Below are 48,740 nucleotides of genomic sequence, written 5' to 3'. Positions count from 1 at the left end.
GGGATAGTCTTCACCGGCTACTTGCGCGAGTGGCGGAACGGCAGACGCGCTGGCTTCAGGTGCCAGTGTCCGAAAGGGCGTGGGGGTTCAAATCCCCCCTCGCGCACACAGAGCGGTTCAGGCGAAAAGGCCAGGATCGTTTAGTAATTGAAGAGGCCCCTGACCTGGGAAGATGGTCAGGGGCCTTCTTCGTTCGATACGGACTGTTGGGAGACGGAGTTGAACCTGCACGTCGTTTCTGCTCGGTTTGCCGCGAGTTGGACGGACGGTTGTGGCAGCAACTAGCGGTCGGTTCAAGAACGACCTCGTGCGGCTCGGCGAACGAGCACGAGTCGCACGCGTTGCTGCTGGGCTGACTCAACAGCAGGTTGCTGACGCACTTGAGATGCACCGGGTGACGTTCAACCGGTTCGAAGCGGGAGAGAATGACCTACCCTCAAGCAAGCTGCTTGCTCTCGCCGAGGTTTTGCGGGTCAACCCCAGTGCTCTCTTTGATGAGCCAACCGCGGATCTTAGGGGGTCTGACTCTTGAGTAGCCGCGTTGGGAGCTCGCGTTCAGTGTTGGGGCGTCCCCGCAGGGTTGCTGGTAAGCGAGTCGCTTCAGCCCACCTGCCGGTCCCGGTCGGTCAGGTCTCGACAACTGCGGCGAGGTTTCGTCCAGAACTAGTAGTGGTGATCGCGTCTGCGATCGGCACGAGTGTCGATCCTGTTGTGGTGTCGCTCGAGTCGGCGTTCGCCGCTGTGGGTTATACGTCTCGCCGCGTTCGAATCAGCGATCTGCTGGCGAACAGCGAGTACCAGTTCTCGGGGAGTAAGGGACCGGAGGGTGAGGGGTCCCGTGCTTGCTGGTTGATGGACTTGGGTGACGGCTTGCGTCGGCAGACGAAGTCGAAAGCGGCAGCGGCTGTCCTTGCGATGACTCGGATCAGGGCTGAACGCGAGTCGGAGATGGGTAGTCCCAAGCCAGGTCAGAGACTCCAGGAGCGCTCGGGGGTGGTCACGATTATCCGGTCGGTGAAGCGACCGGAGGAGCTTGAGGAGTTGCGGCTGACTTACGGGTCGCGACTCCTGGTACTGGGGGTTTCTGCCTCGGAAACGCAGCGGCTGAAGTCGCTGACTGCACGTCTGCGGAAGGATCACCCGGGGCGCGACGTCGATTGGTATGTGGGTGAGGCCACCCGACTGATGCGTAGGGACCAGAAGGACGACGAGGACGACATGGGTCAGTCGTTCCAGAAGGCGTTCACTCGTTGTGACGCCTACGTGTGGTTGCGGCCGGGTCATGACTCGAACTCGGCGGTGGCGAGAATTGTGAGGGTCTGGTTCGGTGAACCGTTCACTACACCGTCCTTAGACGAGCAAGCGATGTATCACGCTTTCTCGGCGCAGTTCAGGTCAGCTGCTGCTGGCCGTCAGGTCGGTGCAGCGGTCGTGGATGCCTCGGGCGAGGTTCTCGTTACTGGCACGAACGACGTTCCGAAGCCAGGTGGTGGCCAGTATTGGCCTGGTGACGAGCACGATCTGCGTGACTACGCGCTCGAGTTCGAGATGAACGACCGGCTGAAGTACGAGCTGGTAGCGGACGTCATGAAGGATCTAGAGCCGTGGTTTAAGAAGAAGCGTCGGGCCCGCGGACTGGAGGGGCTGATCAAGGACGCCCTGGCTGGCCCGCTGAAGCGGAACCGGTTGCGTGACCTGATTGAGTTCGGCCGCATCATGCATGCGGAGATGGCTGCGATCTGTACGGCAGCTCGTCGAGGCACGCCGATCGGTGGTAGTGACCTTTTCACTACGACCTATCCGTGCCATGAGTGTGCTCGGCTCATCATCGGTGCGGGGATCAGGAGGGTCGTGTTCATCGATCCGTACCCAAAGTCGCAGGTCTCGACGCTGTTCGAGGGTCAAGTCTCGGCCGAGATCTCCGAGCCTGGTCCGAACAACGTGCCGTTCGTGCCCTTCGAGGGTGTGGCACCTGTCCTGTTCCCGCATGTGTTCGCGATGCACTCTCGTGAGCGGTCAGACGATGGGACGTTCGAGGCTTGGGTGCCCGAAACGCTTGCCGAGCGGCAGGAAGTTCCAGAGCTAGCGCTCGAGGAGATGGCGCTCAAGGGCTTCCAGAAGACCTACCGGAGGATGCTGACCACTTCGACGTCCTTGAAGGTTTGACGTTGAAGGTGAAGACAGGACCCACTCAGGTCACCCAGACTGTCAGTGGGTGATGTTTGACTGCAGAACGATCAAGAACAAGGCAACTTACGCCGATGTAACTAGCGGCATCGTTTGCCATCCACCACCGAAGGAGAGCCGTCGTGGCTGAGGACTACACCCCCTGGATTCTTGAGACGCTAGATCGCGCAGCAGCTGATTGGGACAGTCGTCCTGAGTGGACCAAGCCAGTAGTGAATGGTCCGTACTTTGCTGCTCGCGCTGACCAAACCCCTTCTGAAGACTGACCAGTTGTTCGTGATGGCATGACCACACCGGGTACTCACGAACACCACGGGTCGGGCCTCGAGCTGAGCGACCAGGAGTCGCTCCTCCTCCTTCTTGTCCACGAAGGCGCCCGAACGGGTGTTGAGGAGTTCCCGTTGGATCGAGTCCGAGTGCAGAAGGCCGGGTTTCTACTCAGCATGCGAGGCCCGGCCAGATGGCGGCAAACCTTCAACTACCGGCCTTACGACTGGGGCCCCTACAGCGACGACTTGGCGTTCCAGGTGCGGCATCTCGAAGCCGAGAAGTTGATCCGGGTATCTCCAACCGGGGGTAGGTACGCGGCCCACGTGGCCACGAAAGTCGGTGAGTTGATTGCTGACATGCTGTGGATGGAGTTGAGCCCGGTGGACCGCGCGTTCGTTCAGCAGGTCCGCAGTTACGTCACGACCCGAAGCTTCCGGCAGCTTTTGACTGAGGTGTACGCCGCGTACCCGGACTACGCCACACACTCAAAGTTCGTGAGGCAGTCTTGACGCTTGCGCTCGGGTTAGCGTGCGCCGACGGGGCACTGCTGGCAACCGACAGCATGGGTATGAGCGGAAAGATCGCTAGCAACGTCACTAAGATTCGGTCCTTCTCCTCGATCCCAGCGGCGTGGACGTTCTCCGGGTCTACCTATGTCGCAACCGAACTTGACCAGCACATCCGTGGGCTCGCCACCGCCTGGGCTGGCCCAGGAGATGAACCTTGGATCGACCTGGACTCGAATCAGGTCAAGAAGATCATTGAGGACCAACTGTGCCCGGTCGTCCGTGACACCTATGGTCGGTTGACGCCACCGCCAGGTGGCACGGTCATCGACCACAGCGTCGACTTACTTCTTGCTACATGGACTAGACCGTCTGGCGGGTTTCTTGTCAGGGTCTACCCAGACACCGCCACCATGGTCCCGGACGCCCCCATGGTCGCCATGGGGTACGGACACGAGTACGCAACCGTGGCGCAAGGTCTGCTGTCACACCACCTCGCTGCTGACCCGAGCCTTCACGAGGCGAAGGTCCTAGCGCACCGGACGGTCACCGCTGTCTGTGAGGTTTCCTCGGGTGGTGTCGGCCCTCCCGTCCAACTCGCCACCGTCACTCAAACCGGCGTCTCCATCCTTGATGTCGACGATGTCGACGCCATCTCACTTGCGGTGGACCGTTGGAAGAACCTTGAGCAGGAATCGCTCATCGCACTGCGTGACGGCGAACCCGCCCGTGAAGCGCGACACGACCTCCCAGGCACAACTGTTTGAACACAGTCGATCCTTCGACACGTTGGCCTGTCCTACGCCGAGCACTTTGGCTTCGCCGCTGTGCTTCGACCGCAGTGTCGCGCGTCGTGACGTCACCATGCGCGACGGTCTAGCCGGGCAGAGGCACGCACACGATCCGTTGCCCGCACGCTGCCTAGACGAACTGGGGTGCTACTCGGTTGATCGCGTTGGCTCGGGTCCTCGGGGTGGGTCTGGGCGAGTTGTTTGACTGGGATCCTGACGGTGGCGGTTACGTCGGCCTGGTCCCCTTCGGTACCGCCCGGGGCAACGGCACGGTTGGGATGTCCCAGTGGCTGGATCGACCAGCCTTCCTAGATGACAATCAATCGTGGCCTACCCGACCCGACCTGCGCTGGAGACGCTTCCCGAGTTCGCGAATTCCGCGACATCACGGGGCCAGACGCCCGCGCAGCGGCAAAGGCTACGAACGTTTGTCGCGGCCGAGTACGCAGCCGGACGATCGCTGCGTGAGCTTGCTGAGCTCACCGGACGCACCCAAACTGCCGTCCGACGAGCGCTCGACGAAGCTGGCATAAGGCGACGACAGAGGGGAGCGCCGCCGCTTACACCGGCAGAAACGAGGCGCTCATGAGTCTGCGCGCCGGTCGGTCCCGCTCAGCGGGGGACTCCGTCTATCCCTGCCAACGGAAGGTGCCCCGCGACTGACACACACAGTCGTGCCCGAGGGCGAGTGTGCGCCACCTAGCGAACCTGGGGGCTGACCCAGGCAGCAGCCAAACCTCGAAGCCAGCGTCCTAGAGCCGTCATGTTGTGAGGTTGCGGTGATATGAACGTCGCATGGCGGAACGAACGGTCAACGAAGGCAACCTCGGCGCCTGGTTGATCAAGTGCGACCCAAAATCCAAGTACGACCTTCCTCGAGCGATCAAGGAGCTCGACCTCGAGGAGGTAACCAACTGGAGCGTCGCTGACAACTACCGCAGCCGGATGATGAAGCCCGAAGACAAGGTGATCCTGTGGGTCTCCGGCGACAGCAAGTTGATGACTCGCGGAATCTGGGGCGTGGGTTGGGTGACTGACTTCGTCAGGGACACGGTCCACGAAGACCTAGAGCCTGACGAGGACACCTACTGGCACAACGAAGAAGACCGCCTGGCCGTCACGAACGACGTCGCTCTGGACATCCCCCTGTTCGAAGGTGCCCTGTCCGACGCCGAGCTCCGAGCAGCCGACATCGACGACCTCGAAGTGCAGGTGCAGGCGCAAGGCTCGAACCCGTCATGGGTGTCAAAGGAGCAACTAGCGCGGATCGAAGAACTGCTCGACGAGTGGCCCGAGTGGCTCGAGCAGGACGAAGTGATCACCATTTCCGACGATGGCGCAGCACACGGCGACCCCGAGCAGAACGCCATCGTCGAGGCGGCAGCCGTCCAAGCCGTCATTGACTATTACGGGGCGGATTGGAAGTGCGACGACGTTGGGTCGCAGAAGGTGGGATGGGACCTCACCTTCACCCACACCATCAGCGGGACCGTCGCAAAGGTAGAGGTCAAAGGCCTCAGTGGCGACCGCCCGATTGTGCTACTGACCGCGAATGAGCTGCGGGCTGCTCGCGAGGAGCCCGAGTGGTACCTCGCTGTCGTAACCCGAGCGCTAAGCACTGCGGAGGTCGTCGAGTACACGGCAGCCGAAGCCATCGCAGCCGCAGAGCCCTACGTCTATAGAGCCGCAATGCCGGTGCCGTAGCGACGGTGAGCGCCTTCTCTATACGCAGTGCAGGTGGCACGGTGTCTGAGCCCGCGACGCCGCGCCGCGGGCTGCCCTACAAGTGAGCCGTCCGACGGCGCGCCCAAGTCCAAGACATTGAAGTGCCCGCAAGCGAACGAAGATCGCCCCTTGTGGGCCGCTCCTGTCGTTCGGCCGGTCAGGAGGTGACACGGACGGGCGCCGCTCCCTCGCGGTCATCGCCAAACACCGACGCGACCGCTTCACGAACGTCCTCGACGAGACCCCACAGCTGAGGCAAAGAGATCTCTTCGGCGTCCACTGTCTCGGTGGCGCCGCCTTGCGGCATCATCTCCGCGACGTAGTAGGCCGACAGGCCAAGCTCTTTGCGCAGGTGGGTCAACACCGCCTGCTCAACGATCCGAGCCTCGGCGCCGGTGGTGAACTGCCAGACCTTGATGACCTGCCAACCATGGGCGACGTGACGGCGAATCCGCTGCGAATGCACTCCCGTAATGCCCACCTTGTGGGCCGTACCGTCGGTGATCAGGTACAGCACCGCCGCGTCGGCGTATCCGAAGCCGGTAGTGCGACAAGCACGGCACAACACCGATGTCATGTGCAGTTCCGCAGCACGAACCGGCGAGATCTGTGTGCACTCCAGATGCCGCACCGGCCATGGGGTCACAGCGTTTACGTACGGTCCTGCTGGCTCGTATCCAAGCACCCGCAACTGTGCGGTGTACCGCGCGACGACCCTGGCGCGCTCGACCTCGGTGCGTCGGCGATTGCCGCACGACGTGCACGCCCCTTGCAGGCCCGCCTTCAACACGGCCAGCCGGGGCCATCGCACCTCTTCACATTCCAGGTGGATGCTGCGCCATCCCTGGCTGCTCCCCGGATAGGGCTCCTGCGGCTCGTACCCGAAACCGCGCAGCTGCTCCACCGCGACCTCCGCAGGGATTGTCTGCGCGGCCGCGGTTCGCTCAAGCCCGCACAGGCGACAACCTCCGCCCGCTTCGATACTCGCCAAGGCCGGTTCCACCAACCGGCCACAGGCCACATGGATGGACGGCCAAGGATGAAGCGCGCCGAGGTACTCGGTTGTGGGACGGAACCCCGCCGCGAGCATCACCGCGACCGCGTCATCGCTGTCGCGGCGACGGTTCGCCGCGCCCTGGGCTCGTCCGCAAGTAGCGCAGCACATCTGGCCAGCCCGAATTCGCGACAATGTCGGTTGAGAGGGCTCACCGCACGCGAGGTGGACGCTGGGCCACGCCACGTCCGCCAATCCCGGATAGGGACCCTGCGGCTCATGCCCGGCGGCAAGAATCTCCGCGACAGCGACCACGTGCGGAACCCTGCGCTGCTCCCCGACAGCGGTCCGTGTGCACCGGTTGCAGCCACTGTGGCCCGCTCGCACATTCGAGAGCGTCGGCGAAACGACCTCCCCGCAACGGTGTCGGCTGAGCCAGGGCCTATTGGTACCCGGATAGGCGAGCAACGGCTCCAAGTCAGCAGCCCTCATGTCAGCGACAGCCACCTCCGCATCGCCCCACGGGCCCCGAGACCGGTTCGCACAGGTCACGCAGCCGATCGCCCCAGCCCGCACGAACGTCAACGTCGTCTCCCCGACGTGATCACAGGCGACCCGCCGCACGAGCCACCGCTCATCGACACCGGGGTAGGGCTCTACGGGTTCCAGGCCCGCTGCTTCCATCTCCGCCACCGCCGCAGGCGCAGCAGTCGTCACACGAGCTGCCGCAGCAGCCTTCGCGGCGCACGGCCCACAACCCGACTGGCCGCTGCGCAACGCAGTCAGGATAGGTCGACGCTCCTCCCCGCACGCCACGTGTTTGGCCCTCCACGCGAGTCCCGCTCCCGGGTACTTCTCAAGCGGGACGAAGCCCGCTGCTTCCAGCTCGGCTTCGGCGACCTCGTCGGGGATCCGGTGCTTCAGGGCGCGCGCTGCGATGCCGCACGAGACGCAACCGCCGTTCCCGGCTCGCAGGTTAGACAACGTCGGCGATGCTGGCCGCCCGCACTTGTCGTGAACACACGGCCAAGGCGTGCTCGCTCCGGGGTATGGCACCTCGGTGGAGAAGCCGAACCCGTGCAGCAACTTGAGCGCAACCTCGTCGCTCAGCCGCCTACCCACGGGCCAAGCCTAGGCCGCGAATCGCGACCGGGGGACAGAGGCAAGACACGCCCACATCTGCCTGATCGAGATAGTTGCTGGCTCGACACTAGGTAGATGCTCGACATGCTTCCGGACCTTCATGACCACTACCTGAGGGCGCTCGAGCTGGTAACCGACGCGGCTGGCCCCGAACTCGAACATCGGTCGAGAGAACATCTTGATAACCCCCTAACCCCGCATGACGCGGTCTGGTTCAGTGTTCCGTCGTTCCTCGATGCCGGTTCGGTGGGCTGTGTGTCTCGGGAGGGTCTTTCAGACGCCATCTCCGACCGTCCGCACATGCGGTCCAGGGACCTCCAATTGTTCCTGGCAGGAATGTCGGCACATCAGCCCCAGGCCATGGCGGACCTCCTCATGGACGAATGCGTCGATGGCTCGCATTCGGATGGGGGCACCTTCAGCGGCAGCGACCTCGTCGCGGTCTGGTACAACGCGGTGACAACGTGGCGCGAAGCCACGAAGACCTCGCTTCCGTCGGAACTACGCGGAGCGGCGGGGGTCAGAGTCGCGGCGGCGTGCGCCGATCAGCGGACAGATCCGCGTCTAACGCACCAGCGCGTCGAGCGTGAGCTCCGACTGGCGTGGATCGGCCTCGACGATGACAGCCCTGAGATTGACCTTCCCGCGAAGTTGGCGATCGTTGACCGGATCTCCGACCGCAGTTACATCACCACCAAACTTCGCGCCAGCGAGGTCCGCCACTGGGAGCGACAGGTCGACCTTTACCTCGAAGAGGACAAGCTGGGTGACCTGGCGGCGATGACAGGTTGGCTCCTCGCCTGGAACTCGCACTCGGCCAACACGCTCGTAGCAGTGGCCGCCTCAGACGGGCCCGGCCCAGTCGCCGATGCGGTCCGAACCATCGCTGAACACGGGGCCGGACGAATCGCCCGACTCGCCAGCGGGATCGTCGCCGACCTGGACGACGGACCGGAAAGTCGACTCCAGTCCGCTTCATCGTGGCTTCACAACCGTCGTCACTTCGGACGGCCGCAGTCAATGCGGGCGCCGTCCGGTACATGGCTCGACTCCGCAGAACTCGAGAACCTCATCCACCACCGCATCAACGCGGCAGCTGAGAGCTGGAGCTGGGATGGACATACGCAGGAGGAGCACATGACCGGTGCCCTGCTCGAACAGCTCGCGATGCAGTTGAACGACCTCAACGGAACCATGGCAGCTTCCACGGTGCGCTTGGACGCCCAATTGACGCGCCGGAAGGACGAACGAGTCAACGGCGCCGACCTCGGTCTCGTGGTTGAGGTTGACGTCCCGAACGCGTTGAAGCTGGAGAAGGCACATCTGATTCAGATCAAACGGACTTCCGGGGCCGCTCCACCGAGGTGGTCGATCGGAATCCAGCAGCTCATCGACCTCATCGACCATGACGAGACAGCCACCTACTGGCTGCTCAGCGAGCTCGCCGGTAGCCGTGTGGTGTGCGTGCCTGCATCGTTCCTTCTGGGCGTCCTGCGTTCCACGGACCCAGACAAGAAGAAGGGGACTTTCACGGTTCGCCTTGAGCAGGTTGCATCCGCGTCCGTTCCGCTCGAGGACCTTCTGTGCGACCTTCTCGTCGGTCTCTGGCTTGGCAGCCGAAGCGATCGCTTGATCGCTGAAGCTCGCGGCAATGACGCGTACCGCCCCGCCAACCTCTTGCGTCTACAGGTTCGACTGAGCGGCTAGCCGCCCCCTTGGTGGAAGCGGCCCGGTCGAACAGAGAAGGCCCTGGCGGGCGACTACAGCGCTCCAGTTCTGCCCTGAAGGAAGCGGCGGCATGGCCGACGACCACGGGTGGGCGCGGCTGAGCAGGCGCTACCGTCCGTCCCATGACGGAAAGCGCGGCCAGCTGACCGCATCGACAAGGTCGGCCGATGCAATTGGCGGCAATTAGACCATTCGAGTCTGCTGACTCGGCGGTGTGCGGGAAGCGGACTTTGACCAGGAGGTGGCGACGATGACCGAGCCGGGTCGCAGGCCGATCACAGTCGAAGACTGGGCTCAACAGTGGTATCCGAGCCGACAAGGACTTCGACCAGCCACGAGCGTGCGCAACCTGTCGCTCTACGTCAACCACATCAAACCCGCGTTCGGGCACCTGCGCCTGGACGACATCACTACGCCACTAGTGCAGTCGTTCATCAACTACCTGATCCGGAAACCGACTTCGAAGCCAGCCAAGGATGGGAGCGACCGCACGTTGGCGCCCACGACCGTGCGGGAGGTCTACCAGGAGCTGGACAAGTGCCTGACCGCTGCCAAACAGGCCGGTCACCTGCGCTCCAACCCCTGCCGAGGCATCGAACTACCCAGCGTCAAGCGCCAGGACATGCTTCTACTGACGCCTGAAGAGGTGCAGGCGCTGGCGGAGGCAATCGGCGATCGATACACCGCGCTGATTCAGCTACTTGCCTACGGCGGTCTTCGCATCGGAGAGGCTGCTGCGCTCCTGCCGTCCGACGTCCGCGTTCGAAGCGTCACAGTCACCAAATCAACCGGCGAGGTGCAGGGGAAACTGCTCACTTCCGCGCCCACGACCGAGGCGAGTCGGCGCACGGTGCCGCTGCCGAGTTTCGTGGCCGAGCAGCTCGCAAAACACGTGGGCATGTACCCCGGTGAGTACCTGTTCACTGGCAGAGACGGAGGACAGGTTCGCTCCAACGTGTTCCGGGCACGCCAGTTCGCGAAAGCGCGTCTCGCGATCGGACGGCCCGAACTACGCATCCACGACCTACGCCACACCGCGATTTCGTTCTGGATAGCCCAGGGGCTCGATCTGCAGCGCATCCAGAGGTGGGCAGGTCATACGACCCCCGTCTTCACTCTCGGCCGGTACGGGCACCTTTTCACTGAAGAGAACGGGGCCGTCCTTCCACGTCATCAGCCCGAGGATTACCGGCCGCCGAAGTGATGAAGCGGCGCCCCGACCAAAACGCAGGAGGCACCTTCCGTCGGAAGGTGCCTCTGACTGCATGCGGGGTGGGCGATACTGGGTTCGAACCAGTGGCCTCTTCGGTGTGAACGAAGCGCGCTACCACTGCGCCAATCGCCCCTGTGCGAAAGTCGACGATAACCCATCGACGCGTGATGTCCCACTTCGGCACCACGACGGCTGCTCAAGACGACTCACTACAGCGAAGGCAACGGCGGGTTCCATCCATCATTGGTCGGTCGTGGTGATCACCGCTGCGTCGCGCCAGACCTCTTTAGCCTTCTTCTCGCTCAGTCCCAGTTCGGAGGCGAAGGCCGTCCGGGTCCGACCGGCCCGACGTGCTGCTGCTGCTGCGGTCACGAGGCTGTGGCGTTCGGGGTCGGTGGCCGGTTCGGCGTAGAACCTGGCGTCACGGAGCAACTCCTTCACCAAATTGATGCCGACACCGAACTCGGCGGCGATCTGGCTTCGTGTCTGACCGGCGTTGGCCAGCTCGAGGGCTCGCTGAGCGCGGGCGGTGCGCTCGTTGCGGGCGTTGACGTTGGAGCCGTTGTCGGCTGCGGCGGCACGGCTGTTGGCCGATCCGGTGGTCGTTTCCGTCGTCGTCCGGGTCGGCGTTGCGGTGATGAGGGCGGGCGCCCAGGTCCAGGCGGTGCGTCCGTCGGCTGATGCGGCGGCGGCGTTCAACCATGGCGCGAACAGCCGTGGCAGGTGCGGTAGGTCGGTGTCGGTCAGCTCGATGAGCCGCAGGTTGTGACGCTGAGCGAGCTGTCGCTTCTCGACCATCTTGGCGGCGTAGACGGGGTCGTTTGGCATGCCCCACAGCTCGACGAGGGTGCCGTCGGTGAGGATCCAGTCGGCCCGTCGTCGGCCTCTAGGGTTCAGGACCTCATCGGTGGGATAGAGGGGTTCGCGGTCGTGTTTGATGCCGTGTTGGTGCAGGAAGTCGCAGACGGCTCGTTCGCGTAGCGACAAGCACAGGTGGCCGTCGCGGGCACGCACGAGTGTGCCTCTGCTGGTTCGTAGGCCTTCGGGTGCGATACCGGACTCCTCGAGTACGAGGGTCCAGGGAAACTTGCCTCGCGCGACCGCGAACCGCAGCAGGAGCAGTCGGTCGATCCGGGTGGCTGGTACCGGGTTGTCTGGGTCGATGTGAAGTGCTGCAAGTTGCTCTTCGAGCATGGGGATGTTGTCGAACTCGGCTGCGGCGAGTTCGCGGACGGCTTGCGCGGTTCGTCGGCGATGGGCGAGGGCGGGTTTGCCTTCGGAGGCCGCGACCAGGCAGTCGTGGCAGTAGGCGACCCTTTCGGTCGTGATCGGGGTGGTGAACTCGGGGGCTGTTTGACCGCACAGGCGGCAGAGGGTCGTCCGGGAGGTGAGCTTGGCGTCCGGGAAGAGCGTGGTGCGTTCGCGGACGTGACGTTCAAGGAACCAGAACTGTTCGTCTGGTTCGGTGTCGCGCGGTAGAGCGGCTGGGTGCTTGTGCCATGTGACGGGGCCGAGGATGTCGTCGGTTACGAGGTTCCGGACGCTGGCGCGCAGATGGACGGCCGGGTCCCGGGCAGCACGCGGTGCGGCGTGAGGGTCGCGCAGCATGTGGCGTGGGACTTCACGTGTGAGGTGCCACGGCTTCTCGGGGATGCTGACGGCGCTGACTGGGAGCCCGACGCGGGCCGCGTAGGTGGTGACCGCTGCAGCGAGTCGATCGTCCTCGATCCAGAGACGTTTCGTGCCGGTGTTGTACACAGCGATCGGCATCGCTGATGTCCCGTTGGTCTCGCGGGTCTCGATGCTTACGCCTCCCGGCTCGAAGCGAGCATGAAGGTTCGGGACGAGGTCAGACACCCCGTCGGCTGCGCCTGGGGCCGCCGGATCCGGTGACACATTGGTGGGATGCAGGGACTGGGGGAGTGACCGGTCGATGCGTCCGAGCAAGACCATCACCTGCGACCGGTTGCGTTCGTCAGTGAGGACAAGGTGCCCGTCGACGATTGCGCCGACGCGGTGAGAGGTCTCGGCATCGGTGACCCGGACGGTTCGGTGGCCGTACTCATCAACAACCGTGGCCAGGGAGATGCGGTCGATCTTCGCGGTGTCTCCAGCGAAGCTGCGGATCCGTAGGAGCGCTTGGACGGTTTCGGGGGATCGAGCGGTGTGAGTGCGTGCTCGTTGCCAGGCGTCGACCCCGTGCTCGGCAAGGAACCCGTCGATGGCGGTTGCCATGATCCGTTCCAGGGGGAGGTCGAGCATCATGTCGCCTTCGCCGAGGACGATGCCGGTGCACCGGACTTCGCCGCCTCGGGATTCGGCCAGCTTCGCCAAGGCTGGCAGCGACTCGACACCCACCCGCCGTAGGAACGAATCTGAGAGGTACCCCAGGTGCCGTCGCTTGATGTCGCGCAGCCTGTCCCGCTGGGTGGGCGCGGTGTCTGACGCCCGCTTCTGCGGCGTGCGTGCGGTGGCGCGGGCGCCCACGGCAGGTGCTGCAACCGAAACAGCGCGACGGTTGTATGTGTTGTCAACCCGGTGCAGGAGAGCCACGGGTGTTGTGGTCCGTCGTCTGCTTCGGGTGCTGACGATGTTGCGGGTGAACGCTTCGAGCTGTTGGTGTGAGTCGTCCCAGGTGGTGAAACCGACTGCGTCAGCTTCGCCGTTTCCGGCTGGGGGGAGCACGATGTCGTTGCCCTTCCACCGCACCCGGTAAGGCCGGGAACGAGCGCTGCCGTCGTCGCTGAGGGTGTCTTTCCTGGGGGTCGAGCCGCTCTTGTGTGCGCTCCTCATGTGGGCGTCGTAGGCGGCGATGTGCTCGGCGGTCCAACCGGGCGGCGGGCTGTCTTTGCGGCGACCCGCAGGCTGGTCAGGGGGGTGGCCGCCGCGCTTGCTCATGGTCCTATCACCCTAGGTGTTTCCACCGACGCAATCTGTGGAGACCTACGTCGACCACCCGGTTGGCCCAGCACTGGGATTGTCAGCGGACCAAGTCAGAATGATCGGCGTCAGATCGTCCGCTTCGTGGGCGGTCAGGTTGTACCCGACGGATGATGGCCTCAGTTGATTGTCGAGGCACAAGAGGGGGAGGGACGATGGCAGGCGAAGTCGAGCTCGTCAGCGACGGCGAAGGGGTCGTCGTTACAGGTGACCGCTCTTCCGTCGAACGGTTCCTGGAACATGCCGGACTGCTCGATGTCGCCCGAAGCCTCGACCTGAGCAGGCTGCGAAACCTCGCCCGCACCGGCTCGAACGCCGCCACGGCCGTCTCAGGCATCGTTGAGCAGTCCGGGATGTATTTGAAGCTGACTCCGGAGGCGGCCAAGCGGCTCAAGGACGCCGGTGGTCTGATGAAGACCAAGACCGAAGGCATCAGCCACGCCATGCTGGGCGAGCCAGGCAAGAAGTCACTCAAGTGGCTCCAAGTCGAAGACGGACCCAAGTCGCTATTCACCAACCCGGCCGTCCTGTCCGGTGTCGGTGGCCTACTGAGTCAAGTCGCCCAACAGTCCGAAGCCCAAGAACTTCGAGCCCTGCTTGTCAGCATCGATCACAAGCTCGACGACGTCCGGCGCACACAGCGCGACAACGTCCTCGCCAGGATGAGAAGCGCAGCAGCCGCCATCGAAGAGGCGATGATCATCCGCGCCCGTGGCGGCGACCCCAAGACGTTGTGGGACAAGGTCAGCGGATCGTCCGAAACTATCCTGAACGTCCAAGAAGACGCCCTACTCGCGCTACGCGCACTCGCAGAGAAGGTCGAAAGCAAGAGCAAGACCGGCGAACTGAAACGAGCGATGCACGAAATCGAAGGAGAGGTCGCGGTCCAAGTCGCGATCCTCGCGCGATGCTTCGAACTCCAAGACGAGTTCCAAGTCGTCGAACTCGACCATGTCCTGGCCACAGCCCCCGAGACCCTGGACGGGCACCGCCTGGGTATCGCCGACGCACGATCCAAGCGGCGAGCCGCCGTCGTTGCGGAGACGACTTCGCTCATGTCCCGCATGGACACTGCCGCCGGGATCGCAAACGACAACATGCTCCTGCACTCACGCGCCGCACGGGCAGTAATTAAGTCGCTCAACGCCACCGCCGTGATCATCGACGAATTCCACGCACCCCTGTCGATCGAATCCGACCGGAACTCAGTGGAACCGATTGCGTGGCGTCAGGCCCTTCGTGATCCGCAGCATCTCCGCACCGCTGGCAAAGAAGCAGGGCAGAAAGTAGCCGTCGGAGCAGGGATCGCCGCCACGGGATACGCGGTCCTGACCAAGAGCGGCTCCAAACCGACCGCATAAACAAGTGACACGCCAGGACCGGAGCAACATAGTCATCGGGGCCCGGCGCAATGACCGCAACCTGGTACCCGATCGCGGGTTAGACCGCGAGTGCCCTCCGGTCAGTCCGTTAAGCCCAGTCTCTTCTTGCGGCCGAGACGCGTTGCGGTAAGCACCGTTCGGGACTTCAGTGGCGTAGACGTCACGGAAGCTTGACTGTCTTGGGTCGCCCATTACTTGGCGCCCGCCTCACGGCGTGAATGGCGGTAGGGCCGCACCACTTGGGGCGGCCCCACCATTCGAACGGAAACCCGGAGACTTTGAACAGAGGTCGATTCAGGCCTTTCAAGTGCAAAGATATTCCCCGTCCGCGTTAATCACAAGCTGCGGCCAAGTAGGTCATCTTGTTGATTCCTGACGTCCCGCCGCTGATCGCGCGCCGCCACATTCGGGCTGACCACCTCGGCGTCGGGGAGACCTAGCCCGCACCGCCCAACCGAACGGCTCACACGCAGCCACGCCTGCGTCGGGGTCAAGTCCGCCCGGCAGATCAGCGTCGTGCAGACGGCTTCCCTTCCAAGGCGTCGGGGGCGTTGGGACACCACGCGCACACGCCGCCCCCTACGCCTCCGGCTGCGCGCAGCCGGGCGCCTTCGGACGGCGCTACTGCGGCCACGGACAGAACATCGTAACTTGCCAAAGTTGCCATAGGGTTGGCACTGGTGGCTCGGCGAGCCACGGTCAACGCAGCCCGTTCCAGTTGGCCAGTCGCATCTAGATCACTCGACCCAACCGGAGGAACCAATGGCAGCCAGGCCCGTACGAAAGACCGGCAAGAACTCAGACGGCGACATCACCTCGCTCTGCGATGACGGCTCATCGTGGAGCCCCGTCTCGAAGGCCCAAGCGATCCGTGACATCGAGACGGGAACGCACACCTATTACGTGCCGTGGACGACCGGCCACACCGACATTCACGTGGTCGTCGACTCGACAGTCGACGGCGGAAAGTATCTGCGCACTGACCGCGACAACACTGCCAAGAACAACCTGGACGACCTCCCGGACTGCTGAGGAACCAAGTCCTTTCCAGCCCCGAGACCAGGGCGGGTGCAGCAAATCGACCAGCGGACGACTAACCCCTAACCGACGCGCTCCGTGACCGACTGGGTGCGGAACGACTGATGGGATCACCATGACCAGCTCCATGGCCCGATCAACTAAACGGCTACTCACCGCAGCCGCCGTGATCCAACTCCTGCTGGTGACCTTCTTGGCTGTCTTGCTCGTTCGGGGGACCATCTTCGGTGACGAGCCGCGGCGTTACGCCCGGCTCCTCTTCGTCGCCCTCATCATCGGTGCGGTCGCATGTGTGCTGGTCCGGTTGCGCGTCTCGGTTCAGGACACACCTGGACTGAACACTCAGACGACTGTCCTGACAGCGCTCACCCTGGGGGCCGCGATCTGGGGAGCAGCGGGACTCGCCTTCCCGTCCTCACCCGGTGAAGCCTCCGCCCCCAGATGCGAAGGCGCGCCCAGCAGCAACGGAGCGCAGAACGTACAGACTCGCCCTGGCGGTGTGAACGTGCGAGCCGAACCCTCAATCACGGGGTCGCAGGTGGGACGGCTCAGCGGAGACTGCGTCATCACCGTCGACGGATTCTGCGTCGGCAGCACCCCGCTGCACGACGCGGTCTCGCTCGAGCACGTCGACGTCCGTTGGTTCCGGCTCTACCGCATCCGCGGCTGGGACGAACCGTTCGCCCGTGTGCTGTCAGGAGGCGCCGCAGAGGAAAGATTCGTCGCAGCCTCCACGATCACTTCATTCGTGACGAACATGCTGGTTCCAGAACTCGACGCAGCCGAGTGCGTTCAGTCAGAACCCGTGCCCGCCCCAGGCAAACCAACACTTCGCCGCGACCCCAACCTCCCCGACCGTGTCGTCTTCGACGTGACCGCCCCCAATACGTACGAGTTCGGGGTGTCCCTCCTCGTTCTGGGTGAGACCACGCTGAGCAGCCCCTATCGCAAGATCACCACATGGGAGAGACCGAACGACGTCACGCTCGCCGCGACATGGGTGCCAGCCGCGACCGCCACCTACTTAAAGGAAGACAGTGATGTCGTGGTGTTCGGCGGCCGTTGCTTCGCAATCGGTGCACCGATGAAGGCCACCCCAGCCGATGCCGCCGTGATCACCTACAAGTTGAAGACTGACGGCACGCTCCATCGCCGCAAGAAGACCCCCGCGTTGAGCCAGGACCAGCTCGACACACTTGCCGCGACGGCTTGTCGAGAAGACAGGCCATAGATGACTGAGTCACAGGTCATCGGGTGGATTGATATCTCGGATGTTGTCGACTGAGAAGTAGCCGACGTACCCGCCGCTGGGGCCGGTGCGGTAGCGGGCCATGCCTGCCCAGCCGACCCCGGCATAGCGAATCCACTCCAGGAGCTCAGCTTCATACCAACCGTCGGGCGTTGTGCCGCTGTCCACATAGACCTGGCAGGGCAAAGGTGGCCTAGGTGCGACGTGAACGGTACTTCGCTCGTTGGGCGACCGCATCGGGCTCGACATGTGACCATGGCGCCCTAAATCGAACAGCAGTTCGACCAGCCGGTGCGAACCATGTTCGCGCGTTCAGTTGCGAACAGACCAGAGGAGGTGCGGTCGCTGGAGGTTAGTCCGAAGCTCTCGGCTACGTCGTCCTCAAGCGACCGAACGCCGCCTCGAGCGATCGGTCACCAAGCAACATGGCATCGAACCCGGGGGCCGCAGCGGCAACGGCTGGCCACAGCACGGCCGCTTCCGGCGGCCGATCTCGCCCGCTGCCTTGTGTCACTTTCCAAAGACGCGTGGCAGGAGGCGACGCCACCATGTGGGCCGACCGGCCCAGGGCGAGCGGTCCACGTGAGATGCGGCGTTGCTGCCCACCGCCGGTGTGTCTCGGTCGAGGGCTTGATCCAGATCCGCGTCGTCGATCTCGACGCGACCCTCGTCATGACGGGTAAGGGCTCGACGGTCGCGGTCGCGGTTGCGGAGCACCTCGTCCTCGGTGAAAGACCTCGCCCACCGGATGCGGCCGCCATCGATGATGTAGTGCGATCGGCAGGGCAGCGTCCAGTTCCCTACCGAGGGCCACAGCGAGACGTCTTGTCCGTCGTAGGTGATCGACCACTGAGCGGGGGACAGCGGGGTAGTCACCTCGGTGCGGCACCCGCAGGCACACAGGTGCCCGCAGGTGCCGTACTCGATCGAGACGTAGAGCACCCCGGGGTCGAGGTTTGCTGGGAACTCCTCGACGAACTTGGGACTTAGTCTGGTGACGCTCATGCTGCTCCCGCTTCTGGAAGGGCGTCGAGCTGCTCCCGGTGACCGACGCTTCCGATCGTGGGGGTTTCGTTGCTGATTTCGTTGGTGTAGATCGAGTACGTCGAGAAGGTCTCTTCGGCCCCGTCGGCGTACAGACCCAGATGGCGCTTCCAACGCACGACCGCCAAGACTCCGTTGAGTGCATTCAGGTCAGCAACCTGAATATTGCGGTCGTAGTCATCCTGCTGACCCTTGAACTTGGGTACGCGCTCCAAAGCCTTCTCAGGGGTGACACCTGCCGGTGCGTACACGGTCCGTAGGAGTCCCGAGAGCTTGCCGTCAATCTCCTCCACGCCCATGCCGACGTCGATGAAGGCGACCCCCCGTACGGCAAGGTACGTGCCGATCGATGCCTTGACTTCGGCATCGTCGATCGCCAGGAACACGAACGTGGACCCTTCGAGGATCGCCAGATTCTCCTCGTTGAGGTAAGCGTGTTCGGTGCGGATGCCCGTGTGCATCCGACCGTAGGTCTCGGCGAAGTACCCGACCTTGGACGGCCTGGCCTGCAGCTCCTCGAGCGAGGCCGCCCCCGGCGCCCTGAATGCGTTGTGATTGTCGAACGCGTCTCCGTCGACGAGCAGGACCTCGTCGACGGGCGTCTTCGCGACCTGGTCGAGGATGTAGCAACCAGACCCACCAAGACCGACGATCGCGACCCGCTGTCCGCGGAACAGGTCGGTCAGGTGACCGAGCCCAGCACGTGTGGTAGCTGTGTCGCGATACCGGAAGGGCAGATCATCCTCGACCTCCTGCCACGCGGCACCCGGTGTGACCGACACCGAGGGGTCCACAGCCTGGGCCGGGTGAGCCAGGATCCGCACGTAGGCGGTGACCTTGTCGTAGTGGTCGACGTACCCCGCTGCTGGCTTGCTCGAGAGCATGAACTGCGCGGTCAGCTCAGGGGTGACTTGCCGCTGCTCGGGGTTGGCCAGGGTCAGCGGTCGACCGTTCTGGTCATGAGGCGGAGACCCGCTGAGCCAGATTCGGTGGTCGGTGTCGAAGACGACCTGGTCACCGCTGACGGTGATGGGATAGGTGAGGACCCCGTAGGCGACTGTCGCCTCAGTCGTCACGTAGGGAACCTTTCGGACGACGAGATGTCCGCCCTCGATGGAGATCCCGTATCCGTCGTCGATCAGACGACGGAGGTCCGCGTTACGAGCGAGTCGTGCGGTAGACATCGAAGACCATCTTCGTCTTGACGCGGACGCTGTGGTTGGCCGTCAGGGAACCTTCGCGCTTGTCGTCGTGGCCACGGGTGAACCGGACGGTGATCTCGTCATCGGGCCCGATCGGCTGACCGGGGTAGGCGAGTTCGACGACCTCCTCATAGGAGATCGACTTCTCAGCCCAGTCGTGCGGGCGGGTGTTGACGATGATCTTGACCGTTCGGTCCTCGTGGTCGTGCCCGGTCTGCTCGTTGAGCTCCGGTCGTGCGTGCGCTGCCGTCATGGCGGGCTCCCTGCAATAGTTGACTGCACCGGATTCGGTACAGTGCTCGAACTATCGAGCAGTGCTAACGTAACACACGTGACCGACATGTCGAGCAGTGCGCCGAAGGCGAAGCAACTTTGAGCGCCGGACCCACCGTCAACGTCCAATCCCTCCACGCCGCCCTGGACGCCGCACGGACCCAAAGAGGCATCTCCTGGCGTCAGCTCGCCAAAGAGATCAACGTCAGCGCATCGACCATCTCGCGCATGGCACAAGGACTGCGTCCAGACGTCACCGCCTTCGCAGCGATGACCACCTGGCTACGCATGCCCGCAGAGAACTTCTACGTCGGTGCCGACACCTACGGTGAACAAGAACCCGACCTCGTCGCCTCCCTCGGACCGCTCCTCAGAGCGCGCACCGACCTGACCGAAAAGGATGTCTCCTACCTTGAAGACGTCATCGGAGCAGCCGCCCGCCGTTTCAGGGCCGAACGAGACGACCACGACCAAGAAGGCGCCGAAGAAGCGGGCCCCGCGTCCTAAGAACGGCTGGACGCAGGCCCGGATGCGCGAAGTAGCCCAAGAGGAACGCGCCGGGCTCGGGCTCGCCGACGACGAACCGCTCGACCCCCACGCCCTGGCCGCCGAACACGGCATCCCGGTCTACTCACTGACCGACCTGCTCGAGCAGGACCTGCCGCCCGAGACACACGAGCACTTCCAAACCGCAGCAACCGACGCATGGTCAGCGGCTCTCGTGCCCCTGGGCGCCGCGCGCATCATCGTCGAGAACGACGCCCATGCTCAGGTACGCCGACGTTCGAACATCGCCCATGAGCTCGGACACCATTTCCTTGAGCACGAGTTCGACGCCGTCATCCTCGGTAGCGACCACCGTCGACAGTTCAACCCTGAGCACGAGAAGCAAGCCACATTCATGTCAGGCGAACTCCTCATCCCAGAACAAGCGGCACGGCAAGCCGCAAAGCAAGGCTGGGACGATCAGCAAGTCGCCTCCCGATTCCAAGTCAGCACTCAGTTCGCCCAGATGCGGATGGCAGGCGCCCGCGTGATCGCAGCCCGCACCGCTAAAAAGTACGGACGCCCCTGAGTCCAGAAGGGCATCAGTGGCCGCCCACTGCAGGTGACCCGATCAAGACGGGTCAGACGCGTCGAATCGGAACGACCGTCACTCGCGTCAGCAACGAACCAGAGCGCAGTCCCCTGCGACGATGTCGCGCATGGATCAAAGTGTCTTCGACGACGTCGTCCAATACCTGCTCGAAGAAGCACAAAGCCCCCGTCGGACCGATCCCTCGCCTCGTGTCATGAACGCTTCCTGGGCCGTTTGGGGCGATCCGAGCACTCTGACCAGTTACGACTTCGACCCAGTCTTGGGGCTACCGGTCGACGCAGACGGCCTCCCCACCCGCGCGGTCCGACAGGTTGCTCATGCCACCCGGGTGATTTTGGGACTCAACGCCGGTAACGACATGGACCGCGGGTCCTGGTCCAACTTCCACAACAGCATGAAAAACAACGACCATCTCCTGGCCGCAGCGATCCACAACAGCCCGCTCGAAGGCGCCTTCATGACCGACTTGCTCCACACAACGACGTCAGGCAGCGTCGAAGAGGTGAAGATCCTAGTGAAGGAGAACCCAGTCCTCGTGACGGATGGGCTGAAGCGCCTTCAGGAACTGTTGAGCATGATGAGTCCCGGCAAGAAGAGCAAGCCGCTCCTCATCTGCCTCGGTGTGGATGTCTTCAACTATCTGCAGGTTGGAGCCCAGATGGAAGGTAAGACGACCAAGGGCACCAAGGGTTCCGGCGCCGAGTGGTTCTCTCATAAGTCTTTCAACGCCGTGAAGGTCTGGCATTACTCGTCGAACAATTCGAGACGTCACCACAACTCACCGACTGAATACCGTGCGCACCTGCACGCGGTAGTCAAGCAAGCGTGCGAGGCCATGACAGTCTCAGTTCCGGCGGCCCCAGAATCGGCTTAAGGCTTCAGGTAGCCCTGACAGGTGCGGACAACCGATGACAACACCGGACTCGAACACCGGTTTAGGTTCCCTTTCTGGTTGACTCCCTAATCGTCAAGGCAAATGGGAAACATCAGCTGCTGGGAACCAGGGGGTCGCCCAATGGCGGGTGCGGCAACAACGTCGAAGAGGACCAGGCGCGGCTTCGGCAGGGTCGAGTTGCGGCCCTCTGGCCGGTACCGCGCGGGTTACATCGGCCCCGATGGGAGGCTCCACCGGCCGCCGGTGCTCTTTGACGCGAAGGACGACGCGATCGCGTGGCTGGCCGCTCGCCGCGCCGAGATTCAGCTGGGCATCTGGGCCCCCGACCTGCTCGCGCGCGCCACGGCGAAGAAGGCGATGCCGACCTTTGACGAGTATGCCCAGCGATGGCTAAGCAACCGTAAGACGAAGGGTCAAGCCCTGCGGCCGACGACTCGGGACCACTACCAATACATCTTGGACGGTTCCATCAACCCGACCTTCGGACGAGTGCCGATCGATGAGATCACCGTCGACAGCGTCAACGACTGGTACGACGCGATGTCCCCAGACCGTGCGGCACAGAGAGCCCACGCCTACAGCCTCCTACGAACGATCCTCGGCACAGCAGCCTCCGACCGGCCAAGCCCACTGATCCCGTTCAACCCCGCCCACATTCGAGGAGCGGGCAACGTGAAGCCCGCTCACAAAGTCAGGCCCGCCTCCCTCGACGAGCTGGAAACGCTCATCGACAACCTGCCCGGCAAGTACAAACTGATGGCCCTCTTCGCCGCCTGGTGCGCAATGCGATTCGGTGAACTGGCCGAACTAAGACGCAGCGACATCGACGTAAAGCGCAAACTCATCCGAATACGACGAGGCGTAGTTCGAGTTCGCGGGAAAATGATCGTCGGCCCACCCAAGACCGACGCAGGAATCCGCGATATCTCGATCCCACCCCACCTGATGCCAGCAGTAGAAGCACACCTGAACAACTTCGTCGCACCAGCGGCCGACGCGCTCCTCTTTTCGTCTTCAAGCTGCGACAACCGGCACATGCAACCTTCAACCCTGTACAAGGTCTTCTACCCGGCCAGAGACGCCGCAGGCCGTGAAGACCTCCGCTGGCACGACCTGCGCCACACCGGGGCCGTCCTAGCAGCGCAGACCGGCGCGACCCTCGCAGAACTCATGGGTCGGCTCGGCCACACAACACCCGACGCCGCGATGCGTTACCAGCACGTCGCCGCTGATCGCGACGCCGAGATCGCCCGTCGACTGTCGGAGCTGGCCGGATCACCGCGCTCAGACTGACGCACTACGCGGCTGGCTTGCGGAGTTGGTCTTCGTGGGGACCATGAGTCAAGCCGCAGTTCAGACCCTTGATTGAGGCGGGTGGAAGATCTGCCGCTCGAAATCATCGACCGCAGGCAGACCGTTGAGCAGGTCGGCGGCCTCGGCGACGGTGCGGGGAAGGCGGGCTCCGAAGCCAGTCAGCTCGCGGGCATTGACGAGCGCACCACGGGCCTCGGCGTCGGTCAGCACGATGTCGCAATATGGGTAAGCAACCGCGAGGGCATCGATGTCAGCGATGTGGTTGATCTTCCACCGGTGCGCTGGATTGCGGTGGTAGCGGGTCTTCATGCTGACTGCGACCTGTACCTGAGGCATCGCCGCCCAGAGCGCGATCATGTCTGGACCTGCAGGCATGTCGTTCCGGAAGCCGTCTTGCCCCCGCTGTTCAAGGTGTTCGACGACCGGGACTGTCCAATGCTGACCGACGTCACGGCCGAAGACGAGGTCGCGTAGGCGTCCGCGGCGCCAATGCGTTTCCCTCTGCAGGGTCGCCGAGGTCTCGAGCTCGAAGTCCAGGCGCTTCGTGGCGCCGATCTCGTAGGTCTCTGGGTCGTACCCGTTGGCTCTGAGTTGGGGGATCTCGGCGTCCCGCGGGCCCTCGAGTAGTCGCCTTTCCATGTACCGGTTCATCTCAGCGAGCCGCCTGTCGAACTCGTCGTCACCAAGTTCGGCGCGCATTGCAGGGCCGCTGTCTTCTCCGGATTCTTCGTTGATGAACCGGAAGTGGCCGTTTCGGTTGAACGCCCAGAGTGCGGACCTGCCAAGAAGCGGCATTGGTGCGTAGCTGGCAGCCGAACCATAGATGTGGTCGAGGCCTGCCGCAATCTCGAGCTGAGCGATGAAGGTGCGGCCGAGGAGGTAGGTGAAGTCCGTCAGGTCTTCCATGATGTCGGCGATGTGCCCTCGTTGGCGGGGGCTGGGCACCGCATGTGCGACTTCCATGAAGTGGACGTTCGAGAGCGTGAATACTGCTCGGCGTTCGTACTTCGCGCGCCGAGCGGCGTCCAGCAACTCGGCGTACCCGGGTAGAACTGTGATGGGGCGCCCGTCGTCGGCGGTGTGCCCGGCCGCGGCCCGGCTCGCCTTGGCAAGCCCGATGTAATGGTTGAGGTCTAGATAGACGAGCGGAACTGGCGGGCGGGTGACGCTGGCCCACACCACCTGCTCAGGTACCGGTGCCCTCAACATGACGGGACCACCTTAGGGGCCTGGTTAGCAGCGCGGCTTGAGGGCAAGACAGACTCCGGCCGAGGTCGTCCGAGTCGATCACCCCAGACAGGCTCGCGGCCTTGCGAGGTGGTTGAAGTCCGCAAGCCCATCGTCGAGTCCCGGTCAGGCGTTGGTCCTCACCAAGTGGTCCGTAGGTCCAGCGAACAGTAAGGACGTCGAGTCATCATCCGCGCTGCCCTCGGTGTCCTGGTGAAGGTGTTCAGTCCAGCCCAACGACCGCCAGAATGCGTCTGACGCGGTGTTCAATGAGATCGCGATCAGGGGGACACCGAGGGCGGCCTGGATCTGGTCGACCGTGGTCGCGCCGAGCCCCCGACCGTGCAGATCGGCGCGGACCTCCAGCAGATCGATCTCGGCGGCACCAGACTCTGGACCGCTCCATGTGGGATATGCCGCACCGGAAAAGGACGTCGGGCTGACCTGGGCCCGAGCCACCTGTCCAAGATCAGTGTCAGTAAGCACAAAGAACCGTAGGGGTCCTTTTGCCTGCTCGAGCCACCACGAGCTGCGGAATCCTTCCACGGCGATGAATGGTTTCCGAACCCATGCATCACCCAGTGGCTCCCCTTCGAGGACCTGTAGTTCAAAGCTCATGTGTTCAGGTTCCCCGATGAGGGTTCGCTTCTGCGTTGGATGGCTTCGCGGACCCGGCTCACGACGTCCTCTGTCGGCTCGTGTTCCCAAGCCCGGACGACTGACCATCCCGCCGCCTCGAGCAGCCGGGTTGTCTCGGCGTCTCTTTCCCGGTTTCCGGCGATCTTGCCGGACCAGAAGGAGGCGTTCGTGACCGGCGACGTGTAGTGCTTCGGACATCCGTGCCAGTAGCAACCGTCCACGAACACAGCCACCTTGGGCCGTGTGAAGACCAGGTCGGCCCGCCGGTTGAGGTTCGGCTCGGGGCGGACATCGACCCGATAGCGGTAGCCGAGTGCGTGGAGTGCCCGACGCACGGCCATCTCCGGCTTCGTGTCACGGCCACGGTTGGCCTTCATCGAACGCCGGTTCCCCTCTGAAGAGGCCCAGGATTCAGATGCCGGGGTCACTGACGTAGCGAACCCATGTAGGTGACTAGTTCGTCGTAGTCGCGGAGGCGTCGCTGTGCGACCAGACGTCGGAACGTCTGCAGCGCAGCTTGTCGCGGTGGGCGGTCTCCGCACGCTGCTTCGACTGCTTCGGTCAGAGCTGGCAGATCGAGGTGGTAGACGCAGTCGACTTCGCCGGACCCGCCGCCGAGCAAGTTGAGCATGTAGGGGCGCGGCTCCATCGTAACGGCGGCGAAGTGCGGCATGCGGCCGCGGCGCAGCGCCGACATCTTCGCGCCTTGGCTGCGGCAGTCCTGTGCCCTGTCGGTTCGAAGCGACCACTTCAGCGACAACCCGACCTCGAGGGTTGGTGCACCGGAGCCGGGCATCGCCGCCGTGACGTCGAGCTTCAGTAGCGACTCCTCACCTACTTGCTCGAACAAGACCCGACGCGAGTTCGCGTCCGCCTGAGCTGCGTCACTGACCCTGGCAAGGTGCTCCTCGAGCTTCGTGCGCCTCGCTTTATCGCTCTCGGGTACGGCTTTGCGGGTGAAGCTCACTAGCCGGTTCCAGGCGGCCTGGTACTGCTTTGATGGTCCGGCCGAGACACCCTTGAGTGCGGCGACGTGGCTGTATTGGTCAAAGGCGTTAAGCGGCTTCTCGGGAACGACCAGCAGGGGGCTGCCAGCACGTCGGATCCGTTGCTGTAGGTCGTCGGCGACTCGTTGCGAGAACGGGGCGCCGGTCGGTTCAAGCCCTGTCGCTGCAGGATCCACACCCAGCGCCTCGAACAGTGCCTGTCCTAGGTCGACGGAGAACTGGTCGGAGGCATCTGAGGTGTTGGGTTTGCCGTGCGCACGGAATCCGCACAGGTCCTTGGCGAACGCAGCAGGCATGTGGGCCAGGTTAGTGACGCTGACCCCGTTGGTCACTCCATTCACGTCCCGGCGAGGTTGCCCGTCCTGTCCGTGGTCCAACCTAGAATCTTGACCATGACGAAGCCGACCATGATTGACCTGTTCGCCGGGTGTGGGGGCATGACGGTCGGGTTCGCCGGGGAGGGCTTCGATCCCCTCCTGGCAGTCGAATGGGACCGAGCAGCGGCCGCCACGTACGCCGCCAACTTCGGCGAGGACCACACGGTCGCAGGCGACATCGCGCTGGTGGAGAAGAAGAGCATCCCCCGCGCCGACGTCATCATCGGCGGGCCGCCTTGCCAGGGGTTCTCCAACCTTGGACTGAAGGACCTCGCGGATCCCCGCAACCAGCTCTGGCGCGAGTACATGAGGTTCATCCACGCTGCGAAGCCGAAGGTTTTCGTGATCGAGAACGTCGACAGGTTCTACGCCTCGCCTGAGTTCCAGATGCTCCAGGAAGAGGTCGACCACGGAACCCTCAAGGCGTACACGCTCAGCCACCGCGTACTCAATGCCGCCGATTACGGTGTCTCACAGCGCCGTAGGCGAACCATCATCATCGGATCCCGGGTCGGTCCAATCGATCTGCCTGCCCCAACACACGCAAAGGATCCGCAGCCCGGTTCGGGACTTCTACCGTGGCGAACCGTTCGGGACGTGATCTCGGGGCTCCCGGCCAAGCCGGACCACGTCAACCTGCCGGACAGCAAGGCTGAGTTCTTCGGCGACTGGTTCCCCGGCACCTTCAAGGGCCTGGACATCCATTTCCGTCGCGATCCCCGACCCGAGTCGCTTGAGCGCTACTCCTATGTGCCCCCAGGAGGTGGACGCTTCGACGTCCGCCCCGACCTGTTGCCGCGCTGCTGGGCCGAAAAGCCCACCGGCACCACCGACGTCATGGGTCGCATGCACTGGGATCGGCCGTCGCTGACGATCCGCACCGAATTCTTCAAGCCCGAAAAGGGCGCCTATCTCCACCCGCAGTGGGTTCCAGGTCGGCAACCTGCAGACGACGACTCCCGCTACATCAAGGGAGACCCCAACCTGAGCGTGGACCGGGTCATCACCCACTACGAAGCCAGCCTCATCCAGGCGTTTCCACAGGACTACCTATGGGTCGGTACCAAAACCCAAATCGCTAAGCAGATCGGGAACGCCGTCCCCAGCGGTCTCGCGCGAGCTATTGCCAAGCAGGTTTTGCCCGCCGTGTCCTGATTGGGGGGTCAGAGCGATCCATGCCTCATCTGAGAGGTCGAAACCGCGCTGCGCCGCTTCGTCTGACTGCTCGCTCCATGTCCCACACAGAACCCGGAGGCCGTGCTGAGCCAGCACCGGTTCTTTGGCCTGGCGTGCGCGTCGGAGTGGGTCCTTGATGTTCGCGCCGACCGTCAAGATCGCAGTTCGGGGGATGACGGTGTCTGGAAGGAAACCGAACAGTGCGGTGAGCCGCTTGACCAGGCCGACCTTGAGCTGGAACACGGTGTCGCACTGGACGGGGGTGAGGAGCTTCAATGGGTTCGTCGGTAGGGGTGTCCAGCCGATCACCGGTAGGGCATAGGTGTCACGTGCACCCGCCTTCACGGAACGCTTCTTGTCTTGGTTGGGGGCGTTGAGCCACATCCTGTGCGTCCGCAGGAGGAACGCTCGATGCCTGTCATTCCTGGTGTCGACCTGCACTAGGAGACAGATTTCGCACTGTCCTTCTCGCGGAATCATCCACGTGTCGCGCACCGTGCCCTTGAGCTCGACTGCGATACCTGCAATTCGCGTGTCGAGCGGTGGTTCTTTGACCAACTCAAGGGTCGACAGGATTCGGTACTGCAGCTTGGTGCCGACGCTGGCGCGCTCATCTGAATCGACCTCAGGCGAGTTCAGATCGAAACGCCAGGTCCGACCGCCGTCCAACACGTATTGCACGGCGTCGTCCACAGCGACGGTAAGCAACCGGTCGATGGGCTTGGACGTCAACCACCGATAGACGGTTTGCAGGTCCGCGTCAGTGCTTGGGTCCTCAATGATGTGGGGTGCCTGCCGCAGGTCGCTGACACACAAATCGCCCGGTCCGGCAAGCGGGTCGCGTTGGCGAGGTGGCACCTGACGAACGGTATGAACCGCAAGTCCAACTCACCAGCAGCCGCGCCGTCCAGAAATCCACCACGTCAAGACGAATTGGACGGGTGGTGTCCGGACCGACCGGCAAGATTGGCGCCATGCAAGCAAGCGAGGCAGTGCTCAAGCACGCTGGAGGCGCGTGGGACGCGTCGCTCAACCATTTCGACACCGGCGGGGGTTGCATGGTGACCACCCAGCAAGTCGACGAATGGGTCTATGTCGTTGGTCAAGACGACTTCGGGGTCGGTCGGTACACACTCGACGAATGGCTGGGGAAGACCGATCAGACCGAACCGCAGTTCATCGAGGCTGACGACCCGGAGCAAACCTGGGAACTTCTCCGCCTGATGCGTGAGGACGCGCTCGTCTGGCAGTGCGGAAGCTGCGACGCATGGATCTTCACCTCGAACAGGCCACGCATCGGGATTCTCCAGTGCTCCACCTGCGGCGACGGAGGCATCGACTTCAGGCACGCTGACAGGGCGGTCGGCGACGGGTCCGACTGAACGCCGCCCGCCAGAACTGAAAGCAGCAGCCCACGATTCGTTCGACACGCGGCGTTGTAACCGCGAAGTCCGACGACGCTTTAGAAGGACCACCTCGTGCATTCCCCGATGCGGTTCGCCTGCGATCCTCGATGGACTTCACGGCCATCTCCCGTCAACATCACTAGGTGGCCAAAACGACAATCACTAAGATCACCGACGACCTCGACGGGACAAAGGACGCTGCTGAGGTTTCCTTCTCGTTCGACGGCACTGATCACACCATCGACTTGTCAAAGAAGAACATCGCGGCGTTCGAGAAGGCACTGAAGCCCTACATCGACGCAGCCACCAAGGTCAGCGCAAGCACCACCACAACACGACGCAGCCGCAAGAAGAGTGCTAGTGGAACACGACAGGACTACTCCCAGATTCGCGAATGGGCGCGTAAGCAAGGCATCACGGTCTCGGATCGGGGTCGAATCCCAGCTTCCGTGCTCGAGCAGTACGAAGCAGCCAAGTAAGCCCGGACCTCGGCCGCTCAAACTGGTCCCGGTTCGCCGCGGCTACCCAGTTGTCGCACCCCCGCCAACCGGTGCGCCCCTCCTCCCCGAATCAGACATCCTCGAACATGGCGAACAGGCCGAGGTCCTCGCCGCTCGCCGCTACAGCCTGGACGGGATTCAGTCGTCGGTTCGCTCGCTGCTCGATCAACGGCAGGTAGTCCGCCTCCCGCTCAACTGCAACACAGCCAAACCCCTCGACGATGCACGCCGCCAGCGTCGTCCCTGATCCGGCAAATGGATCGAGCACCGTTCCGTTCGGGGGAGTGACGAGACGAACGATCTCCTGGATGAGGCTGAGGGGCTTCACGGTCGGGTGCGCGACGCCCCGAACGGTCACCCGCTCGTCGGCCCCGGGCTTCGCATGCCAGAAGAATCGAGAAACCGGACGGTTCGCTAGCTCGTCGAGTTCCGAAGCGACCGCAGCGTCCATGAAGACGTCCGACGGCCATCTTCCTGCAAGGTCTGTACCCGCTTCTAGATCTGTGCCGACTCGACAACCGTCGATGTTCAACGCTCCTGTTCCGTAACGCGTGACGTTCGCTGCGACGGTCCCAATGAGCGGTTTACGGGCAAGCACCATCGGTTCGTGTCCGGGCTTGAGCGCAGTACTCCAGCCGTCCCAACGACGGGCCGTAGTGCCCGCTGCACCGGCGACGACACCTCGCGCGGCTGAGCCACCGATGCTTTTGGAGCCGTCCAAGGCTGCACCAACGTTGACGCCCTTCGGGAAACCGGTGGCGTACAGCCACGCCATCGATCCGCGGATCACGAACCCTGACTTCTCAATCGCGCAGGCGAGCCGATGCCATGTCGGCGTCCCTCCGAACGCCACGAGGTGGCCGCCGGGCTTGAGAACCCGTAAGCACTCGCTAACCCACAATCGGCACCAGGCCTCGAAGAGGTCGGGGTCGTTGTCGATGTAGCCACGCGAATGAGTTGCGGTCTCGTTCCAGTTCTGCGACTGCATCCCGAGCATGCCTGCCGCCATCACGGCGTCTGAGTCAGACTGTTCAAGGGCCTCAAGCGCATCGGCGGCGCTAATGGCATACGGAGGGTCCGTGACCACGGAGTCGACGCTGTTGCTGGGGAGTTCACGGAGAACTGCAAGACAGTCCGCGTTGAAGACGTTGATGTCCGGTCGTCCGAATGTCTGCGAGTGCACCCGTCCGCTATCGGCACGATCCGCTGCGACGCGATGGACGGTTCGGACCTGGGCCTGGGGCGTTGACCGGGCTTATTCGCCCGTACGTCGGACCGAGGGCAACACCCAACACCACTGGATCGATATCGAATGCGGCCGACAGTCGCAGCAGACTTGGGAGGACCACGTTGCCTTAGCGGCACTCGACCCGCGAGATGAACGTCCGGTCGGGTCTGGACCGGCTACACATGACGTCGAAGCGCGAGAGCCTGGCAGACCCACCCACTCGAACGTCATCGACCTAGCGACCTCGACAGGTAAACGAGGCCACCACCAGGGAAAGCGAGCCGATGGGCACCGACGCATGGCGAAACTGGCAAAGCTTCGATGAGGGGCTGCCGGAGCTTGAGTACTTCATCGACGAGTTGCATTCGGACTGCGCATTTGTCGGCGGTCCCACGGCCTTGGGGCCGTACGAATTGTCGCTGGTCCATCACAGCGAACCCGCAGGCTCACCTCGTCGCGTCCGGCTCGTGCTTCTCCTCAAGGGCGGCATTCACGCCAACCTGATCCCCGACCTCGTCGTCGACAACAAGCTCGCACCCGCCGACTCTTCCGCCTACTACGGCGGCACAATCAGCGACGAACTCGCTGCGCTGATTGCGCTGCGCCATGGGGTCCGACTCAGGGTCGCTGGAACCAGGACATTGTCCGGGTTCCATGACGATCAAGAGACCGCCTCACCGCCCATCAACTTTGAGGTACGGACGCTTACGACGCCCACCTCGGCCCACAGCGCTCTCCAACTACCCGAAGTTGCTTCTCGCAGAGGCAACCTCGACGACCTCGGCCTCATCGCTCAACTCAACGCACTCAGCGAGGCCTCAGAGATTGCCCTGATCAGGGCGGCTCGTGCCTACGCGGCCGGAATCTGGGTGGCTGAGGAAGATGCGAACTGGGCATGGTTGCAACTCGTCACGGCCGTCGAAGTAGCCGCCACCCACGCCATCACCACATCAGCACCGCCGGTCGATCTGCTACGCGAGTTCTGGCCCGACATGTGGGCAGCCGTGGAACCAGCCAGCCCCGAAGTACAGGAATCAGTCGCCGCACTCCTCGCAGAGCAGATGCGAGCCACCGCACGCTTCGTCAACTTCATTGCGCAGTTCGCACCTGACCCACCCGCCACTCGGCCGGAATTCAGTCTCTTCGACTGGACGACCCTTCGAAAGGCGTCCTCCATCATCTACGGACACCGTTCGACAGCTCTCCACGCCGGAAAGCCATTCCCCGTACCGATGCTCGAAGCGCCCCGACGTGAAGGCGAAGCCTTCCAGGAGAAGCCGTACGGAACGGGAGCGAGCGGACTCGGTGGTATCTGGCACGCAAAGGAAGCGCCCATGCTCCTATCGACCTTTGAGTACATCGTGCGGGGAGCATTGCTCAACTGGTGGGCAACGCTCGACTGACATCGGAGCACCGCAGACCGTCTCGCGCACTGCCTTCCTGCGCTCCTTGCTGAAGCCCACGACGTTGGTACCTCTTTGGCGCATGTCGCAGAGCGCCCGCTGCGGCCTTGGACAAGGAAGACGCCCGTCCATGACTGAGGCGAAGACCCCTAGACCTCGCCCGCACGGCCGCCGACCGACGAGATCCGGATGTGCGCGCCCCAAATTGCGAGGGAGTGCCTCAGCAACCACGTGACAGGGCCGCTCGCTCACCCGCAGGAACAGTGAAGGTTGTATCCCGCGCCCGCCATGGACAGACCGAGAAGGTTATGACCGGCGATGCGCCCATTCAGAACATGTGTCGCTCGGCTCGAGGCTGCCGTCTCGACGCGGCGGCCGAAGCTGCGTAGCGCAGCGTTTCTCACATTCGATGTTGCGACCGACCAGCCGCATGAGCAGGTGACCTGCAGACCGGAGCCAAGACCTCGTGCGCCGGGCACATGCTCTGGATCGATGGACGCGAGCCAGGTAGCCCGGATGGTGGTCTTGTCATTGAACGTAGTCATAACCGACTCATCGGCATGCCGAACAACACGTCCAACGTCCCCGCGACCTCGAGCTGGGTGACACGGCGCAGATCCGTCATAGGTCGGTGGAGGGTTATGCCATCCCGAAAACCCGGATCCTTCTAGACGTCGGTCTCAAGTCCCGCGACCAGCGAGCCCGCGTCGACGCCGAGCGCATCGGCAAGTCGCAGCAGGCTGCGTAGCGTGACATTGCCCTGGCCGCGCTCGATCCGGGCGACGTTCGACCAGTGCAGGGAGCTGCCTTCCGCGAGGGCTTCCAGCGACTTGCTCTGAGCTTGCCGCACTTCGCGCACCCGTCGTCCGAACTCGGCCTGCGCCGCAGCGAACGCCGCGTCGGAGGAGGTCCCGGACGGATCGGTCATGGCTAAACCTCACAAGGCTCAGCCATTTATGCCCAGCGCGTGAACACCTTAGCCATATACGCCTAAGGTAGTCGCGCACAGCAAGTGCGTTGGAGGGGTGGCCCTCCACCCGCCTTCCGAAAGGTTCAACGTGCGTCAGCGCTCCGCACCCACCCGCAACCCATCAACAGCCGCACCACCAGCACGAGCCTGTGCGACGGCCCGCCTGGCGATGGCTGCCGCAGTCGCGTTCGTCGGTGTCGCTTGCTCGTCATGCAGCGAAGGCGGTTCCGTGGACCGCTCCACTGAACCAACCAACCGAGTCCCCACTGCCCGGACCACGACGCCCAGTGATCAGTCGACCCTCGATCGGCTCGACCGGCTCACCGATGGCAAGACTCGGCCGCCGAGAGTCGAAGATTTACCGCCCCCGCCAAGCGGCTTCACTGCCGCTGACGTCGAGGCACTCGCAACGCGCGCCATCGACATTGCCGAGCGGGGTGTCTCGCCGGACCTCGAGGGGAGGTCACCTTCGGAGGCATTCGACTTCGTCTTCGCCGGTCAGTACCCGCAAACGACCGACTACGCGCGGACCAATAGCCGCCGCGCCACTACTGGGTACGACTGGGAGTGGGCCTGGGCGTCGCTGTACGAGGACCCCGCTGCCGCTCCAGCCATCTTCCTCACCTCGCGATGGGAGGTTGCCCGTGTTCCAGGCAAGCTCGACGACGGTTCGCAGGCCAACCAACTTCAGGTCACTCTGGTGACAGCGACTGAGCAGATCGTCGACGACAAGCGCTCAGGGGTGCGGGCTCCGATCGTCATGGTGCGCTCCATCATCCTGCGAAGTTTCAAGCCACGAGGTGGCCCCGCGTGGTGGCCCGGGGTGGGTGTGCAAGCCGAGCCGTTGCTGGGTGGCAAGTGCGCGCCGAAGAACGACTCACTGCTGACCCCGTCGTACAACGACCGTGTGCTCGATGAGGACTTCGAGAAGCTGGCAGACGTTCTTCGCGAGGTCAAAGACGTAGAGGAGTACGCATCAAGCGACGCTGACAGCATCGCTGCGTACTTGAAGAAGTACTGCGACGACTGATCGCTGTGGCTGGGCGTGGCTGGGCGTGGCTGGGCGTGGCTGGCCGGGGACGGCCGCTTACGGGCGCCTACTGGGAAGCCATGGCCGAGATTGCCGCGCTTCGGAGGTCGTCGTGCTTCTGGATTCTCACGATGTCGCTTGAGGCGACCTTGAAGATGCAGTTGCTCGGGCGGTCGGGGTCCGGGTGATCCCAGAGCGCAATCACCCAGGTCGACTCGGCGTCGATGTAGGTGCAGACCCGTGCTGCGTTGAACAGGGGCGGCAGTCCGGGGGGCGCTGTCGCGGTGTAGGTGACCGAGTACCAGTTCTGGTTGTGCGTGCTCGTATGCATGAGTGGCTCCTAGGTTGGGGGAGGATGTCAATGTCATGTATAGATGACATGCGGGACAGGTGTTGCCGTCCAAGCCCCGCCGCCAGACCCGCGCCCGCCGAGCAACGTTCATCGCACCGCATCGAGCCGCCAAAGAAGCGACGCGACGATCGAACCGGCCAGACGGTCCGGGACCGCCAGGTCTCAGAACCTTCGAGCCTGTCAGGACCGCGCTCCGTCACGTAGAAGGCAGCAGGAGGGCAGCCAAAATGGCCAAAGCGTATATGTCGATGGAAGAAGTGGCCGAGTACTTCGGTATCAGCACACGCACAGTGCGGCGAATGATGTCTCGTCAGGAGCTGTCCGCTAATCGCATTGGCGGACAGTGGAGGATCCCAATCGCAGATGTCGAGGCACTCGAGAAGCGGACGTCCACCAAAAGGTGGAGGTAGTCACCCGGGCCGAACCGTCTCGGCGCGTGTGTAGCGGCCAAGTTCACTCGACCGCGCACGAGAGCCACCGACAGCTACCGGGCAATTCTGCATGCGTCACCAGGAACCAAGTGAGTACAGCGCCGTACTTGGCTGCCGTCGAAGTGGACGGTGCCTGGGCTCGATCGTCCAGGTTGGCCGGACGGTCTGCGGGCGCTGCTTCAGAGGCGTCAGGTGCCGACCACGATCGCGTTCGTTGAGGACAACGGGTGCCACTCCGGAGTGTGCGACTCAATCGTTCCGTCGGGTAACAGGACATGGTTGGCAGCGCCGGGTAACGCATCGAAGTCGAGCGGCTTCAGTGCGCGTGGGTTGTGGAACACGTCCATTCCCGCGATCCAGGACTCGTCGTAGCCCTCCTCGACGGCATGGCTGAACTGGTTTGGCAGTGTTGCGTTCGGATCGTGGTTGGTCACCCATCCGCTATGGATGAGGTGCACTTTGGGGGAACCGAATCCGGCGCTGACACCCATTCGGTTGAACTTCGACAGGGTGCCGCTGCTGTTGCGAACGACGGCGCTGATGTGTTCGGCCCCCGGAAGAGCGAAGAAGTTCGACGGGATTGTCTTGGTGCCCCATTGGTGGGTCTCGACCTTGCGCGCTTCAACCTTCTCGATCCCGTCGTCGCCTCGGACGGTTTCGTGCATCAGTCCGTAGAGGTAGATCGACAACGACGAGCCTGTCCATGACATGGACCGGGGTTCGTGGAAGTCCTGGATGGCGAGAACGAGCGGTAGCCCGTCCACGTGCTCACGCTCCCAGTACTTCTTGTTCAACTTGGCCGTGAGTGGTCCGGCGTACCGGATCGGCATGTAGTCGCGGACGTAGCGAAACTTCTCCTCCGGTGTGTCGAACGGTGCGTCGGGTTCGGCCTTGCCGTCGACCACCCTCGGGTTCACCGTCGTGGCTTCCAGGGCGAAGGTCCCCTGCGGTCCATCGACAACGAAGTCGGGCATCGGGAACGATCGGTCGAGGCTGTAGTCGGCCTCGTTCAGCGTTGCGAAGAGGTAGAGCTCCCAGATGCGGGCGTCGAAGCCCGTTGTCTGGAACTGCTCCACGAAGTTCCCGTCGACGTCTTCGTACCACCGCATCATGTGCTTGATGACTTCATGAGCTGCCGTCCAGCCATAGTTCTGAGTGAGCTGTAGGAAGCCGTGGTTGAGCCGGTCGGACGGACGGACTGGGGTGAAGAAGTCGACGGGCCGTCGCGGTTCGTCGCCCTGGACCCGTTCTGCTTCCAACTGCGGAACAACTTCTGCAAAGACCCGAAGAAGATCGGTGACTGCGTCCTGAGGCGTCGTGTGGAAGTCCGTGTGGCGGACGCCGCGGTAGCGATCGACGAGATCCGGGGCGAGCACGGATGCTGAGTAGAGACCGTCGGTGTCGTAGATCAGTGAAGCGATGACTGGTGTCGTCTCGACCTGGAACCATTCCACCTCGAACCCCATTGACCTCATGAGCGGCGAGCGCGCATAGGAAGCCATGACGTCAAAGCGGAGCTTCGAGATGGTTGAGACGTTCATGGGGAGACCGTTCCATCATCCCCACGGGAGATCAAAGGAGAACCGCAGCCAGCCAATGGCGGCACAAACGCCTTGTCGTCCGAGTTGATCAAGTCGATGCGCGTTGAGGGCGTGACGAGGGTGACGCGCATCCTTGTGCTGATCGGGTCTCGACTGCGGATGTTGCCCGGTTGGCTATCGGGAGTCCGCAGTGTGACTGCTGCTGTTGCCGTAACTGGGTGTGAGTCCACTGGACACCGCAGCGCGTTTGAATGCGTCCTTCGCTTCAGCATCGAGCCCCGCCTCGTCAAGGAGGGTGGCGAGGGTGAACCACTGTTGGGCGGCTCGCCGGTCTGCGCCCACGGCGGACAGGAAGTGGATCGCGCGGAGGAAGTGGGTCCGTGCGTCGCCGGTCGTGCCGATCTGGACAGCGATTCTCCCGAGCAGGGTCGTGGCTGTCGCCCCGACGAAGGGGTACTGCTCGCCTGCGAGCGCGCAGTAATCGGCTTCGCTGCGTGCTGCGTCAACGTCGCCTGCAGCGAAGTGGGCTCGGGCCAGCGCCATGCGGTTGTGAAGGATGTCTGCGGTGTCGGCGTCGGTGTGCTGATAGGTGTCTCGTGCTTGTGTGAGTTGCGCGATCGCTTCGCTTGGTGCGGGCGGGTCGGCACGGAGCAGGAAGATGCCGAGCTGGGTGCGAAGTCGTGCTTCGAGGCGTGCGTCGTCGGCACCGGCGAAGACGGCGAGCGCTCGCCTGGTCAGGCTGAGGGCCTGTTCCATGCGTCCGGCTTCGCACTCGATGATCGCGGTGTTCCAGTAGGCAGCCGCCCGGGCTTGGGTGGAGTCAGCCGATTCCGCCAGTTGGACGGCCTTCGTGCAGATCGCGAGGGCTCGGTTGGTGTCGCCTGCTTCGTACACGGCTGCGGCCAGCGCCATCGAAACTTTGACGACGTCATCTACAGGAGCGGGCGCATTCTCGACAGCGGCCAAAGCCTGTTCGGCGATGGCGATGGCGCCGTGGAGGTCTCCGGTCTCGCGCTTGAGGCGGCTTAGGCCGAGGCTTGCTTCGAGGGTTCCGTCGGAGGTGGTGCGCTGTTGCATCACCTGTGCGAAGTCGGTTTGGGCTTCATTGACGTGCCCGAGAGCGGCGTGCGCTTTGGCGCTGGTGAGTGTCTTTCGCTCACGAAGGCGGTCGCGCAGCGGGGAACGGGGGAGATCGTCGTCAATCTCGGTGAGCGCCAGTCGTGTCAGAGCGGCCGTGGCGTCGCCGGAGAGGAGTTCGAGTTCGGCGAAGTCCAGTTCGACCTCGACTCGTCGATCGTCGGTGGCCTCGTTGGAGTTGATAATGCTTTCGGGGGACACGCCGATGTTGCGACAGAGCTGTTCGAGGACGAAGGCGTTGGCGCGTCGTTCGCCTCGCTCGATACGGGACAGGTATCCGACTGACACGACTCCTGCGGCGGCCTGCGGTTGCTTCATGCCAGCCGCCAGTCGCGCCTCCTTCAGGCGGTGACCCACGTCGGCGGGGTCCAGTTCCTCGAGCGCTTTGGTGAGGTCGAACTGCATTAGGCGATCGTCCCACTCGCAACCGGAACTTCGAAGTTGCCAGAGTTGCGTCAGCACGCGAATCGACACTTCGGCGCCGTCAGAGTCGTCCAGCGTGTCTCACAGAGCGCGCTGGCCGCGTCTTGCAAGACCCGGTCGGGGGGCCTGTCTACGCGCACTCGGGCCATGCCCGGGTGACGAACGGGCCATATTGGCAACTTCGCGGCGCGCTACAGTTGCCAAACTTGTCAGATGGGGCGTCGCCGACGGTCGGCGGCTGTGTCCTGTTTGGAGCCTTCAATGCGCCGTATCGTCCGATCGATCGTTTCCGTGACGCTCCTGAGCTCGGCTGTGATGTGTGGAGCTGTCGTCGTGGAGACCGACGCCCCCACGCAGATCTTCAGCCGGGAGCACACCTGGTGCTGCTGAAGCCCCGGTGGCTCTCGGGGCCACCGGACGCTTGCTGAACGTTTCGGCGCCATGAAGCCGGTCTGCGCGACGACGGCGATCGGGAGTGTTCATCAGCCAATTTCGACGTGCCGAAGGGTTCGGTGAACCAGCGAGCCCGGCTGAGCGATGACGACGGCGCCGAGCCGAGACGTTGAGGCAAGGCGTGCGAGGTGTTCCAGGTCGTCGTCGAGCGCTGCGATGAGCACGACGTCGGGGCGCGCGGCCGCGAGGTCCTCGAGCAGCGATGGGACGTCGGGGAGCTGCTCTTCGCCCGGTACGAGGCGACCGGGTCGGCCGCTGCGCTGGTTGGAGAGTGCGATGGCGGTCCTGGGAGCGCGAGGTGCGTGTAGCGGGGCTCCTGCGACGCTGAGGGCTTCGGTTGAGTCGAGCGCGGCCATGATCTTGGCGGTTCGGGCGAGGACGTGCGAGCGGGCGTCGTCCGAGATGCCGTGGGTGGTGCCGGTGAGCGTGGTGGTCGCGCGTCCGGCGAGGGTGACCACGAGGCCCCACCCGGTGATTGCTGTTGTTAGGGGGACCAGCGGGGATCGGCGAGCGCGCAGGACGTCTGTGGGGGATGCGCCGACTGCGGCGGTCCCGGTGAGGTTGGCGCGGTTCATCGTGTTGACGAGGGTCGCGGCGGCGCGGCTTGTGTGGAGTTCGAAGAACAGCGGGTGGTGCGACGGGGCGTCCTTGCTCTGGCTGCAGTTGGTGAGGTGTACGACCTCGACGTGTGGTCGGGGCTGTGGCGGCTGGTACCGGTCGGCGTCGTCGAACACGATCATGGTCGGCTGGGTCTGCGTCTCGTGCGCGTCGAGGTAGTCCTCGGCGGTCATGACGACGATGTGGTCTTGACCCGGCTCGCGGGTAATGAGGCAGGTCAGTTCGCGCGCGCTCTCGGTGGTCTCGCCTACGAGCCAGACCGTTCCCTGGTGGTGTTGGGTGTGGTGGGCGGCGATGGCGGCGGCCAGTTGGCTCTTTCCCGTGGCCCAGCCGCCGTTGATGCGGCACGGGATCTTGCTGGCAGCTGTGTAGGCGCAGACTGCGCGGGCGATGTTGGTGAAGTACTGGGGGGCCACGCAGCCATGTTATCTATAGATGACATCGGGCTTTGATGTCGCACCTGGACGCCACTCAGGGACAATCCCATCCATGGTTCAGCACCAGACCGACGACGCCGACACAAACGCCCAGATCCTCGGTCAGAACCTCCAGCGACTCCGAGCAGCCCAAGCGCTCACACAAGCCGAAGTAGCCCGCCGAGCCGGAATCGCCCGCACCCACTACGCAGCCCTCGAATCCGGCAGCAGCTCCAACGGAGCCACCGCCAACCCAAGGCTCATCACCCTCCTCAACCTCGCCCACGCGCTGCAAACGCCCGTCGAAGAACTCCTCCAAGGCCTACAACCCGCCGCCCCCCACGAGGGACCCACCGCCACCTGAGGCACCCGCGTCCCCGCAAGCCCCTGACGCACGCCGCCCCACCCGCGACATCGACCGCCGACACGTCCAGCTCGCCGTCCGATAGCTCACCCATGACACCCCGAAGCGCCCAAGTGACGAACCCGTCGCAGTACGGTTCCAACGTGACGCCCTCATCAGCGCTCGCACCAACTTCCCCGACACCCCCCACCACCGGTCGACCAGTGCCACAAGCCACCCCACAGCGCATCGCCAGCGCCTACTCACCCGCCGTGTTCCGTGGACTCGCCTCACGCGACGGACTCACCGACGTCCTCCCACGACTCCAGCCGATCATCGACCTCGTGCACGGCAACCCCGATGCCACGCTCGGCGACGCCTACGCAGCCGGTGAGCACATCCTGCGTCAGCACTACCGCAACGAATACGTCTACAAGAACGACCTCATCTCACGCATCATCTTCGGCCGCCACTCGCCGCGAACCGCCTCCGCGCTCCTCGAAGTGCCGATGGGCCGATCCTGCGCCGACCTGATGGTCGTCAACGGCACCTCAACGATCTACGAGATCAAGACAGACCTCGACGACTTCCACAGGCTCGCCTCCCAACTCACCTCCTACGCAACTCGAGCCGAGTTCGTGAACGTCGTCGTAGGAGAAAAGAAAGCGACACGAGCAGCAGGGCACCTGCCCGAGAACGTCGGACTCATCGTCGCCAGCCAAGGCGGCTCAATGTCGACGATCCGTCCCGCGCGCTCAAACCTCGACCTCCTCGACCTTGACCACCTCTATCAACTACTCCGAGTCGACGAGGCCGCCGCCCTGCTCGAGCGCACCACCGGATACGTCGCGGACATCCCACGCGGACACTCGTGGAAGCGGATGCGCGAACTGTTCTCCGAACTCGACCGACACCAAGCCCACCACCAGGTGGTCACCACGTTGAAGACACGCGGAACCCTCGCCGCCGACCTCGTGTCTAGGCCCAATTACCCCGCATCGTTGCGAGCGCTCGCCTACGGCGCCTCACTCAACCCCACCAGCGCCGAGCGCACCATGCGCCGCCTCACCGCCCACCCTGCAACCCTCGAGTGATGACTGGCAATATTGGCAAGTAGTATGGATATCCGTCCACGATGGAGACTCCGTTGCCCTACTTTCCGTACCTGTACGCACGCCAAGCCGAACTGCGCGCCCTCGACATCACCGCCGGTCGGTTCGGGACTCCGCAGCAGATCTGGCCGATCCTCGAGCCCGTCGTACAACCCGACAAGCTCCGCCGCACCCTGACTCGGCTGACCACCGCCGGACTCGGTGCCTACGTCATCGTGAACCCGGCACTCGACAAACTCTCCAACGCCGCCGCACAAACACACTGGGCGGCGACAATCCACCCACAGATCGCCGCCTCCGCCCATCTGCGCCCAGCATTCAAAGAATGGCCCGGAACGACCGTGGCCGAGATTCAGGCCTTCGCCACAGCCCATGGCGCCGACCCGGTCGCAGTCGTACTCGCCACCGGCAAGCTCAACCCGACCGCCCTGGCCGCCGCCCTCGCGGGAGCCAACGTCACCGTGTTCGCCACCTCAGCGAACGCACACGCCCTCGCGACCAGCATCGGCCCGTCGATCCAGGTCATCAACAACTTCAACGCCCAGGCGAGGAACTCCGACTACAACGGCGCAGAATGGTTGGCCAACAACCACCTCGGCGCGACCGCCAGCTCGGTCGGTTTCTCGGACTACACGATCCTGCCCGGCGAGTACAGCAGCGGCGGCGGCCCCGTCGGCGCCGCCGCCATCCACATCACGTTCAAGGAGACGGACGACTCGTTCTGGGTCGAGCACTTCGTCTCAGACGAAACCGACCGCAACATCGGCACCTTCCAGACCAAACTCCTCGAAGCGGTCGCACACTTGAACGCTCAGATCGCAGCGACGCCAGGGCGGTTCACCGCCACACCGACGATCGCCACCTACCTCACGTACCTTGCCGGTACGTCACCGACAAACCCTTCGGGGAACAAGTCGCTGCAGATCAGCCACCACCTGCATATGGTCGCGGACTACATGGGACTCCCGTGATGAACACGATGGCCGCGGCACCAGGCATCAGCTGCCCGGCCGCAGGACGCGTCGAGACCGGTATGTGGTGAGAATCCGTCCAGTCGGACGCATGTCGGCGAGGACCGAGTATCCGGACATCCGTTGCGCCACCGGCCGCCTCCCTGGAGGGAGATCTTGATGACCTGCGAACGCCGTCGGTTCATCATCAGAGCGGACGCTGAAACCCAGGTGACGACCATCTCGGCCGGTAGCGAGGTCATCGTTCGATGGATCGAACCCGACCCGGCCCAGTTTGCCGACAACGTCATGGACCCGGAGAGGATCGACATCGTTGGGATCGGCGACGACCGGTATCTCAGCTCTCACGTCGGAGACGGACGCGTCCAAGTCCTGCTTTGGCAAGATGGCCGAGCATCCCCCACAGATCACTTCGACCTGTCATACGTCGAGTTCGCCGCGGCCTTCCACACGTTCCGAGAAGCGGTTCGTTCGGGCCACTGAAGTGGGCTTAAAGAGGGTCGATGACTGGCTGGAGCAGGTGCCGATTTAGGCCACTCCCTGGAGGCAAGGTCGCTGGTGACAGACCGGGCCTCACGTTGAGGGTCGGACCTGGCCGCGTAAACTGAGATCCCGCCGAACGACTCGCGCCGGTCTCGCAGTTCAGGCAAGCACCGCATTCAACGAGTTCATGCAGTCGGGGCCGAAATACTGGCGCCGCTGGATGGGGAACGCAGCAAACGGATCCGAGAGGCGGGTCCAAGGTGCCGAACTTCGGGCGTGCCCCGTGCAAGTCGGGGTCAGATTTGGCGCTGAGCCTGCCGCTCCTACGTCCACCCGTGACGGGTCCGGCGGTTCGAAGGCGGAGTAGGTCGCTCTCCAATCATCTGTATAGCGGGATAATGGATCGAGAGGGCCTCGACGCGGACTGTCTGCTGGGCCATTTCGAAGTCGATGCCTTCTCGCGGCAACGGAAAGTTCGTTAGACGCTCGAGCAGGTCGTCGAGATGGTCGGCCGGGAGAAGTTGCTCGACCAGCCGCAACGACGTAGTGCGGATGTCAGGAAAGTTGATGTCCCGACTGTCGAGTTGTTGTGCTGACCCCACCCACCACGAGGTCCGAATCCCGGCGAGATCTGTCGGAATCGTGAACCCTGGCGGCCAAGAGACCGCCGCGCCGCCGCGGATCGCGTCGCGGAGCCGGACCAACTGCGAGGCGCCTTTGCTGAACTGTGCGTCGGTCTTATAGCTCTCGTCGAGGGTGGCCGCATCGACTGGCCATTTCGTCTCGAACACGACGAGAAGCCGCCGCCGGGCGTCCCAAGCAATCTGGTCGAGATCTCCGAGCGTCCTGCCGCCTGCATCCCGCACCTTGACCCCTTCTGCGACCTGAGACCCAGGGACGGCGCGCAGGCGCTCGGACCAGCGAGACGAACGACGTCCTAGAGCGTTGCCGAGACGTCCAGCGATACTCGGGTCCGCGGAGGCTGCGCGCAGGAGAGTGCGTTCGTAGCCGATCGGCGAGACGATCTCGGAGGGGATGAGGAACTTGCCGTCGTTGGGGATGAGCGGCGCCGACAACGGGCTCCTTCCCGTGACGAAGGTCAGCATGCGAATGAAGGCCTCGGCGGCGTCCCGGTCGACCCGGGACGCCAAGGCGCGGGCGAGGTGCTCGCGGCGGATGCCCCATAGGAGGGCTTCTGGAGTGCCAAAGTGGAAGGCACCGAGTTCGTTGAGGTGAAGTTGAGAGAGCAGAAATGAATAGCAAGTACGGGCGTCAGCGAATGTGATCCCACCGAGATCGGTATCGGAAGCGATCGTGGTGCCTTGATCGATCAGTCTGGCTTCGGTGTGACGCCAAGCGCGAGTCCGCAAAGCGACTGGGAAACGGTTCATCAAGTCGAAGGCCTTCGGGTGCCGCGGTCCCAGTCCGGGTGCGTCAGGTGGTGCGAGCCGTCGCGCGTGGAACCAGGAATCGATCGGGTCGAGGCGTGAGGTGGTTGAGTTCGAGGATGTAGCCCATTCGGCGGGGGGAGCGTCATTGACGGTGACGTAGCCGAGGATGAGGTCAAGGGCCTCGATTTCAGGGCGCCGAGTGTTGTGAATCCAGACGTGCCGACCATCAGAGCGCCGAACGGTCATGTCGCCGGTGCGCAACCCAAGGCGAATCGGATCGAGCTCCCACCAAGAGCTCGACGCCTCGACGGCGGATTCGTAGTCGGCGACGCGTACGGGCCGACGCCCGTCCCCTCGCTGACGCCTGCGCCCACTGTGACGCTTGGGCCGAGGTTCGATGGTTGGCGGGTCCTCGGCTGCGCTCATGTGGCCGAATTCAGCATGCCAACTGACGAGCGTGGCGGCGTTGTGCCGCCACCGGTCGCGGCTTTCGCTGCGGCTCTCGTGTTCAACTTCGTCGATTGCCGGGCGCGTAGGAGGGATTCCGGAAAGTAGCAGGCGTTCTTCGTCTTGCAGTCGGCCCAGCGTGCTTTGTGCCAGCAGTCTGGGCAGCGCTGCTGGTCCGTCACGCCAGATAAGGAGATGACGGGGGACTGTGTCGATGGACCCCGCGAGCTCTCGTGCGTCCATCCTTGAGCTTTCTGCGCGTGGGACCGGGTCCCGGTGCGGATCGGGCGCCCGCGGGCCGCAGGTTGGGGGCTGACCCCGTCAACGTAGATGCCAGTGACCTGGTCCGGGGCCAACAAGAGGAAAGGCAGCCCAGAGATGAGACTTCGATTCGGGGCTGCGGTCAGGTCGGACTGGACTTGGGGTCAGACCGTTAGCGCGTGAGGCATCACCACCCGTGCAACGCGAGGATGATCCGCTCTGAGAGCTGAGGTGGGACTGCGTTGCCGATCATCGTGGCCAGGTCGCTGCGCTTCTGGACCTCACCGAACCGGAAGTAGTCAGGGAACCCCTGTATGCGTGCTGCCTCATGCGCCGTCAGAGCACGCTTCTGCCCAGGATGCATGTACCGGCCCTGACCGATGCTTCCGAAGCCGCTCGTAATCGTCTGGGCGGGCTCGTCCCACTTCAGACGCCCGTACATGGAGACGTAGGAATGCAAGCCCTGATGGCACACGGGCCGCAACTCATTGGGCAGGTCGTGATTACCAGAGTCCACCAGGTACTGCATGCGCTCGGAGTTCGCCGGACTTGCCTTGGGTGGCGTGTCCCAACCGACGCCCGACGCGGTCTCGAGATCCTTGATCGCCCAACGCAGGTCACGGACCGGCGTCGGTTCGGCGATCAGCCCCTCAAGGACTGTCGCTGGAGAATCGGTCGGTTTCTTGGTGGCAAGTAAGACATGACGCTTCCGTCGTTGTGCCACACCCAGGTCGACGAGCGGGATTACCTGGTCGTGCACCTCGTATCCGAGGGCTTTCAACTCGACCCTTGCGATCTCGACGACATTCGAGCCGTTGAAGGTGTCGTGGAGGATGGCGGGGACGTTCTCGATGATGACCGCTGACGGGGCGAACACACGGGCAGCGCGAACCATGTAAAGGTACAGCGCGTTCTTCGGATCGTTGCGCCGCGTGTGGTTGTTCAGGTTGCTGTGTCCCTGGCACGGCGGGCCACCCAGGAGCACATCGACGCGCCCGACCCTGCGTGCGTGGCGGGTCTCGCCGTCGGTCAATTCGGGTGCAGTCCAAACTGACAGGACTTCTTCGACCGGCTTGGTTAAGACACGTCGCGCTGCGGCGAAGTTCGATCGATACACCTGAGTAGCCGCCGCTTCGAAGTCGACCGCAAGCCGCACGTCGAGCCGACGACGAAGAGCGGTAGCGGCCATCTCTGCGCCCAACGACAGCCCTCCACAACCAGCGAACAAGTCGACCACCTTGAGCGTTCGCGGTCGCAGGAGATCGACAGTGGGCTTGGCTTTCGCGCGGAGCGGATGCTGCTGCTCCCGCTCCGCCGTCGTCACAGGCCGACGCTACTCGAGCACCGAATTTGGACGCAATCCGGGCGGTCCTGGTGACACCACCCTGAGGCACTCGCCCCTAGTTGCCAGCGTCCTCAAGCGCGGTCGTATCCGTGGTCTCTCTTCGAAGGTGGCCTACGAGTCCCGTGATGTCGGACTCCGACATCGGCCGTACGGCCGGAGCGGCCTCGTCAGGCAGCGCGAGACGTCGAAGGGCCGGATCATTTAGGACCTGATTCATTCGATCGACCTTAAGACGCAACCGCCGATCGACATCCTCATCGATCGTGTCCTCCGCAACGAGCACTCTCACTTGAGCCGTCGTCCCCTCAGGCATCCCAACTCGATGGGTCCGGTCGATCGCCTGCAGAAACAGGCCAGCGTTGTAGGAGCGATCCAGGTGGATCTGCGACTGACACACCTTGTGAAGGCTGACGCCCTCACCCAACGTCTGCGGAGTGGCGATGAGGACGAAACAGTCCGGGTCTTCTCGAAAGCGACGCAGCTCACGGACCCGGTCGGTCGGCGCACCCGGATCACTTACCGGCACCTCCCCGGTCACCACTGCGGGGGCGAACGGTTCTAGAACACGTGCGAGCTCGTGGACGTTGCCGATGAAGTTGGTCCACACCAGCAACTTGTCTCCACGTGCCCGATGTTCGGCCGCATGGTGTGCCACACGAAGGATCTTCGTGGGACGCACCATGGACGAGAGCCCAGAGAGCGCTGCCATGACCGTATCGGGAAGGTCCGGGGAGTCCCTCCAGTCCAAGGTGGCGTCCCCTGAGCCACCCAATAACAGGGCAGGGTTGGTCGCCGTTGCCAGCAGGCGCGTTGTGGACGTAGAGGCGATGGCCGGGAAGGCTTGTATCAGGCTCGTGCGGTGCGAAAGGTCAGACGTGAACGCGTCATAAATGGCGCGATGAGTCTCGTCCAGCCTCACCCGCTCAACCTCGATGACGGCGTCAGCGAGGTCGAGGTCATCCTTCGTGATGCGTACCCATGTGCGGTCGGCGTTGAGGCAGGCCGGATCTGCGAGCCGGTCACCATGACCCGGCCAGACAAGGTCGAGCACAGCTGCCAGGTCCGCTCGACCGTTCGGCATCGGGGTGCCGGTGAGTGCGTACCTTGCGGTTGCGAGGCTTGCGACATCGCGAGCTCCGATCCCGTGGAGGCCGTCCTCGCCCTTCTTGGCGCGGTGCGCCTCGTCGAAAACGACCATGAGCCGATGCCCATGCGACCACCCGTCGACTGCGGCACGCGTTGCGCCCATGGCCACGCGTTCATAGTTGTAGACGACGACGTCGCTCGATCTCCTCGGAGAGGTCGGAGCGACCTCGATACGAGGGCGGCGCGGCTCGTTGAAGCAATCCTTTGTCTCTTCGGTCCATGCCTCATATGCGCTCGCGGGTGCGACCACGAGCATCCGGTCCACGACTCCGGCTCGCCGCAACAACGCGAACAGGGCGAGCGTCATCGTGGTTTTGCCACTGCCCGGGACTGAGAAGTTGGCGCCGTGGCCAACTGCCGTCAGGCGACTGACGGCGGTCATCTGAGCTGGCAGGAGACGACGGCTGAAACCGGCGGCATGGAGATCGTTCTCGATCTGCTCGTGTGGCACCGACGGCGCTTGGTCGCCGATGAGGAGGGACGATAAGGCCGCTGCGAGGTCGATGCTTGCGTCTGTGGTCGCTCTTGCAGTGGTCGACCAATGCCACGGCCACAGGCGGGCGGGCCAGGGTTCGACGAGTACCTCGTGCAGCAGGTGCGCCTGGTCTACCGGGACAGCGATGGTCGTGGCCCCGATCTCCGAACCGCGCGCGAACATCAGCAGTCGCTGGGCGATTACGGCCCAGGTCGGAGCGGGCATGCCGGGGGGCGACTCGACGAGGAGTCGCCCCCCTTCACGATCGATCGAACCGGAGGTTTGAGACGACACGTCACTCATCGACTGATGCGAGCAGCGGCCCTCGCGTAGGCCTTGCCGGTCGAGAAGAAGTCGTTGAGCCGGAGCAGCTGCTGCAGCGCGTCTTCTGCGGTCTGCTCGTTGATGCCCACTACCTCGTAGAGGGGGTCTTCTTCGGGTGAGTCCTCGTCACGCTCGACCTCAAGGATGCTGTCCGGGGTCTCTCCGCGCAGAGCCTCCGACTCATCGACGCATGCCTTGACCTGGTCGGCGAGTTCCTGGAGGCGACGCGCGAACTCGGCCTGGGGAGTTTTGCTGGGGTCGCGGTTGCTGCCCAACCACATGCCTCGCAGCATGATGTCTCCGAGCACCTCGCGCGACTTTCGGTCGAGCGGAGCGGTCGGCTCAGCAGCGGCCGTGAGCGCGCTGATCGCGTCGTGAAGCTGGTGAATCCCATGCTCGTGTTGAATCATGCGTTGCAGGAGGACGCTGGGGTCCGAGGCCTTGACGTCGGCGGACTTACCGCCGCCGCCTCGTCCGGTTTGCGTCAGCGCTTCGCCGCTGGCGATCAGCCCCGGGTTGGCGATCAAAGCGACCGCTCCCAGGGCGGCGAGCGCTCGCTGGGCGGGCCCGGCATTGGAACTTCCATCCTGGCCAGCGGCCCGGCGCTCGGCCTGGGCGTCTTCAGCCAAGTGGGCGACGGGTCGCATGAGCTGAGTGGTCCAGGGGACGCCCGTGTGGTCGCTGGTCTTCCAGAACCAGTTGGAGCGGAAGGTCGCGGCGAGCGCTGCAGCGATGGTCGCTTCGTCGCCGGTGCTGTGGAGGTGTAGTGCTGCGATGGCCTGCGCCGCGGCGACCTTGGCGCGCTGGTCGGGGTGCACCCTGGTGCTGTTCTGACGCAGAAGGCGGTTGACGACGCTTAACGACGGTTCGCGGTCGTGTTCGGTCGCGGCTACAGCGTCTTCGGCGGTCATAGCCGCCATTAGGCGGGTGGCAGAGATCAACCGGTTGCCCGCCGCTCCGTTGCCGTCGACGTTGGGACCGGCCCAGGGCAACGTCTGCTCGCCCAGCCACGCCGATCGTTCTGCCTGAGAGACTCGACGCTGTGCGAGTAACTCGTCGATGACGCCGATGGCGACTAGGCCGTGCACGTCGGCTTCTTGCCAGGCGTCCTTCAT

General features: G+C 63.8%; 45 protein-coding genes and 2 tRNA genes (1 of these 47 only partly in view). 26 read left to right on the top strand and 21 right to left on the bottom strand.

Annotated elements, in window-relative coordinates:
- Positions 1–23 precede the first annotated feature (23 nt).
- The 7 genes from Q7T52_RS04200 to Q7T52_RS04180 all read left to right on the top strand — a co-directional run bounded on the left by Q7T52_RS04200 (position 24) and on the right by Q7T52_RS04180 (position 5,458).
- Positions 24–106: transfer RNA gene (locus Q7T52_RS04200), tRNA-Leu, on the top strand.
- A 165-nt stretch (positions 107–271) separates the two neighbouring features.
- Complete coding sequence (locus Q7T52_RS20615) at positions 272–532, top strand: helix-turn-helix domain-containing protein (protein WP_370692291.1); 261 nt, start codon at positions 272–274, stop codon at positions 530–532.
- Positions 533–714: 182 nt separating this feature from the next.
- A complete protein-coding gene (locus Q7T52_RS04195) occupies positions 715–2,166 on the top strand; it encodes a deaminase (protein ID WP_304799693.1) in 1,452 nt (483 codons plus the stop codon).
- 305 nt (positions 2,167–2,471) lie between these two features.
- Positions 2,472–2,966 (top strand): hypothetical protein, encoded by a 495-nt coding sequence (locus tag Q7T52_RS04190; protein ID WP_304799691.1) that lies wholly within the window; start codon positions 2,472–2,474, stop codon positions 2,964–2,966.
- A gap of 59 nt (positions 2,967–3,025) precedes the next feature.
- Positions 3,026–3,730, top strand: a complete 705-nt coding sequence (locus tag Q7T52_RS04185; protein WP_304799689.1) for a hypothetical protein — start codon at positions 3,026–3,028, stop codon at positions 3,728–3,730.
- Between the two features lie 349 nt (positions 3,731–4,079).
- Entirely contained in the window at positions 4,080–4,343 is a 264-nt protein-coding gene (locus Q7T52_RS20610) for a helix-turn-helix domain-containing protein (RefSeq protein ID WP_370692290.1), read from the top strand.
- 206 nt (positions 4,344–4,549) lie between these two features.
- A complete protein-coding gene (locus tag Q7T52_RS04180; protein WP_304799687.1) occupies positions 4,550–5,458 on the top strand; it encodes a protein NO VEIN domain-containing protein in 909 nt (302 codons plus the stop codon).
- A 178-nt stretch (positions 5,459–5,636) separates the two neighbouring features.
- Here the strand turns inward: Q7T52_RS04180 and Q7T52_RS04175 are convergent, their stop codons facing one another.
- Positions 5,637–6,788: a hypothetical protein gene (locus tag Q7T52_RS04175; RefSeq protein WP_304799685.1), complete on the bottom strand. Its 1,152-nt coding sequence runs from the start codon at positions 6,786–6,788 to the stop codon at positions 5,637–5,639.
- A gap of 903 nt (positions 6,789–7,691) precedes the next feature.
- Between Q7T52_RS04175 and Q7T52_RS04170 the strand changes: the two genes are divergently transcribed.
- Together Q7T52_RS04170 and Q7T52_RS04165 are read left to right on the top strand one after the other, a co-directional pair.
- Entirely contained in the window at positions 7,692–9,323 is a 1,632-nt protein-coding gene (locus tag Q7T52_RS04170) for a hypothetical protein (RefSeq protein ID WP_304799684.1), read from the top strand.
- Positions 9,324–9,594: 271 nt separating this feature from the next.
- Positions 9,595–10,548 (top strand): site-specific integrase, encoded by a 954-nt coding sequence (locus Q7T52_RS04165; RefSeq protein WP_304799682.1) that lies wholly within the window; start codon positions 9,595–9,597, stop codon positions 10,546–10,548.
- Between the two features lie 69 nt (positions 10,549–10,617).
- On the opposite strand, the gene Q7T52_RS04160 is transcribed toward Q7T52_RS04165, so the two are convergent.
- Positions 10,618–10,689, bottom strand: a tRNA-Val gene (locus tag Q7T52_RS04160).
- A 108-nt stretch (positions 10,690–10,797) separates the two neighbouring features.
- Positions 10,798–13,455: a hypothetical protein gene (locus Q7T52_RS04155; protein ID WP_304799680.1), complete on the bottom strand. Its 2,658-nt coding sequence runs from the start codon at positions 13,453–13,455 to the stop codon at positions 10,798–10,800.
- Between the two features lie 197 nt (positions 13,456–13,652).
- Between Q7T52_RS04155 and Q7T52_RS04150 the strand changes: the two genes are divergently transcribed.
- The 3 genes from Q7T52_RS04150 to Q7T52_RS04140 all read left to right on the top strand — a co-directional run bounded on the left by Q7T52_RS04150 (position 13,653) and on the right by Q7T52_RS04140 (position 17,148).
- Positions 13,653–14,858, top strand: a complete 1,206-nt coding sequence (locus tag Q7T52_RS04150) for a hypothetical protein (protein WP_304799678.1) — start codon at positions 13,653–13,655, stop codon at positions 14,856–14,858.
- Positions 14,859–15,641: 783 nt separating this feature from the next.
- The gene (locus Q7T52_RS04145; RefSeq protein WP_304799676.1) at positions 15,642–15,911 is read left to right on the top strand and encodes a DUF3892 domain-containing protein; all 270 of its coding nucleotides are present in this window, start codon (positions 15,642–15,644) and stop codon (positions 15,909–15,911) included.
- A 121-nt stretch (positions 15,912–16,032) separates the two neighbouring features.
- The gene (locus Q7T52_RS04140) at positions 16,033–17,148 is read left to right on the top strand and encodes a hypothetical protein (protein WP_304799674.1); all 1,116 of its coding nucleotides are present in this window, start codon (positions 16,033–16,035) and stop codon (positions 17,146–17,148) included.
- 528 nt (positions 17,149–17,676) lie between these two features.
- Here the strand turns inward: Q7T52_RS04140 and Q7T52_RS04135 are convergent.
- Genes Q7T52_RS04135 through Q7T52_RS04125 form a run of 3 tightly spaced genes read right to left on the bottom strand, consistent with a single transcriptional unit; the run spans position 17,677 to position 19,665 of the window.
- Positions 17,677–18,171, bottom strand: coding sequence for a DUF6527 family protein (locus Q7T52_RS04135; RefSeq protein ID WP_304799672.1), 495 nt, complete (start codon positions 18,169–18,171; stop codon positions 17,677–17,679).
- Positions 18,168–19,394 carry a ThiF family adenylyltransferase gene (locus Q7T52_RS04130; RefSeq protein ID WP_304799670.1) on the bottom strand — a complete coding sequence of 409 codons (1,227 nt, stop codon included), beginning with the start codon at positions 19,392–19,394 and terminating at the stop codon, positions 18,168–18,170. Before Q7T52_RS04130 ends, Q7T52_RS04135 begins: the two co-directional genes overlap by 4 nt.
- Positions 19,369–19,665, bottom strand: coding sequence for a multiubiquitin domain-containing protein (locus Q7T52_RS04125; protein ID WP_304799668.1), 297 nt, complete (start codon positions 19,663–19,665; stop codon positions 19,369–19,371). Before Q7T52_RS04125 ends, Q7T52_RS04130 begins: the two co-directional genes overlap by 26 nt.
- Positions 19,666–19,784: 119 nt before the next feature.
- Here Q7T52_RS04125 and Q7T52_RS04120 point away from each other — a divergent pair, with 119 nt between their 5' ends.
- From Q7T52_RS04120 to Q7T52_RS04105, 4 genes are all read left to right on the top strand, one after another.
- Entirely contained in the window at positions 19,785–20,192 is a 408-nt protein-coding gene (locus Q7T52_RS04120) for a helix-turn-helix domain-containing protein (protein WP_304799666.1), read from the top strand.
- Positions 20,193–20,214: 22 nt separating this feature from the next.
- Positions 20,215–20,760: an ImmA/IrrE family metallo-endopeptidase gene (locus tag Q7T52_RS04115; RefSeq protein WP_304799664.1), complete on the top strand. Its 546-nt coding sequence runs from the start codon at positions 20,215–20,217 to the stop codon at positions 20,758–20,760.
- Between the two features lie 121 nt (positions 20,761–20,881).
- The gene (locus Q7T52_RS04110) at positions 20,882–21,658 is read left to right on the top strand and encodes a hypothetical protein (protein WP_304799662.1); all 777 of its coding nucleotides are present in this window, start codon (positions 20,882–20,884) and stop codon (positions 21,656–21,658) included.
- Positions 21,659–21,922: 264 nt separating this feature from the next.
- Complete coding sequence (locus Q7T52_RS04105) at positions 21,923–22,972, top strand: site-specific integrase (RefSeq protein WP_304799661.1); 1,050 nt, start codon at positions 21,923–21,925, stop codon at positions 22,970–22,972.
- Between the two features lie 60 nt (positions 22,973–23,032).
- Here Q7T52_RS04105 and Q7T52_RS04100 read toward each other — a convergent pair whose 3' ends face one another.
- The 4 genes from Q7T52_RS04100 to Q7T52_RS04085 form a co-directional block, all read right to left on the bottom strand.
- Entirely contained in the window at positions 23,033–24,202 is a 1,170-nt protein-coding gene (locus tag Q7T52_RS04100) for a hypothetical protein (RefSeq protein WP_304799659.1), read from the bottom strand.
- Positions 24,203–24,346: 144 nt separating this feature from the next.
- Entirely contained in the window at positions 24,347–24,838 is a 492-nt protein-coding gene (locus Q7T52_RS04095) for a hypothetical protein (RefSeq protein ID WP_304799657.1), read from the bottom strand.
- Positions 24,835–25,287, bottom strand: coding sequence for a very short patch repair endonuclease (locus Q7T52_RS04090; RefSeq protein WP_304799655.1), 453 nt, complete (start codon positions 25,285–25,287; stop codon positions 24,835–24,837). The genes Q7T52_RS04095 and Q7T52_RS04090 overlap by 4 nt, the downstream gene beginning before the upstream one ends.
- Entirely contained in the window at positions 25,284–26,162 is an 879-nt protein-coding gene (locus Q7T52_RS04085) for an NgoMIV family type II restriction endonuclease (RefSeq protein ID WP_304799653.1), read from the bottom strand. The genes Q7T52_RS04090 and Q7T52_RS04085 overlap by 4 nt, the downstream gene beginning before the upstream one ends.
- Before the next feature lie 96 nt (positions 26,163–26,258).
- Between Q7T52_RS04085 and Q7T52_RS04080 the strand changes: the two genes are divergently transcribed.
- Entirely contained in the window at positions 26,259–27,398 is a 1,140-nt protein-coding gene (locus Q7T52_RS04080; protein WP_304799651.1) for a DNA cytosine methyltransferase, read from the top strand.
- Here Q7T52_RS04080 and Q7T52_RS04075 read toward each other — a convergent pair.
- Positions 27,294–28,277 carry a NaeI family type II restriction endonuclease gene (locus tag Q7T52_RS04075; RefSeq protein ID WP_304799649.1) on the bottom strand — a complete coding sequence of 328 codons (984 nt, stop codon included), beginning with the start codon at positions 28,275–28,277 and terminating at the stop codon, positions 27,294–27,296. The two genes, Q7T52_RS04080 and Q7T52_RS04075, sit on opposite strands and share 105 nt — an antisense overlap.
- Here Q7T52_RS04075 and Q7T52_RS04070 point away from each other — a divergent pair.
- Together Q7T52_RS04070 and Q7T52_RS04065 are read left to right on the top strand one after the other, a co-directional pair.
- Positions 28,271–28,801, top strand: a complete 531-nt coding sequence (locus Q7T52_RS04070; RefSeq protein WP_304799647.1) for a hypothetical protein — start codon at positions 28,271–28,273, stop codon at positions 28,799–28,801. The genes Q7T52_RS04075 and Q7T52_RS04070 overlap by 7 nt on opposite strands.
- A gap of 167 nt (positions 28,802–28,968) precedes the next feature.
- Positions 28,969–29,304, top strand: a complete 336-nt coding sequence (locus tag Q7T52_RS04065) for an Lsr2 family protein (RefSeq protein WP_304799645.1) — start codon at positions 28,969–28,971, stop codon at positions 29,302–29,304.
- Positions 29,305–29,395: 91 nt separating this feature from the next.
- Here Q7T52_RS04065 and Q7T52_RS04060 read toward each other — a convergent pair whose 3' ends face one another.
- Entirely contained in the window at positions 29,396–30,508 is a 1,113-nt protein-coding gene (locus tag Q7T52_RS04060) for a DNA methyltransferase (RefSeq protein ID WP_304799643.1), read from the bottom strand.
- A 329-nt stretch (positions 30,509–30,837) separates the two neighbouring features.
- On the opposite strand from Q7T52_RS04060, the gene Q7T52_RS04055 reads away from it, so the two are divergent.
- Entirely contained in the window at positions 30,838–31,956 is a 1,119-nt protein-coding gene (locus Q7T52_RS04055) for a hypothetical protein (RefSeq protein ID WP_304799641.1), read from the top strand.
- Between the two features lie 667 nt (positions 31,957–32,623).
- Here the strand turns inward: Q7T52_RS04055 and Q7T52_RS04050 are convergent.
- Entirely contained in the window at positions 32,624–32,884 is a 261-nt protein-coding gene (locus Q7T52_RS04050; protein ID WP_304799639.1) for a helix-turn-helix domain-containing protein, read from the bottom strand.
- Between the two features lie 271 nt (positions 32,885–33,155).
- Between Q7T52_RS04050 and Q7T52_RS04045 the strand changes: the two genes are divergently transcribed.
- The gene (locus tag Q7T52_RS04045; RefSeq protein ID WP_304799637.1) at positions 33,156–33,956 is read left to right on the top strand and encodes a hypothetical protein; all 801 of its coding nucleotides are present in this window, start codon (positions 33,156–33,158) and stop codon (positions 33,954–33,956) included.
- Between the two features lie 67 nt (positions 33,957–34,023).
- Here Q7T52_RS04045 and Q7T52_RS04040 read toward each other — a convergent pair whose 3' ends face one another.
- Positions 34,024–34,287, bottom strand: a complete 264-nt coding sequence (locus Q7T52_RS04040) for a hypothetical protein (protein WP_304799636.1) — start codon at positions 34,285–34,287, stop codon at positions 34,024–34,026.
- Between the two features lie 248 nt (positions 34,288–34,535).
- Between Q7T52_RS04040 and Q7T52_RS20605 the strand changes: the two genes are divergently transcribed.
- Positions 34,536–34,718 carry a helix-turn-helix domain-containing protein gene (locus Q7T52_RS20605; RefSeq protein ID WP_370692289.1) on the top strand — a complete coding sequence of 61 codons (183 nt, stop codon included), beginning with the start codon at positions 34,536–34,538 and terminating at the stop codon, positions 34,716–34,718.
- 209 nt (positions 34,719–34,927) lie between these two features.
- Here the strand turns inward: Q7T52_RS20605 and Q7T52_RS04035 are convergent, their stop codons facing one another.
- From Q7T52_RS04035 to Q7T52_RS04025, 3 genes are all read right to left on the bottom strand, one after another.
- The gene (locus Q7T52_RS04035; protein ID WP_304799634.1) at positions 34,928–36,280 is read right to left on the bottom strand and encodes a hypothetical protein; all 1,353 of its coding nucleotides are present in this window, start codon (positions 36,278–36,280) and stop codon (positions 34,928–34,930) included.
- Between the two features lie 174 nt (positions 36,281–36,454).
- Positions 36,455–37,822, bottom strand: coding sequence for a helix-turn-helix domain-containing protein (locus tag Q7T52_RS04030; protein ID WP_304799632.1), 1,368 nt, complete (start codon positions 37,820–37,822; stop codon positions 36,455–36,457).
- 500 nt (positions 37,823–38,322) lie between these two features.
- Positions 38,323–39,327 carry a hypothetical protein gene (locus tag Q7T52_RS04025; protein WP_304799630.1) on the bottom strand — a complete coding sequence of 335 codons (1,005 nt, stop codon included), beginning with the start codon at positions 39,325–39,327 and terminating at the stop codon, positions 38,323–38,325.
- 73 nt (positions 39,328–39,400) lie between these two features.
- On the opposite strand from Q7T52_RS04025, the gene Q7T52_RS04020 reads away from it, so the two are divergent.
- The 4 genes from Q7T52_RS04020 to Q7T52_RS04005 all read left to right on the top strand — a co-directional run bounded on the left by Q7T52_RS04020 (position 39,401) and on the right by Q7T52_RS04005 (position 42,236).
- The gene (locus Q7T52_RS04020) at positions 39,401–39,691 is read left to right on the top strand and encodes a helix-turn-helix transcriptional regulator (RefSeq protein WP_304799628.1); all 291 of its coding nucleotides are present in this window, start codon (positions 39,401–39,403) and stop codon (positions 39,689–39,691) included.
- A gap of 251 nt (positions 39,692–39,942) precedes the next feature.
- Complete coding sequence (locus Q7T52_RS04015; RefSeq protein ID WP_304799626.1) at positions 39,943–40,764, top strand: sce7726 family protein; 822 nt, start codon at positions 39,943–39,945, stop codon at positions 40,762–40,764.
- Between the two features lie 41 nt (positions 40,765–40,805).
- Positions 40,806–41,753 carry a sce7725 family protein gene (locus Q7T52_RS04010; protein ID WP_304799624.1) on the top strand — a complete coding sequence of 316 codons (948 nt, stop codon included), beginning with the start codon at positions 40,806–40,808 and terminating at the stop codon, positions 41,751–41,753.
- 159 nt (positions 41,754–41,912) lie between these two features.
- On the top strand, positions 41,913–42,236 hold the full coding sequence (locus Q7T52_RS04005) for a hypothetical protein (protein ID WP_304799622.1): 324 nt from the start codon (positions 41,913–41,915) through the stop codon (positions 42,234–42,236).
- 323 nt (positions 42,237–42,559) lie between these two features.
- Here the strand turns inward: Q7T52_RS04005 and Q7T52_RS04000 are convergent, their stop codons facing one another.
- The 4 genes from Q7T52_RS04000 to Q7T52_RS03985 form a co-directional block, all read right to left on the bottom strand.
- On the bottom strand, positions 42,560–44,317 hold the full coding sequence (locus tag Q7T52_RS04000) for a hypothetical protein (protein WP_304799620.1): 1,758 nt from the start codon (positions 44,315–44,317) through the stop codon (positions 42,560–42,562).
- A gap of 205 nt (positions 44,318–44,522) precedes the next feature.
- Positions 44,523–45,659, bottom strand: coding sequence for a DNA cytosine methyltransferase (locus tag Q7T52_RS03995; RefSeq protein WP_304799618.1), 1,137 nt, complete (start codon positions 45,657–45,659; stop codon positions 44,523–44,525).
- Positions 45,660–45,735: 76 nt separating this feature from the next.
- On the bottom strand, positions 45,736–47,604 hold the full coding sequence (locus Q7T52_RS03990; protein ID WP_304799617.1) for a DEAD/DEAH box helicase: 1,869 nt from the start codon (positions 47,602–47,604) through the stop codon (positions 45,736–45,738).
- Positions 47,601–48,740 carry the 3' portion of a hypothetical protein gene (locus Q7T52_RS03985; RefSeq protein WP_304799615.1) on the bottom strand. Its footprint extends 1,092 nt past the window's final position, so only the last 1,140 of its 2,232 coding nucleotides appear in the window; its start codon lies beyond the right edge, outside the window; its stop codon occupies positions 47,601–47,603. The genes Q7T52_RS03990 and Q7T52_RS03985 overlap by 4 nt, the downstream gene beginning before the upstream one ends.

The sequence above is a fragment of the Nocardioides sp. genome (genome assembly GCF_030655615.1).
In the GTDB taxonomy this organism is placed as follows: domain Bacteria; phylum Actinomycetota; class Actinomycetes; order Propionibacteriales; family Nocardioidaceae; genus Nocardioides.
The sequence above is the reverse complement of the archived record's forward strand: the minus strand, read 5'-3'. Positions and strand labels throughout refer to the sequence as shown.

Bases quoted from the DNA above. Each gene is read 5' to 3' on its own strand.
- Q7T52_RS04130 (WP_304799670.1), bottom strand. From the start codon at position 19,394: ATGTCTACCGCACGACTCGCTCGTAACGCGGACCTCCGTCGTCTGATC.
- Q7T52_RS03990 (WP_304799617.1), bottom strand. From the start codon at position 47,604: ATGAGTGACGTGTCGTCTCAAACCTCCGGTTCGATCGATCGTGAAGGG.
- Q7T52_RS04165 (WP_304799682.1), top strand. From the start codon at position 9,595: ATGACCGAGCCGGGTCGCAGGCCGATCACAGTCGAAGACTGGGCTCAA.
- Q7T52_RS04190 (WP_304799691.1), top strand. From the start codon at position 2,472: ATGACCACACCGGGTACTCACGAACACCACGGGTCGGGCCTCGAGCTG.
- Q7T52_RS04080 (WP_304799651.1), top strand. From the start codon at position 26,259: ATGACGAAGCCGACCATGATTGACCTGTTCGCCGGGTGTGGGGGCATG.
- Q7T52_RS04040 (WP_304799636.1), bottom strand. From the start codon at position 34,287: ATGCATACGAGCACGCACAACCAGAACTGGTACTCGGTCACCTACACC.
- Q7T52_RS04050 (WP_304799639.1), bottom strand. From the start codon at position 32,884: ATGACCGATCCGTCCGGGACCTCCTCCGACGCGGCGTTCGCTGCGGCG.
- Q7T52_RS04035 (WP_304799634.1), bottom strand. From the start codon at position 36,280: ATGAACGTCTCAACCATCTCGAAGCTCCGCTTTGACGTCATGGCTTCC.
- Q7T52_RS04095 (WP_304799657.1), bottom strand. From the start codon at position 24,838: ATGAGCTTTGAACTACAGGTCCTCGAAGGGGAGCCACTGGGTGATGCA.
- Q7T52_RS04150 (WP_304799678.1), top strand. From the start codon at position 13,653: ATGGCAGGCGAAGTCGAGCTCGTCAGCGACGGCGAAGGGGTCGTCGTT.
- Q7T52_RS04000 (WP_304799620.1), bottom strand. From the start codon at position 44,317: ATGGACGCACGAGAGCTCGCGGGGTCCATCGACACAGTCCCCCGTCAT.
- Q7T52_RS04005 (WP_304799622.1), top strand. From the start codon at position 41,913: ATGACCTGCGAACGCCGTCGGTTCATCATCAGAGCGGACGCTGAAACC.
- Q7T52_RS04010 (WP_304799624.1), top strand. From the start codon at position 40,806: ATGGAGACTCCGTTGCCCTACTTTCCGTACCTGTACGCACGCCAAGCC.
- Q7T52_RS04180 (WP_304799687.1), top strand. From the start codon at position 4,550: ATGGCGGAACGAACGGTCAACGAAGGCAACCTCGGCGCCTGGTTGATC.
- Q7T52_RS04170 (WP_304799684.1), top strand. From the start codon at position 7,692: ATGCTCGACATGCTTCCGGACCTTCATGACCACTACCTGAGGGCGCTC.
- Q7T52_RS04030 (WP_304799632.1), bottom strand. From the start codon at position 37,822: ATGCAGTTCGACCTCACCAAAGCGCTCGAGGAACTGGACCCCGCCGAC.
- Q7T52_RS04055 (WP_304799641.1), top strand. From the start codon at position 30,838: ATGGGCACCGACGCATGGCGAAACTGGCAAAGCTTCGATGAGGGGCTG.
- Q7T52_RS04085 (WP_304799653.1), bottom strand. From the start codon at position 26,162: ATGCCTGCTGCGTTCGCCAAGGACCTGTGCGGATTCCGTGCGCACGGC.
- Q7T52_RS04185 (WP_304799689.1), top strand. From the start codon at position 3,026: ATGAGCGGAAAGATCGCTAGCAACGTCACTAAGATTCGGTCCTTCTCC.
- Q7T52_RS04155 (WP_304799680.1), bottom strand. From the start codon at position 13,455: ATGAGCAAGCGCGGCGGCCACCCCCCTGACCAGCCTGCGGGTCGCCGC.
- Q7T52_RS04135 (WP_304799672.1), bottom strand. From the start codon at position 18,171: ATGAGCGTCACCAGACTAAGTCCCAAGTTCGTCGAGGAGTTCCCAGCA.
- Q7T52_RS04115 (WP_304799664.1), top strand. From the start codon at position 20,215: ATGCGCGAAGTAGCCCAAGAGGAACGCGCCGGGCTCGGGCTCGCCGAC.
- Q7T52_RS04125 (WP_304799668.1), bottom strand. From the start codon at position 19,665: ATGACGGCAGCGCACGCACGACCGGAGCTCAACGAGCAGACCGGGCAC.
- Q7T52_RS04110 (WP_304799662.1), top strand. From the start codon at position 20,882: ATGTCGCGCATGGATCAAAGTGTCTTCGACGACGTCGTCCAATACCTG.
- Q7T52_RS04020 (WP_304799628.1), top strand. From the start codon at position 39,401: ATGGTTCAGCACCAGACCGACGACGCCGACACAAACGCCCAGATCCTC.
- Q7T52_RS04100 (WP_304799659.1), bottom strand. From the start codon at position 24,202: ATGTTGAGGGCACCGGTACCTGAGCAGGTGGTGTGGGCCAGCGTCACC.
- Q7T52_RS20605 (WP_370692289.1), top strand. From the start codon at position 34,536: ATGGCCAAAGCGTATATGTCGATGGAAGAAGTGGCCGAGTACTTCGGT.
- Q7T52_RS04145 (WP_304799676.1), top strand. From the start codon at position 15,642: ATGGCAGCCAGGCCCGTACGAAAGACCGGCAAGAACTCAGACGGCGAC.
- Q7T52_RS04140 (WP_304799674.1), top strand. From the start codon at position 16,033: ATGACCAGCTCCATGGCCCGATCAACTAAACGGCTACTCACCGCAGCC.